Raw genomic sequence first — 57671 nt, 5'->3', positions numbered from 1 at the left:
TACCGACAGATCGGGCATTAAGGCCATCGGCACATTGAAGGACACCATAAAAGTAACATCGCTTACTGTAAATGAGACCCCAATTGATGCTCTGTTAATGCCACATGATGAGGTACTTATCAAAGTTAATTACGAGTGTACCAAGCTGTTAAAAGAATTCAGGATTTCAATTAACGTGTTTAAAGAGGGTACAACAGTGCTCACCACACACGATCTGGAAATTGGCCGGGCAATTGAACCGGGCACGTACCAGTCGACCATCAGGATACCGGCTTTCTTCCTGCGCCCGGGTGGGTACACCCTCGCGGTTGGGGGACACAACTCTAATTTTAAAAACCTCACCATCGAAAACCTGGAGTGGTTTTACATTCCGGATATCAGTGCTTTTGAAATCCTGGAAGCCTGGAGCGAAAACTTTGATTTTAACAACAAGGGCCTTATAAATCTGCCGAATACAGGTGGGAAACGCACTTTTCTGGGTTGAAAGCCATACCAAAACCTTCAGAAACCACACTTTTTTGAAAGTCTATATTCTTGATGCGCCTGCGTTTTTACAGCCCGATCATCAACGGTTAAAATACCCGTCGCACAACCGTGATTACGGCATAGAACAGGACTTTGAAATTTGGCTGAGCAAACAAAAACACCTGCTCACCCCCGACCCTGCTGAGGCTACATGGCACTACCTGCCGGTGTATTGGACGCGCTGGCACATCAACCACAATTTCGCGGCGCATGGCGAAGGCTTGGCAGAATTACAGTCGGCAGTGAACAATGTCATTATAGATGACAAGCGCACCTTCACTATAACCCAGTTCGATGGCGGCACATTGGTTAACCTTTGCAAAGCAACGGAATTTACCGCCGCACGGACCATAAACGCAGGTATAGATGTACCGATACTTTGCAGTCCGCATCGTAAGCCGTTCATCATGCCGTCAAAAACTTACTTAGCAAGTTTTAACGGGTCGTTTGACACGCACCCTATCAGGGTACAAATGAAAGAAAGATACACGGGCAGCAGCGATGTTATTGTTGGCGGAAGCCTGCCTACCAGGTTTTACAAACGCTGGTTTTGGGCCATGAATTATAACCTGAACACCATGGCGTCGTACATAGCGTTGTGCCCAAGAGGAACCAGCTGTAATTCGTACCGGTTTTTTGAGGCGATGCAGTTAGGCACAGCGCCCTGCCTTGTTGGCGATGCAGATGTACGTCCCTTTAAAAATTTTATTCCCTGGGACGAGATAAGCTACTACGCAGCCAACGTTGATGAACTGGATAATATCCTCACGTCCATTAACAAAACAGAAGCTTTGGAAAAAGGGCGCAAGGCTTACCAGCACTGGAAGAATGAACTCTACTACCAGCAATGGTGCAAATACGTGATAAAAGAACTTGAGCGCCTCGCTTAAAAAGTCAGATTACTTGCCAGGACTGGATGGCATACGCGCTGTAGCTGCCATACTGGTGATCATGACCCATTGGCCAAACAATTCCCTTTCATTAAAATTTGGTTGGATTGGTGTCAATATTTTCTTTGTGCTGTCAGGCTTTCTAATAACGCGCATATTAGTGAACGAAAAGCCGAGGCCTTTTAAACAGTACATCGGTAATTTCTTTTATAAACGCATGCTGCGCATATTCCCGGTATATTATCTTTTTATTGCCGTTACCGCTGCCGTTCTTTTTATTGTCCGCTATACCATACCACAGTTAGCAGGTAACGAAATTATTGGCTCAGGTATTAACGCACTTAAAAATGCCTGGCCCAGCTACCTTACTTACACCTATAATATACGCCTTAACCTGCGGTATTTTTTCCACTGGGATGATACATCTAACCAGTTCTTTGGTCATCTATGGTCGCTATCGCTGGAAGAGCAGTTCTACCTTGTCTTCCCTTTTGTTGTTTACTTTACCAGCATCGCCACGCTGAAGAAAATAATTTTAGGCTTAATTGTTTTATGCCCGCTTATACGGCTGTGGACTGCTATCTATGGAGTAGGCATGGTAACTGACAAATACTGGCTTGGTGAATTGCTGTACACCAACACCCTATGCCAGGCCGATGCACTGGCTATGGGCGCAGCGCTTGCTATATTTCCTTTTGCGTTACAACACCCTCATCGCAACTTCCTTATAGCAGCGTTTGTTTGGTTAGGTGTTGGGCTAACGTGTTTGTATTTTCTAAGGAAAGCCGGGTATTTTCTTGTAGAGGGAAAAAGCTTTGGGTATGACTTCCCGGGCTTTTGGTTTGACGAAAAGACGCCACATTTCCTAATCAACATCCGTGCCGCCTACCAGTATACCCTTGTCAATATTTTGGCGGTTTGCCTGGTTGCACCAGCGGTTATTAAAAAACCATTATTTCCGGCTATCCTGCAGTCAAAACCAATAGCCTACCTGGGCAAAATATCCTATGGCATATACCTGTTCCATAATCCGCTTATTGCCATTTTTATGACTGGTGGTGTATTCTTTGGCGGATGGTTCAAGCTAACAGAAAACCCATTGGTGCACATATTTCTTTTTATCTTGTACATGATCATATTGGTGGGACTTGCGCACCTCAGCTATAAATACTTTGAACAAAAGATCATCAGCAGGTACAAAACAAGAACAGTTGGTGTCTAACATTTCATTTTTCATCCCCGCTTATAACTGTGCTGCTACAATAGCGGAATCGGTCAGTTCAATAATGGAGACCAACTTTGCTGAGGGCGATGAACTGATTATTGTAAACGACTCTGCTACGGATAACACTGCCGAAGTACTGCTTACATTAAAATCAAAATACCCCGCCATACAGGTTTACGAACATAAAAGGAACAAAGGCGGTGCCGCTGCACGCAATACTGCTGTAGAGAACTCGGCCAACGATCTCCTGTTTTGTCTTGATGCCGATAATGTACTTGCGCCGGATTCCATTGCGGCATTAAAGCAGTACCTGGCAGAGACCGGTGCCGATGTAGCTTCGTTTCAGTACCAGCACTTTTTCCTTACTGATATTAATAAACCGGAATACGTATGGTCGCTGCCCGAAGGGGTGTTCGACATCAACGGTTACCTTGGTGGCGAAAACACACCCGGACAGCATGGCAACTACCTGTTCACTAAAGAAAGCTGGATAAAAGCCGGCGGGTATGCAGAAGGTACCGGCGCGCTGGATACCTGGACCTTTGGTGCGCGGCAAGCCATAGCCGGTGCCAAAGCCGTGGTGCTTAAAAATTCGTTCTACTACCACAGGCTGGATTATGAGAACTCTTACTGGATGCGCGATGCCGAGGCGAACCTCTGGTCGGTATCTGTAAAAGCTACGTATGGGCTCACCCCTTTCTTCGACAGGATTGATGAAGATTTTTTGAAATATATGCTGGGTAAAGGCAGGTACACCTGGTTTCACACCCGCAGTAAAAAACCGCTGAAGCTGGTAGATAAAGACGAAAAAGCCGCCTTCTACAAAAAGCTGCATAAGAAAATAGTAAAGCGTATTTACCCCAAACCAACATTGTTGCACCGCGGCATAAATAAAATTAAAAGGACCTTAACAAAATGATTGCTGTGGAACTGGAAGGACGACTTGGCAATCAGTTATTTCAATACGCATTTATTTATGCAACAGCCCGCAGACTTAACGTTAGGTTCTACCTGGATAAAAGTGTGGCAGAGTTTATCCCGGCTCAGTATTTCAACCTTAAGCATGATGCCTTACGGCCGCTTGACGAAGGCCTGTTTGCCATCACAGGATTTAAGAACATCTTCCTGTTTCATCTTAAAAGGCGTTTTTATCGTTTGTTAAATTCCGTCTTCCTCAACAGCCAGCAAATGGTAATTGGCAACAACGAGGAACCCGCAGTTGCTATAGAAAAACTGCAAGATAAAAGAATGTATAAGGGTTACTTTCAATCGGAACAATACTTTGAGGAAGTGAAGGCGGACGTGAAACAATTGCTAACAATTAAACCCTCATACCGGCAGGAGTTTGAACGGATATTATCAGGACTTAAAGCCGGGCCAAAAGCTGTTATACATATCAGGCGGGGCGACTACACCGAATTGAATATGGCGCTTCCAATCAGCTACTATAAAAAAGCTTTAAGCCATATAGCCGATAATAACATGCAGCACGTCTTTATTAGCGATGATCCCGGCTTTGTAGAAAAGGAATTTGCATTTGTGAAGAACAAATACATCTCCACTCATAACGAAATTACGGACCTGCAATTTCTGATGAATGCGGATGTTTGTGTACTATCCGGAAGTTCATTCAGTTGGTGGGGGGCCTGGCTCAACAACAAACCGGGCAAAGTGGTATACGCCCCTAAAAACTGGCTCGGATATAACACTGATCAAGAGTATCCTACAGGAATCTCCTATAATCAACCTATAAACTGGATAACCGCATGAAGCAGTTCTTGAGAAAATTGCTTGCCAGCATACTTACAGCTACTTTCGGGCGCCAGAAACTTCTATTCCTGCTTGGTGAACCGGAGGACCATGCGCTACTCGGCTTTAAACGGGACGGCTACCTGCATGATATTGGTTGGGTAAACTCTATAGCGAACAACGCCATTATAGATGTTACCGGCCAGCCACTCCCCTGGGTTACTTACCCATTCATTCACTTTATAACGCCAAGGCTGCAGGAAACCTTTGCGCTTTTTGAATTTGGAAGCGGCAACTCTACCCTCTACTACAGCAAGAGAGTTGCACAGGTAGACAGCGTAGAGAACGACCGGCATTGGTACGAAAAGATCAGGAACACCATGCCTGTAAATGTTAATATTTTTTATTGCGAGATGGAAGCAGGCGGCAGGTATAGCCGTTACGCACTGGAAACTGAAAAGAAATATGATGTTGTTATAGTAGACGGACGCGACCGTGTAAATTGCTGCAAGAACAGCATCCCTGCCTTAACAGAGAACGGAATTATTGTGTTGGACGATTCAGAAAGAGCAGAGTATATCGAGGGTACAGATCACCTAAAAGCTGTCGGATTTAAGCAGCTGGATTTTTGGGGATTGGCCCCTGGTGTGACCTATCTAAAGTGCACCAGCATATTTTACAGGGACAATAATTGCCTTAAAATTTGATATCGTTAGCCCCGATTGTTCTTTTTGTTTATGGCCGCCCTGAACACACCCGCAAGGTGCTGACTGCATTGGCAGCTAACGAGCTTGCAAATGATTCGACCCTGTACATTTTTGCTGATGGGCCGAAGCATGACGCGGATGCGGAAGCACTAAAGAATATTGAAGAAACACGCAAAGTTATAAGGGAGAAGCAATGGTGCGGGGAAGTTTTCATCACCGAGTCTGTCGCCAACAAGGGATTGGCGGGTTCTGTTATTTCCGGTGTTACCCAGGTGGTAAATAAACATGGCGCTGTAATCGTCTTGGAAGATGATCTGATCACTTCCAGGTACTTCCTGCGCTTTATGAATGATGCACTTACAACTTACCGTGAAGAGCAAAATGTGTTGAGCATTGGGGCGCTCAACTTTTTCGCTACTGACGATGCCGTAAGTGACACGTTTTTTGTACCTATACCCGATTGCTGGGGCTGGGCGAGCTGGGCCGACAGGTGGCAGCTATTTGAGCCTAACCCTCAAAAACTCTTAAATCAGCTTAGGGAGCAAGGGCTTATAAGTAAATTCAACCTCTACGGTGCTTACCGCTTTGAAGACATGCTGATTGACCAGATACAAGGCAATATCAACTCATGGGCTATACGCTGGCAGGCAGTGGCCTACCTGGAAAATAAACTAAGCTTGTATCCAAAATATTCGGTTACTAAAAACATTGGCTTCGGCAAGGGTGCTACCCACGGCGGGAACGACCGGTATACTGGTAAGATAAAGTTTGCCGAAGCGCCTGTAAAGGTGAATAAACTCCTTGTTGCAGAAAATGAATCTATCACGCAAAAAATGATAGAGGGATATCGTGAGATTACCTTACCGTCCCAAAAAGCAAAGGCAAAACAAGCCATTCGCGAACAGGTAAAACAACTCATCCCACCGGGACTTAGCAGTTTGTACAGGAAAGCAGGCCCACGCAAGGGAAGTTCAGTAACATGGGCCGGTAATTACAAAAACTGGGAAGAAGCGCAAAAAGAAACATCCGGATATGACGATGCTTCCATCCTACAAAAAACAAAAGCGGCCATACTAAAGGTGAAGAACGGCGAGGCGGCCGGTGAGCGCGATTCGGTATTGTTTGATAAAGTCCCTTATAGCTGGCCGGTAATCGCCGGTCTGCTAAAAGCAACCGCAGAGAACGGCAACAAGCTAAACGTGATAGACTTCGGAGGTGCCTTAGGTTCCAGCTATTTTCAGTTTAAAGCCATAGCGCCAATGGGTGCTAAGCTGCAATGGACGGTAGTAGAGCAATCTGCTTACGTGGACCTCGGCAGTGCGGATGTAGCAGATGGAGTATTAAATTTCGCATACTCCATTGACGAGGCACTGCAAAACAACAAGGCAAACGTATTGCTGCTGTCCAGCGTGCTGCAATATCTGTCGGATCCATTCAGCTTTATAGCTACGCTCCTGTCTTATAACATCAAGTATGTTTTGGTAGACCGCACATCATTTATAGCTGGTAACGAACAGCGCCTGACCATACAAAACGTACCATCGAGCATTTACCAGGCATCATATCCCTGCTGGTTCTTTAATGAGGAGGAATTCACATCTACTTTTAAAAAACAGTATCAACTTATTGCTGACTTTGACAGCCATATAGATTATGCTACGAAAGCTGATGACGGTACACAGCTCTATTGGAGGGGCTTTTTATTTCAACTGAATGAAGCTTAATTTTTGCACATTGTTCAATACCGCGTACCTAGCTAAAGGTATTGCGCTGTATGAATCGCTACAGCAGCAATGCGCTTCCTTTCACTTATATATTGTTGCTTTTGATGCTAAAACGTATCGAATATTAACAGAGCTGGCGTACCCCGATGCAACTGTAATCAGCCTGGATCAACTGGAGAGCAATGAACTGCTGGCTGTAAAGCAGGGTCGCTCCATTGCCGAATACTGCTGGACATGCACCCCGGCAACCGTGAGATATTGCTTAGATAACTACAACCTTGATCATTGCACTTACCTGGACGCAGACCTTTACTTCTACTCGGACCCAACGACGCTGATCAAGGATATGGGCGAAAATTCAGTATTGATTACACCCCATAACTACCATCCTATATATGACCAAAGTGCCGCAGCGGGCATATACTGTGTTCAATTTGTCAGTTTCAAAAATACAGTTGACGGTAATATCGTATTAAACTGGTGGCTGCAAGCATGCCTAAACTGGTGTTATGCCCGGTACGAAGACGGCAAGATGGGCGATCAAAAATACCTGGATAGCTGGCCTTATATGTTTAATGGCGTATATATCTGCCGCAATGCCGAAGCCGGCCTTGCCCCTTGGAACGCACTTAATTATACCTATACGGAAAACAACGGCAACCTACAGGTAAATGGTCACAAGTTGGTGTTCTACCACTTTCACGACCTTAAATACCTTTCCAACGGCAGGTGGTTTTTAGGCGGATATAATTTACCAGCCGACGTAATAGAAAAGGTTTATAAACCATACCTCGCAAGGCTAGAAAGTATAAATAAAACTATAAACGAACAATACCCGGGAACAGACAGCCTTAACGCCCTTGATGTGCAAAAAGTGAATGCATTAAGCAGCAAGTACAAACTAGGCATTTATATAATGGACCTGAAAAAATCCGCACGGCAGTTCTTTTCAGATGTATTCTTTGCTTCAAAAAGAAAGTATTACCAAAAGAACTACATTAAAATAGATTGATCGCGCTGTCTTACATTATTGCAACCCGTAACCGCCTGCCGTTCCTCCGTATTACCCTGGAACGGTTGATGAGTAATCTGAAACCCGGGGAAGAGATTGTGGTAGTAGATGGCAACAGTATCGATGGCAGCAAAGAATACCTGCAAGGATTGTATGCTGACGGCCGTATACAGCAGTTTATATCCGAGTCGGACAAAAATCAGGCACACGGGTGGAACAAAGCAATGTTGATGGCTCGTGGCGAGATCATCAAGAAAATAATAGACGACGATGTATTCTGTTACGCCGCCATTCGCCAATGCAAAGCTTATATGCTGCAACATTCGGAAGTGGATGTCGTGATCTCTAATGACCTTGGCTCATCACTTACCGATCCGGTGCGAATAGATAAGTACAGCCGCCTGCCGCAATTCAGCAAATGGCAGCAAGGCGACGTACCATCCTTTACCTTTGGCGACGTGCACATGCTGATCCGGCGAAGCGCTTTGGCCTATGTAGGATTATATAACACCGCCTTTGTTATGATGGACTGGGAGTATTCGTTGCGCATTAGTTATCTTAAAGCCAGAATCATCTATTATACAGGCTGCAACGCGTTAAGCGTAGCGCATGAACAATCGGTAACTTTTCAAAAGAACCAACAATTAATTCAAGATCAGGGGAAATTAGGCATGCTGATGTATAACTACGCCGGTGACGGTGCGGAGATAAGCAACTGGTCTAAACTCAAGATTTTCGCGGGCAAGAAGCTTTATGGTAAAACACAAAGCGCTTCGCAACAAGCCGCACTAAACGCTGATACTCTTAAAGAAATCTACAATAGCTATTACCTGTACATAGATGATTGCAACATGCAGGATAGCTTTGAATTTATCTCCGGAACATGAATCGTTTGATAAAGCTACGATTTCAAAACGGCCTTAACTTCAGCGATTTTAAACGTGATGTATTTGACGTTAATGGAGTTACCAAACTCTTTGATTTTGAAGAAGCAGTACATCCGGACTTTGTTATATTCGGCCCTTATGGTAATGACCTGCCTCCAAAGGGCAATTATAAACGCATAGGGTATTATTGTGAAAACATAAAGCCTGATCTTTCTATCTGCGAGTATGCGTTTGGTGTTCCAAGGGAAGAGGAGGTGAAGAACAGCAAATATACACGTATTCAATGGCATGGTACCCGGCCAGAAGACCTGCTTAAACCGGCTAATTACAACGCAGAAAAGATATTATCACAAAAAACCGGCTTCTGTAATTTTCTGTATTCACATCGGGTACCCTACCGCGAGGAATTCTTTAAGCAACTGTCTAAATACAAAAAAGTTGATGCCCCGGGGAAATCCATGAACAATATGGGCAGCATTGATGAAAAGTACACCGGGAGCATGTGGGAACGTAAGCGCCGATTTTTAGGTGAATACAAGTTTACCATTGCCTTTGAAAATGACGTTTACCCAGGTTATCAAACAGAAAAACTTTACGACGCGATGCGCTCCGACAGTATGGCTGTTTACTGTGGAGACCCTTACGTTGGTGAGATATTTAACACAGCAAGCTTCCTTAACATTACCGAGTACATGCGGAAGGACTGGATCAACTCCAAGCTTTCAAGCTGGGGCCAAATGGATTTTGAAGATATTCGCCCGCAGTTTTTAAGTGGCCCTGTCCACCGCATTAAAAGAAAATTGAAGTCGTACGCCCGTGAAAAGAAATACCGTAAACCGGACTTCTCTGCAGTGATCGATAGCATAATAGAACTGGATAACAACCCTGAACTTTATTTAAAATATCTGAGTGCACCGTGGTTAAAGCAAAATACCGTGCATACATCGCAGGAAAAATGGGCTGAGATCTTTAATGATGTTGAGGCCTAAAGTATCGATAATTATTCCGGCTTATAACGCTGCTGAATACTTGCGCGAAACCATTGAAAGTGCACTTGCTCAAACTTGGCTGAATAAAGAGGTGATCGTAGTCGATAATAATTCTGTTGACAATACCTATAACATAGCTGCGAATTTTGGCAGCGCTATACAACTGTTAAAAGAAGCTAACACCGGTGCGAGCTTTTCACGAAATACAGGGCTGTCAGTTGCCACTGGTGATTACATTCAGTTTTTGGACGCGGATGATCTGCTGGCAGTCGATAAAATAGAGCTCCAAATTAACCGTATAAAGCACATGATGGGAACAATAGCATATGGGCAACACATCAATTTTATCAGCAATGACGATAAGCTAACCAATCAACCTGAAAGCTATCTGTCTGCCGACTATCAAAGAGGTGCGGACCTGCTTTTCGACTTATACGGTGGCAACGACAAAACTTTTGCAGGCGGGATGATCCCGCAGCATAGCTGGCTAGTGCCCCGTTCCGTAGTTGACGATGCTGGGTTATGGAATACAATGCTGACAGTCGATGACGATGGCGAGTTCTTTTGCAGGGTTGTTTTGAGGTCGTCTGGTATCAAATACGTGCAGGATTCAGTATGTTACTACCGCAGGCACAAGCACCAAAACAACCTGAGTGCCCAAAAAAAAGGCTCCACAATGCAGAGCGCGTTCAGATCGATAAGATTAAAACGACAGCATATTAGCGATTCTAAAATAGATAAGTTGCTAGCCAATCAGGCTATGCATTTGCTGAGTAATGCTTATCCCTCCCACCCCGAGCTATGTGGTGAAATTGAGCATTTCATAAAAGAGATGGGGGGCGCTACCTGGTTACCGTATCAGGAAGGCTTGCACAAACAATTGAGAAAATTATTAGGCTGGAAAGCTGTAAGACTGCTTAGCTATTACAAAAACGGCGGGCACAAGAATGAACTTTAGCTCGCTTAAAAATATTGCTAAGCAATTCCCTTTTGTTTACCCTGCCCGGCTTGTTAGTTCAATTAAGGAATGGATAGATCGGGAAAATGCAAAAAGCGGAGTTTACAAAAGTGTACGCAACCATTCTTATTTACAGCTTGAAGAAAGTGAGCACCACACGCACGCTCTACCGGACGGTAAAGATAGCGATAAACAAAAATTTAGCTCAAATTCGTTCTATCAAACTGCCCCAGGCTATTTACATAATATTAAAGACTGTTACTTGTACAAAAAGAATGGTCTAGTGCTCAGCCGCCGGAACGAATTATTTACTGAGTTCACGCATAACTTTAATATAAGTTCTCTTCGAAAATTTATCATCAGGCACCCATTTTTCACGTTTTCTACAAACGTGAAAAAAATATCGGGCACAGGTGCAGTATTAGTATCGCCACAAAGCCATAACTATTATCACTGGTTGTTTGATGTACTGCCAAGAATCAAACTCTATGAGTCGGTCCATGAGCAAATTGATTGCTACTGCATTTCATCAGCGGTTCCTGAAAAATTCCTGGAGATTTTAACATTGTTCGGAATATCCAAAGAAAGAATACTACTTGTAAATAACCATGTTAAGCTGCATTTTGATAACTTATTTCTGGCATCGTTGCCGGGGAGTGAAGGCCGAACACCTGGCTGGGCAGTTAAATATTTGCGCGGAGTACTACTAAATACTAACATAACAACTACAACCAGTAGGAAAATATATTTAAAAAGGGGTTACAATGCCGAACGCAAAGTGCTTAACGAAGCAGAAGTCATTGTTCTACTGCAAAAGGAAGGCTTCGAGATAGTAGACCCTGATATATTAAGCATTGCAGAACAAGTCGCGCTAATGCAAGCTGCTTCTGTTGTGGTAGGTGTACATTCCGCCGCTCTGGCAAATACCTTATTCGCCAAAGAGGGTACTACCGTGATCGAAATATTTTCTCCGGATTATTTTCGCACCGATTGCTATTTCACCCTCGCACGCATGTTAAAGCTTAACTATCATTACATGAAAGGCGCAAAGCCGCAAAACGCTGAATGGGGCAACATCATCGTTGATTTAAACGAGTTGAAAGCTGTTTTACACAATGATTAAAAAGGGGGCTTTGATATCCATTGATCTTTTAAGAGCTGTAGCCGCTTTAGGAGTGTTCTATTATCATCAGCATATAGGATTGTTGCTTGCCAAGTACACGAGGTGGCAGGCAGTAGCGCTTACAGACAATTTCGGTGCAACTTACGCGGTTCCGCTTTTCTTTTTGCTTAGTGGATACTGCATTCATCTTTCAAATCTGAAATATCTGCAAGCCAACAAACCGCTGGCCTTAAAAGAGTATTACATAGCTCGTTTTCTACGGATTTATCCTCCGTATCTCTTTGCATTACTGTTTGCCATAGCTGTCCAATATTTCACTTATGGTAAGTCGCCCAGTACCGGTGATTTTTTATGGCACCTGTTAGCCCTTCAAGGATTTAGCAGCGCATACTTTAACACCATTAATGCGGTGTTATGGACTATTACTGTAGAAATCGCTTTCTACTTAATTTATCCATTGTTTTATGCGGTCAGGCAAAAGGGTTCGCTTACCACGGCATTAATATTTACCTTTATAGTAAGCGTAACAAGCATAATCATCTGTTCATACCACGATAGTCTAACTTTCCCAAAACGCTTTTTGATAACCAACCTTTGGTTTGCCTGGTGCTGGGGTGCGTACCTTGCAGATAATGATCAACCCTTACGTTTGCACCTGCAAAAACCTTGGTTTTTAGCCTTTAATCTACTGGTGATAGTGGCTTTTGCAGCAATACGGATTATTCCAAATAACTTGCCCATCGTGTTTGATCAATTGAACATTCTTATATGGACATTGCCGTTCTTATGGGTTGTATCCAACGAGCAGTGGATTCGTTCGCATTCCAGTTTGCCGGTGCGGATTTTAAGTGCTATTGGCTTGTCAAGCTATTCACTTTACCTACTTCATCAACCATTAATTATATTAAAAAATTATTTAACGCATCGCTTTGTACCAGAGCCGCTGCAATTACTGGTACTATCAGCCGGGATAATAGCCATACCTGCCATTTGCTGGTTAAGTTTCAAATACATAGAAAAGCCTTTTACCAAAAGAAAAAAAGTTCTTGCCACAGCAGCCGCTTAATGTACTTACCCTAGCTACCGGGAAACAGCTATATATAAATATGGCTGTAAACCTTGCACGGTCGTTCCGTTGGTGGAATAAGGATAATGGTATAGCGTTTTACCTGGTTACCGACATGGCAGATTATTTGCCGCCGGACGTAAAAAGCTTTGTAAATGTTATAAAGATTGCTTCATATGAGCTTGGTAAAGGATTTTCCCCTAAGCTGCATCTGGATAAAATAGCACCAATTGGAAGCACCTTGTTTATAGATAGCGATTGCCTGGTGTATGGCAATTTGCTGCCTTTATTTGCTCGCTTTAAAGATCGGAACGTTTCTGTCGTTGGGACGCCTATACAAGGAGGCGAATGGTTTGGTGACATTGCTTCAGTTTGCAAAAGATTTAACATCCGGCATTTGCCGAAATTTAACGGGGGCGTCTACTATCTGGAGCAGGGCGTAACGGCAGGTAAAGTTTATCAAACTGCACGCGAGCTGGAGCCGCAGTATGATGCTATAGGTTTTAAACGACTCCGCAACCGCCCTAATGACGAGGTGCTGATGGCGCTTGCTATGGAGCTGCATCAGCAACGGCCTGTTGTTGAAGATGGAACTATATTAGCAGAATTTGTAAATTATCAATCGGGTATACAGTCAGATGTTTTAACAGGCACAGCTGCCTTGTTCAATACGCCCGGCCACATAAACTATCAACCTAACTGGCCGTTAACCATTGCCCGCCCACTTATCGTTCACTTTCTTGGCCATCATAATCAAACGTTGCCCTACCTTAAAGAAGCTAAGCAATTGGAGTATGTTTTTAGCAACAATTATAGTGTAGTCAAAGCCAGATCATTTACCTTACTGAAGTTTACCGCACCGGCTGTACTAAAGAATACCTTAAAAAATATCCTGCGGCCGCTTTATCGTGCTATAGCGGGTACACGTAAAGTCCTCCCGTCTGAAAGGATAATTGAATAATGGTTAACGTAAGCATTATAATACCTACCTATAACCGCCTTTGGAGTCTGCCAAAAGCAATAAGTAGTTGTCGCGAGCAAGGCCCAACAACAGAGGTGATCGTAATAGACGATGGTAGTACCGATGGTACTTGGGAGTGGTTACAGCAGCAACAGGACCTTACACTGCTTCGCCAGGATAACCAGGGTAAGGACTGGGCTGTTAACAAAGCTTTCGCTCTCGCCAAAGGGAAATACGTTCGCTTTTTGGACTCAGACGACTGGCTGCTGCCTAGCTCTACAAAGGCGCTATTTGAAGCTGCAGAGCGGGGCGAACTTGATGTAACCTGTGCGGGTTATCAGGTATTTACAGAAGACGAACAGTTAATAAAAGAAATACAATGGACTGTTTGCGACGACTTTTTGGCGCAACAACTTGGCGAGTGCGACTCCTCGCACTATAGTGCTTATCTTTTCAGGAAGAGCTTTATAGAAGACATACCCCACCGGCAGGAATTTGCAGCGCTTGACGACCGGCAATTCATCATAGAAGTTGCACTAAAGCTGCCAAAAACCGGTTACGTACAGCAAAGTACGTTTGCTCACCGGGCTCATGGGCGGCAAAGGCTTCAAAATGCTTCGGGGTTGACAGAAGCTGCAAACCATTTGGCGCAACTGAATATCTATAAAAAATGCTTTGAAAAACTAGAGCAGGAAGGCAGGCTCACGCAGCGCTACAAAAGTGCAGCCAGCAACAAACTTTGGCACCTGGCGCATTGGATTGCTAAAACAGATATTAACACAGGCCGCGAAGTTTATAATTGGCTATACCAATTAAGTCCGGCTTTTGTTCCTGAAGAGAACAGAGGTATAGCGCGCATGTACAAGTTAATGGGCTTTGCAGCAACAGAACGGTTACTTACCATACGGCGCTTATTAACAAATGCCAGATAAGCCCTTAAATATTTTTTATGCAGAACCTGACCCAGACAGGTGGATCAGGTTTGACCGGTATCCAAGGCGATTTATTCGCAGGGTAGTCAGAGGAAAACAACGACCTGGCGGGGTGATGACCGTAGCGCTCAACCTCATGCAGGGATTGGACAAGATGAACGTACCCTATCGGTTTAATGATTACGGGTATATAAAAAAACATCCGGAGGAGATTGCCTGCATTATAGGCAAGCCGCACTTGTTATTTGAACGACAATGGAATAACCCGGTAATTTTAGGAGCAGGCATCTACTCCCATCCTATTGACAGGGCAAACCTTTTTTCTGAGTTTCCGAACGTTAAACGGTTCCTAGTACCAGGGGAGTGGATGCGGGAAATGTGCAAGGCATACTATGGTGATAAAGTCCTTGCCTGGCCAACAGGAATAGATACAGAAATATGGACCACAATACCAGGCGAAAAAACTATTGACTTCCTGATATATGATAAGGTAAGATGGGAACGAGAAAGGCTTGAACAGGAACTTATTAAACCGTTGGAACAAACGCTTACTAACAGAGGCCTCAAAACCGAGTACATTAGATATGGGAACTACACACACCATCAATTACAGGACAAACTCTCACGCGCGAAAGCAGTATTGTTTTTATGCGAGCACGAAACGCAAGGATTGGCTTACCAGCAAATAATAGCAACAAATACACCTATCCTTGCCTGGGACAGGGGTGGCTACTGGCAAGACCCGGAATACTACCCGGAAAGGGTGAAGTATCAGCCGGTAAGTTCCGTCCCTTATTGGGATGAACGGTGCGGTGAGAAATTTGCGGATATAAGTAAGTTCGAAGCTTCGCTGAATACTTTCTTACAAAACATTGATAGGTTTTCGCCAAGAAATTACGTGCTGGAGAATTTAACTTTAGAGATATGCGCGAAAAAGTATTTGCAGATAGTTGAGGACGTTTACAAAGAGTTGAACGCCGGATGAGAATTCTGTTAATAATGGACCCGGGCATACCCGTACCGCCAACGCTATATGGCGGGCACGAACGACTGGTATACCTTTTTGCCGAAGAGTACAACCGCTTAGGGCATGAAGTGACCTTATTAGCTGGGCTAGACTCTTACTGCAGCGGAACAACAGTGACATTTGGCACCAATGACCTGGAACGGTCTAACACTACAAAGAACAAGGAAATCGTATCTGTTTGGAAGTACCTGCATCACAACAAAAAAAACTTTGATTTGGTACATAATTTTGGCAGGCTGATCTATCTGTTGCCAATCCTCAACAGCAACTTAAAAAAGCTAATGACCTACGGGCGGCCCGTATCTCAAAAAGGCATTAAGCTGTTTACAACTCTGCCGAACCGTAATCTGTTATTTACCGCCTGCAGTAACTATTGTGTATCTACCGGTAACGTAGCAGGCAGCTGGAACACCGTTTACAATGCGATAGACTTTAGTCGCTACGAGGTAAATGATGTGCTTAATTTTAATAAGCCTTTAATGTTCCTGGGCAGGCTGGACAAGATTAAGGGAGTACACACAGCTATTGAGGTAGCAAAGGCAACAGGCAACAACCTCATCATTGCAGGTAACGTTTCGCACACGCCTGATAACCTCGCGTACTTTAAAACCCAGATAGAACCGCAGATCGACGGTGAACAAATACGGTATGTTGGCCCACTAAATGATAATCAGAAGAACGATTACCTGCGACAATCTAAAGCCCTTTTGTTTCCTATAGAATGGGACGAACCATTTGGCTTGGTAATGATAGAAGCGATGGCATGCGGCACGCCTGTGATTGCTTTTATGCGCGGCTCTGTACCCGAGGTAGTTCAGGATGGTGTTAACGGCTTTGTTGTACAGGATAAAGCGGAAATGGTAAAGAAGATATCAGAACTGGGGAAAATAGATCGGTTAAGGTGCCGCCAAAATGCAGAGAGCAGATTTGATGTTAAAGTGATAGCATCCGAATATCTTTCACTTGTTAATGGCTAAGAAAGTATTGTTGATCACATCGGGTCAACCTTCTCTAAATCCAAGGTTGGTTAAAGAGGCTGATGCCCTTACCGATGCAGGATACGATGTTACCGTGCTTTATGCGTATTGGAATAACTGGGGTACAGAACTCGACACCAAACTGCTGCCGCAAAAAAAATGGAACGCTATAGGGGTTGGAGGTGATCCTGTCGACAAACCATTAGCTTTTCTAAAAAGCCGTATGTTGTTCAAAGCGTCGAGGCTTATTGCTGAGAAAAGCGGTTATCAAATTATCTCCAGAAATGTTATCGCCCGCAGCTCTAAAGCGCTTGTTGATGAGGCTAAAAAACACCATGCAGATCTTTATATAGCGCACAATTTAGGTGCATTACCGGCAGCTGTTGAAGCTGCAAAGCGTTGTACCAAACCCTGCGGCTTCGACGCCGAAGACTTTCATAGGCATGAAACAAGCAATAATGTTGCTGATGCAGATGTAATCTTAAAAAGCTCGATTGAGGACAGGTATTTACCACAAGTGAATTATATCACGACCAGCAGCCCGCAAATAACAGAAGCTTACCGGAAAATATACCCGAACCTGGATCCGGTAACTATATTGAATGTCTTTCCAAAAACGGGCAATTCAATTAGGAAGCCTAAACAATCCAATGTTATAAAGCTATTCTGGTTCTCACAGACGATTGGCGATAACCGCGGAATAACTGATATTTTAGACGCACTAAAAACATTGCCCAACGAGCACTTCGAATTACATCTACTAGGAGATGTACCGGTCAACAGCGAACGATTTATAAGCTTAATTAAAGATAGCGGCATCAACGTTCAATTCCATTCAACGATGGACGCTGATAAACTTGCTGAATTTGCACAGCAATTTGATGTAGGACTGGCGTTAGAGCCCGCATTTTGCATTAATAACGATATTGCGTTAAGCAACAAGTTTTTCACTTATATGCAGGCAGGCCTCGCTGTAATTGCGAGTGACACAAAAGCGCAGCGTGCCTTCATGCAAGCTAATCCTGATCTGGGCGAGGTTTACCCCAAGGGAGATTATAAATCTCTTGCGGATATACTAAGCCGCTATTATCAAGATAGCGGCCGTCTTCACCTTCATAAAGTTACCTCTGCCAACCTTGCTGCCAACCGCTACAACTGGGAAATAGAAAGTAAAAAGTTTTTAAAGGCAGTTTCGACAACTATAAGCAACTTTAATGACGCTAGCAGATAAACGCTCCACTAAATGGTTTTACGGAGTAGACAGCATCCGCTTTGTGCTGGCCTTTATTGTAATGTTATCGCACTTTGATAATGTGTGGGCTGACAGTCTTAAGACCTCAGCCACACTTCCTGTTAAACTTGCAGGCGCCTTTCTCGCGAACGCTTTTGATGGCACATCTGCTGTAATAGCTTTCTTTATTATTTCAGGCTTTGTGATACATTATCCTTGCAAAAACGGGATAGCTCATGTAGGCCGCTTTTGGATTCGGCGTTTTATTAGAATAATTATTCCCTTAGCATTGATTTGTATAGCAGGATCAGCCTTCAATCGTCCGGAGAAGACAGTAACGTGGAGTTTGTATTGTGAGTTAATTTACTATTCAATCTACCCTGCCCTTCTGAGCATTAACTTAAGTTGGAAAAACAAATTCATGCTTTCGTGGCTGATTGCAGCAGTGTTCATCCTGGTAGCTGCTAGGCATGACGTCTTTGCATTGGTTAGGCAAACAGATACAGGTTATCATGGCTACTACTGGCAATTTGGAAACTATTTCACCTGGATAGTGGGCTTACCTTGCTGGCTGCTGGGGGCGTTGATAGCCGAGAATATAGATCAGGCAAAAGAAATTAAATTCTCGCGACTGCAAGCTTATCGTGCCTTTATTTTTCTCCTTAGTTGCTTTTGCAGCGTAGCTAAGTTCCATGCGCATTTAAGTTATATCATCTCCATGAATCTGTTTGCACTATTACTGTACAAGTGGATAAAAGCAGAGATATCTTACTACAAAAATCACTCACCTTATTCTTCTCTTGAGCGGATGGGGAAATTCTCATACTCATTATACTTGTGTCACCCGCTGGTTTTCTTGTTACTAAAACAATGGTTGATTTTAAATAACGCTACTTATATCCTCTTTGTGGTGCTAACAATAGCTGCCGCATACCTTTTTTATCTGGTGATAGAAAAACCATCTCATAAACTGGCCCGGCACATCAACCGGCTGCTATTCTCAACTGATTGAAACGCGTTCTTATTATCTCTCCTTACTTTCCCCCTTCCAACATGCCGGATATGCAGCGTGTAAGAATGAGCCTACTCTTTTTTAAAGAAAATGGCTGGGAGGCCGAGGTACTAACAACGGACCAGCAGCTGAGTGACGCCCCGAAAGACCCATTACTAGTAGAAAGTATACCCAAAGACATACTCGTACATACGGTTAAGGCATTAAACAAGAAGTGGACATCGAGAATAGGCTTTGGTAATATAGCTTATCGTTCCTGGTGGTTTTACAAACAAAAAGGGAATGATCTGCTAAAAGAGAAACAATTTGACCTGATATACTTTTCAACCACTCAGTTCTCGGTGTGTACCCTTGGTGCTTATTGGCGGCGGCGATTTGGTATACCGTACGTTATTGACATGCAAGATCCCTGGCATTCGGATTATTACCTTGATAAACCGAAACATAAACGCCCTCCCAAATACTGGCTATCCTATCGGATTAACAAGTGGCTGGAGTCCAAAGCTATGAAGCATGTTGGAGGATTGATAAGCGTCTCTCCGCAATATATCGCAGATCTAAAGGCAAGGTACCCAGAAATAAAAGATATTCCTTCTGCCGTTATTACGTTTGGTAGTTCCGACCAGGACATGGAGGTTGCAGAAAAACACGAAGATCACTTCCCCAAGCTACTTAATCCTGCTTATAAAAACGTTGTTTACATTGGCCGTGGTGGCAACGATATGCATAAAGCTATTAAGCCCTTTTTTGAATCAATTAAGAAAGGGCTTTCTCAGCTGCCAGAGGCATATAACAGACTGAGGTTGCACTTTATAGGTACCAGCTACGCCCCACAGGATACTGGTACCCCTACAATACTTCCGCTTGCGAAAGAGTACGGGTTAGAAGGGATAATTACTGAAGTAACAAACAGGATAAGCTATTATCACGCGTTAAGCACAATTAAGCAGGCCGATGCGCTCTTTGTTCCAGGTTCAGACGATGCTAAGTACACAGCATCTAAAATTTACCCATACTTACTTAGCAAAAAACCACTGCTTGCTATTTTCCACAGGCAGAGCCCGGCTATAAACACCTTAAAAGAGTTTGGCGCAGCAGATGTGCATAACTTTGACAATGAAGCACACTTACAGGAACATATAAGAAGATTTTTGATGTCTGTGTTAGAAGGCAAAGCTATCTTCCCGGTTTATAATGCTGCCGCTTTAGTGAGATACTCCGCGAAGGAACTTACACGGAAGCAGTGCGAACTTTTTGATAGCGTAATAGGATTTCAATGAGTATAAATCATCCGAAGAAGCTCGCTATAATAACAACGCACCCCATACAGTATTATGCGCCTGTATTCCGGTTATTGGCGCAGCAACTGGACCTGAAAGTATTTTATACCTGGGGAGAAGCTTCGGTAAGTAAACATGATCCTGGGTTTGGTAAAACCATCAAATGGGACATTGACCTTTTAGACGGATACAAATACGAATGGGTTCACAACTCAGCTGGTGACAAAGGTTCACACCACTATAAAGGCATAAAGAATCCCTCTCTTATAACAGAACTGGAACAATGGCAGCCTGATGCAATTTTGGTTTACGGTTGGGCATACCACAGCCACTTACGTGTTATCCGGTATTTTGCAAAAAAAATCAAACTCCTGTTCCGTGGGGACTCTACCTTACTTGATGATAGTAACGGTGTAAAAAGCCATCTTAAAGCTGTCTTTCTAAGATGGGTTTACAACCATATTGATATTGCTGTGTATCCCGGCCAAAATACAAAGCATTACTTTAAGAAGTATGGTATTAAAGATCATCGCCTTGTTTTTGCTCCACATGCTGTAGAAAACAGCAGGTTTGCAGAAGACAGGTCCACTGACGCCGCGGCTATTAGGGCCGGAATACAGATCGACAATGAAAATCTCTTAATGTTATTCGCCGGAAAGTTTGAGAAGAAAAAAGACCCTTTGCTGCTGTTGAAAGCTTTTCAACAGCTTAGCCAACCCAATATAAACCTGTTATTTGTTGGGAACGGTCCATTAGAACAGCAATTAAAACAACACGCTGATGGGTCGGCTAATATCCACTTTCTTAACTTTCAAAATCAATCGGTAATGCCGGCAGTGTACCAGGCTTGTGATCTATTCTGCCTGCCATCGCTAGGGCCGGCGGAGACTTGGGGATTAGCCGTTAATGAAGCCATGGCTTGTTCTAAAGCCATTATTGCTTCGGATAAAACCGGGTGCGCGCCCGACCTGGTTGTAAATGGTCGCAATGGCTTTATATTTAAAGCCGGCGATGTTACTTCATTACTCGAAAAGTTAAATTTGGCGGTTGAACAAGGCAAAAAGGGATTAACAAGTATGGGAAAGGTGTCGAATGAAATGATAATACCCTGGAATTTTGAGGTACAGGCTGAAGTGATTGTAAAACAGGTAAATGGTTAATCGTACCGCAAATCCTATCGAGCGGTATATTGTATTATATATACCATGGCTGTTATCGTTGCTTTTTGCTAATGATGCCATAGTATCGTACTTTATTGCCTGGTTGGGTTCGTTCTTTATATTTTTTATATGCTACTCCGGATATATTAAGCCAATACCAACCGACAGGAGCATTGGCGAGCAACTAATGCGACCGATTTTCCTCGTTCAAATTGTATTTGTGGGCTATATGGCGTGCAGTTCCATCTTTTACTTTCTGAACTTGCTTGGGGTTAACGATCTCTCTGGCCAGGGCATATACTTTACTGTCGATAAGGAAAAGCTTGCGCTCACGGCTAAATGCCAGCAGTACTATGCACTGGGTCATGCGGCTTTGGCTTCGGGTATGATACTGTTCATGAACTACGACTTTAAACCCCAATACAGGACTGATAGAAACAAACTTGCCAACGTTATCTTTCAGATAGCAGTAATCTCGCTTCCCATTTCTATATTGTCTATCCGCATCCCAGGGCTGAGCCAATTCTATTTTCAGTTTAGTTCGCTGAGCTTTATAGCGGGTACATTAGCCCTTGCTTTTGCTATTCCATTAAAAAAAGCAGCAACTATATTTTTTAGTCTGCTGCTATACATTTCTAACTTTTACCAGGCGCTAACCTCCGGTTTCAAAGAACCGATCATTATAAGTGTTTTAGTATTAGGCATATTTCTCTATCCCAATTACAAGAAAATTGTAACAGTTGTGTTCGGGCCGGCACTATTGTTACTCTTTATCTTTTTACCCACTTATAACCACGTTTTCCGTGAGAATGCCTGGGGAGATAACGTCGACTCTGACGAAGCTTACAAACTAGCATTGGACGCAACAATAAACGGTGATGAGGAAGAAGATAACTCGACCTGGGGTTTCCTGGTATTCAGGTTAAGCGAAGTAGATATGTTTACAACGTACCTGCAATCCACACCGGCAAATGTAGGATACTATGGCTTTACGCTTGTAAAGCAATCGGCAGTGGCAATAGTGCCCCGTATAATTTGGCCCGGCAAACCTATTACAGAAGATTGGGTAATGGAGCGCGTTTACAATGCTGGTGTTGTAAAACGAGGTTCTACCGTATCTGCCAAGCCCGCCTATATTGTTGATGGTTACCTATCATGGGGTATCCCGGGGGTTTTTGTTTCGCTATTTATTTTTGGTGCGCTGGCACAGTTAATCTCTGTTAAAGCTGAACAGCTTTTTGGTGGATATATATTGGGGACGGCACTTATATACAGCGGCTTATTCCAAATATTCTGGCGCGGACTAAGCTTTGAATTTTTAGTAAATTCTGTTTTTTGGAGCTATGTTACCATGCTGATGGTGCATAAAATACTGCTGAAGAAACGCATCCTGGAGAAGATTTGAAGATACTGCACATAACACCTGCCTATAAGCCTGCCTACGTGTATGGTGGCCCAACAATGTCAGTAGCAATGTTGTGCGAAGAGCTTACAAAAACAGGTGTTTTTGTAGACGTTTTTACTACTACCGCCAACGGCAACACCGAACTTCATGTTACTCCAAACGTACGGCAAAACGTAGACGGAGTTAACGTGACCTACTTTAAACGTATTACTAAAGACCACACCCATTTTTCGCCTGCTTTATTAAAGCACTTGAATGAACGAGTCGGGAACTATGACGTGGTTCATATTCATGCCTGGTGGAACCTTGTTTCCGTTCTTTCCTGTTTTGTTGCTATAAAGAACGGCGTTCCAGTTGTAATCTCGCCAAGAGGTATGTTGAGCTCGTACTCATTTAGTAACGGTATTAAAGGTATTAAGTCAATTTTACATAATAGCATAGGTAAAAGGCTGCTCAGTAAAAGCCACATTCATGCAACATCTGATTATGAAGCGGCGGGCATTAGAAAGTTAATCAATACAGATCGCATACATACATTACCAAACTTTGTAAAGCTATCTCAATCTGAAAACAAAACCAGTGAAACGCGAACTAACGAGTTAAAGATTCTCTTCTTTTCACGCATTGATGAAAAGAAAGGGTTGAACATTTTATTGGAATCGTTAAAAAACCTTACGCTACCTTTTCAATTAATCATTGCCGGTGATGGCAATCCGGTTTACATTGAAAAACTTAAACAGCTAAGTACAGCCATTCAAGACAAAATCAGTTGGGTTGGGTTTATAAAGGAAGATAAGTTTAATTTGATTGCAAAGCACGATCTCCTGGTATTGCCTTCACACGACGAGAACTTTGCCAATGTTGTAGTAGAGAGTTTGAGTGTAGGGACCGCTGTTTTGTTGAGCGAAAATGTAGGGCTTGCCAATTACGTCCTCGACAACAACTTTGGATGGGTATGCAAAACTACCCCATCATCAATTAAAGAAAGCATATTAAATGTAGCGGCTAATAAAGCGTTATTAGAAGACATCAGGACAACAGCACCAACCAGGATAAAACAAGACTTTACCGGGGAACCATTAACAAAACAATATATCGATCTTTACCAGCACGTTATTAACAGATGAGCGACTACAAAGATTACGGCTTTCAGGCAAATACCATTACGCATAACCTCAGGTATATGCTTAAACCACTGCTCGGTATGCTTGACAAAGGTAAGAACCAGTGCATTTTAGATCTGGGCTGCGGCAACGGCTACCTTGTAAATCATCTGGTATCATTAGGGTACAACGCATACGGAATAGATGCCTCACAAGAAGGCATCGCTATTGCCAAACAGTCAAACCCGGACCGCTTTTTTGTGCAAGACCTATCCAGCAATGAGTTGCCTAAAGAATTACAGGGTATTCACTTTGACACAGTGATATCTACAGAAGTAATAGAGCACTTGTATGACCCGGATGCATTTGTAGACTTTTGCAGGCAACAACTTAGCCCGGGAGGTGAGCTCATCATTTCAACGCCGTACCACGGCTATTTAAAAAATCTTCTTCTTAGCGTCACTAACAGTTGGGACAAACATCAAAACCCACGCTGGCTGGGCGGGCACATAAAGATGTGGTCGGTAAAAACGTTAACCGGTTTGCTTGTTGATCAGGGTTTCATTGTGACCAACTTTGCTGGCTGTGGCCGAATACCTTATGTTTGGAAAAGCATGATCATTAAAGCGCGGTTAAATTGAATACGGAGTTTTCCTTTATCATTCTTACCTACAACGAGCAAGTCCATCTCCCGAGATTGCTGGCTTCAATGCAAGAGCTAAATGCAGAAATTTTCGTACTAGACTCCTTTAGCGCTGATAATACGGTAGAAATAGCCAAAGCTGCCGGAGCTACTGTATTGCAGCACCACTTCGAAAATCACCCTAAGCAATGGCATCACGCGTTAACCAACTTTAAAGTAGTTACGCCATGGGTAATCTGCCTCGACGCAGATCAGGTAATTACAGCCGAGCTAAAGCAGCTACTGCTCAGCTTCAGAGATTCAGATCATGCCCATGTTAATGGCATTTACTTCAACCGAAAAAACTTCTTTAAGGGGAGGTGGATAAAACATGGCGGCTACTATCCTTTTTACCTGCTTAAAATGTTTCGCTTCGGTTTTGGTTATTCAGACCTGAATGAGAATATGGATCACCGGTTTATTGTACCTGGAAACACCATAATCTGGAAGAAAGGTCACATTCTGGAAGAAAACTTAAAAGAGAACAACATCCGCTTTTGGATAGAAAAGCACAACCGATACAGCGACCTGCTTGCCTTGGAGGAAACAGAGAGAAGACAGGGACTGCGGATGCAAACCGTACGACCAAAATTTTGGGGCATACCAGACGAACGCACAGCCTGGCTTAAATTACGCTGGTGGCACATGCCGTTGTACCTTAGGCCGGCAGTCTACCTTTTCTTCCGCTTGATCTTGAAATTGGGGATATTAGATGGTCGCACAGGTATCATTTTCCATTTTATGCAGGCGTTCTGGTTTCGCCTGGTAGTAGATATCAAGATAGATGAACTAACAAAGCGAGTAGATAATGCAAATAGGAATAAAAAATAATGTAGCTGTTAAGTTTGGCATTACTTTCCTTGTATTATTTGTGCTGTTCTATTATGCCAATATTTTCTTCTTTGGCCTTACTACCCGTCACAACAACTACAGCGTTATCTTAACCGAGCATTTAAATTATATAGCCTGGTTAAGGCATGCTTTGCTAACCAGTTCTGCTACAGTACTAAACTGGCTTGGCTATTCATCGGTTGCAAGCGATACCCAATTATTGGTAGCCGGACATGGACGTATAGAAATGGTATATACCTGCCTTGGGCTAGGCGTAATGAGCTTTTTCGCAGCTTTTGTAATTGCTTACCCAAAAAAAATTAAAGCTAAATTAATCTTCCTATTTACAGGACTACTATCCATACAAATCTTAAATGTTTTCAGATTAATGCTGCTGGCTTTATTCTGGACAAAATCTAAGAACCGCATTATAGATCACCACGTTATCTTCGATGTAGTGATTTATATACTGATCTCTGTGGCCTTATACCATTGGATAAATAACAAAGCAACAAACACCAATGGGCACCACCAAACTGTCTGAATATAATAACGCTCCGTACCATCCGGGTGGTAGCGCAATTAAACGTTTGCTCTGGTTTTACGTCAATGCTATTGTGTTTAAAACAAGTTTACTCCCCATTAACGCAATTAAGGTGGCTTTATTGAAGTTGTTTGGAGCAAAATTAGGCAGCAGGGTTGTTATTAAGCCTTGCGTAAATATTAAATACCCATGGCACCTTATTGTAGGTAACGATACCTGGATAGGGGAAGGGGTTTGGATAGATAACCTGGTGCCTGTAACTATGTGCAGCAATGTTTGCATTTCGCAGGGAGCCATTTTGCAAACAGGTAGTCACAATTACAAACAGCGCACATTTGCCCTGATTACAGGCAATATCGTGTTGGCTGATGGTGTTTGGATAGGTTGCTGTGCCATAATTAACCAGGGAATAACTGTAGGATCGCACGCGGTGTTAACCGCAGGGTCTGTAGCAACAAAAAATTTAGATGCTTATGGTATTTACCAGGGCAACCCGGCAGTAAAAGTGCGGGAGAGAACTATTGAATAACTATGGTAACATTAAGCAAATCTTCTAGCAAACTCATCTACCTGGCTATTACCTTCGGGATGATAATGTTGTCAGGAATATTTATTATAACTAAGAACCGACCTAAGCACCTGGAAGACCCTCGTGAAAAAGGCAGAACGGCAGATGCAACGAGCATCCGTGAAATTGCTTTACTTGATAATGCAAATACAAACGCGGTGTTTGTTTTTACTAAAGATTACCCGCAGTTTAACGATTTGAAGAATAAGGTAATATATATGAAGCCGCTAAACCTCGATCTGAGTCTAGATTTTGACAAGGCTGTTCATAAAGGCTTTATGGGGCCTATATACATACTGCTCCCGTCCTACTATGTAGGTGTTCGCGCATCTGTAATTATGAAATGCTTCCCTGGCTATAAAGGTTTTAAACTAAAGGAGCTCAGCAACAACTACGTGCTTTATTATTCCAATCAGCCGCGGTAATTACTGATTTATGGCCCGCCAAAGCATATCTTTTAATTCGTTGATGTTCTTTTGCGCTACAGAAGAGATAAACACGTAAGGCATTCCTTCAGGCACGTCCCTCTTCATCTCTGTTTGCAACTCCTCATCCAGCATGTCCGATTTGGTTATGGCAAGCACGCGTGGCTTATGCATCAGTTCCGGGTTATACTCGTTTAATTCGTGCAACAGTATTTCGTACTCTTCCTTTATGGTCCTACCTGTGTCAGCCGGCACCATAAACAGTAAAACGGAATTTCGCTCTATATGACGAAGGAAACGTATACCCAGCCCTTTCCCTTGTGAGGCACCTTCTATAATGCCTGGAATATCCGCCATCACAAATGACTTATTACCACGGTAAGAAACAATACCAAGATTTGGCACCAGTGTAGTAAAGGCATAATCTGCTATCTCCGGCTTAGCAGCAGAGACTACCGAAAGCAATGTTGATTTACCTGCATTAGGAAAGCCAACTAAACCCACATCAGCTAATATTTTCAGCTCAAGTACGTTCCATTTCTCACGGCCGCTCTCGCCTGGTTGCGCAAATCTAGGAGTTTGCCTCGTAGCTGTTTTAAAGTGCCAGTTGCCTAAACCTCCCCGGCCACCTTCGGTAAGTATTTTAGTCTCGCCGTCCTTTGTTATTTCAAACAGTACCTCGCCGGTTTCTGCATCGCGGGCTATGGTTCCTAAGGGCACTTCCAGTATCTCGTCGCGACCAGTTTTACCTGTACTTAACGAACTACCTCCCGGATCGCCATCCCCCGCTATAACGTGCTTACGATATTTTAGGTGCAGCATGGTCCACAATTGAGCATTCCCTTTTACAATTACGTGCCCGCCGCGGCCACCATCGCCACCATCGGGGCCACCTGTAGACGTAAACTTATCGCGGTGCAGGTGCGATGAGCCAGCGCCTCCGTGTCCGGAGCGGCAGCATATCTTCACATAATCAACAAAATTCGATCCTTGGGACATATTATTTAATTCAGTAAGCCCGAAAGTCAGTAAAGTCCGGAAGCAAGGAATGATGCTCCTTACTTTCGGACTTTACAAATTCTACTTACGTATGTTTTACTGTTCTGACCACGATGATATAATGAATACGATCTGGTCGAATATCTCGTCAATCGTACCTATACCATTAATGCTTTCGAACTTGCTTTGGTTTTTGTAAAAACCTGCCACCGGGGCAGTTTTATCATTGTATTCTTTAATGCGCTTGCGGATAACTTCCGGGTTAGCATCATCGGGCCGGCCTGAACTCTCACCTCGTAGCAATAAGCGGTGCTCTAATTCATCATCAGTTACTTCCAGCGCTATCATACCGGATATTGATGAATTCTTGGACTCCAATAAACTGTCAAGCGCCTCTGCCTGTGCTACCGTGCGGGGAAAACCGTCAAAAATAAACCCGTTGGCATTTTTATTTGCTTCAAGTTTATTGCTTATCATACCAATAACCACAGCATCCGGTACTAACTTACCGTCATCCATCAGTTTCTTGGCTTCTAAACCCAATTCTGTTCCCTGGCTGATCTCGTTACGCAACAAGTCGCCGGTTGAGAGGTGAATTAGCCCGAATTTTTCGATAAGCTTTTGTGATTGTGTACCCTTCCCTGCTCCGGGGGGACCAAACAGTACTAAGTTGAGCATCCAGTAATGTGATTAAAAATTAAAAAAGCCTTTGGGAACAATACTCAGAGGCTTAATTTTTTTGGTCACTTAGCAGTATGTAAGACCTCTGCTGCGTGGGTTGAAAAAGTGCACTTGTAGGGATTCGAACCCCAAACCTTCTCATCCGTAGTGAGATGCTCTATCCAATTGAGCTACAAGTGCGATTTACATTAAAGCTTAATTTGCCACTTACCGGCAAATGCACCGTTTTTTAACGGACTGCAAAAATAGAATTCTTTTGCAAAGCCTCCAAACTTTTTTAAAATTACTTTACTTTTTCTGCTATCGCAGCAAAATCGGGTAAATCTCCGGCGTTTTCCAGCACTTCTGCATACACAACATTTTGTTCCTCATCTATAACGAAGGCAGCACGTTTAGATACACCTTTCATTCCGAAAGCGAAAGCCTCGTATAATGCTCCGTAAGCAGCAGACGCCTCTTTGTTAAAATCTGACAACAGCGGGAACTGATAACCGTTCTCTTCTTTAAACTTAGCCAGGGTAAACGGTGAATCTACAGAGATACCTAATATCTGCGCATTCAATCCGTCATAATAGCCAAAGCTATCACGCATAGTACAAAGCTGTGTGGTACAAACGCCAGTAAACGCGAGAGGAAAGAAATGAACAACAACTTTCTTGCCTTTAAAATCATTAAGAGAAACTTCTTTCAAATCTGATGATGTAAGCGTAAACTGAGGTGCAGAATGGCCGGCTTGTAATGACATATGTGGTTTGTTTGAATTTGTAGGCGCAAACTTATATAATTAAAATGGGTTATCTTAAGCGTTATGAAAGCCATTGTTATTACCCAGCCCGGCGGACCTAAAGTTTTACAATCTGCTGAAAGACCACTACCTGTTTTCGGCGAAAATGAAGTGCTGGTGCGGGTTATGGCAGCAGGCATTAACCGGCCTGATGTGTTTCAACGCAAAGGGAATTATCCACCACCGCAAGGTGTCCCGGCAGATATCCCGGGACTTGAGTTAGCTGGAGTTATTGAAGAAGTTGGAGCCGCAGTTACCCAATGGAAAATAGGTGATAAGATTTGTGCATTGGTAAACGGTGGAGCTTACGCCGAATACTGCAGTGTACCTGCTGGTCAATGCCTGCCTGTCCCAGATGGATTATCTTACGAAGAAGCTGCATCTCTTCCCGAAACATTTTTCACGGTTTGGAGCAACGTCTTTGAAAGGGCAAAACTGCTCCCGGGTGAAAGCATTCTTGTACACGGTGGCAGCAGTGGCATAGGTGTAACCGCAATCCAGATGGCCAAAGCCCTTGGCAGTGATGTTTACATTACTGCAGGAAGTGACGAAAAGTGCAGGTTTTGCGAGCAGCTTGGCGCTATTAAAGCCATCAACTACAAAAAGGAGAGCTTTGCGGAGGTTATAGCCACCCTTACACATAATAAAGGTGTCAACGTAATATTAGACATGATTGGTGGTGACTACACGCCGCTAAACATTCAGTTGCTTGCAACGGACGGTAGGTTGGTAATGATTAACGCAATGAAGGGGAAAGATGTAAATATTGACCTATCAGTTGTAATGCGTAAGAGATTGTACATAACAGGATCAACACTACGATCGCGGGAGGTGACGTTTAAAGCAGCAATAGCAAGAAAGCTGGGGGAAAAGATCTGGCCCTTAATTGCTAGTGGGCAAATAAAGCCGGTGATCTACAAAACTTTTTCGTTTGACGAAGCCGCTAAAGCTCACGAGTTAATGGAAAGTGGCGACCACATGGGAAAAATTGTTTTAACACTCGGCAGTTGACAGCCCGCAGTGCTGGACTAAGTCAATCACCTGAAAAGAACCAATGTTTGTTATAAAGATGTTTGCAGCAGGTAATTCTAACTACCCACTGCAAACTGTACGCTGCAAGCTAATTACGGGAACTTTACACCGTTGTAAGCAGAAACACTCGCAAGGGGTATAGTAGAGCCATATTGCTTGTTTATTGCCTTTATAAACTCGTTTGCCACAATTGCATAACCTCTTGGAGTAAGGTGCACCCCATCAAGCGAAAATATTCCGCCACTGATGTAGTTAGAGTTTACATTCACCCCATCCACAATCATTCCGTTTGCTTTAAGATTATTCAGGAAGGTGTATGCGTCGAATACCGCTAACCCTTTTGCAGCAGCTGCTACTTTTATAGTGGTGTTATATGATGTAACGTAATCTCTCACAAGGGTAGCTTCGTTAGCATCTAATACATACTGGTTCTCTATAGGAGTGAACTGGGTTAAACCGTACGGCAGATTACCAAATGGGGTACTTACCGGCTGACCTATCTTTTTTGTATCAAAGGTAAGTACAACCAAATCCGCAGCTGTTGCAGGGCGCGCCTGATACGAGGCGGCGGGCGGTGTAGCCGTTTGACGGGCATTTACGTACAAAGTGGTTACGCTGGGATTAGCCGACTTCACAGCAGCTAAAATTGCATCAATAGTAACTGTGTTAAAATATGGAATAGAAGTAACATCAGGTATGGTAGCAACTGCGCCCTTTGCTCCCGATGCAGTTAGTTTAGCTATAGCTAAATTATACAAACCGCTGAACTGGTCCTTGTCTGTTAGCGCGTCGCTTGCTCCGCCGGCTGTCGCGTAACCTAAGGCATCGTTATTACCCAACCAGTTTGTAAAAAAAGTAAATGGCTTGGCTGTTACAAAATCCAGGTATGTGGTAGTGTTAGTGCCTGCGTTACCCGGAAGCAGCCTTTCAAAATAACCGTTCAGGTTGCCGTAAGATGCATAGGTAATCTGCTGCAGCTTAATGCCCGGTACACCATAGTTGTTAATTTCACCTGCATATTTTGTGTAAAGTATAACGTTACCAAAGCCCGGGATAGTTGCCTGGCCTCTTACTGCCAAATTAGTGGTAACCTGTGTGGTTATTGGCGTACCGGTTGCAGTAAAGCCGGAGAGCTTAAGATATCCCGATCCATTAGACTGATCAGCGTTGAACAGCGGCTGTGTAAATTCTCCGCCACCAGCCTCCTGCATTTGCTTGGCAATAATGCTCGGGTATGAATTCATTTGCCCATCCAGGTAAAGCCCGCCATCAGCAAAGCCTGCGGTTAACGAGTTACCAACGGCAATGTACCTTGTAAAATCAGCACTGCCTTTTGTTACCGGAGCAGTTTGTATCTCGGGCTTGCACGATGCTAACGCAAGCAAGCCCGCGGTTATATATAAGTATTGTTTTAACGATCTCATGTGATTAAATGATATTTACCAGTGGTAAGTAAGTGATATACCAGGGATGTAAACATTGCTTTGGAACGCGCCCGAAAGCTGTGTCTCGATGTTGGTTTGCGTGCGCTTGTACAAATGCTCATACTCGAACGAGAAGTCCAGATCAAGCTGTTTAGTTAACTTTGCGCCGACGCCGGCAGTAGCATACCATCTGTTTGCATCAGGTACTTCTGGAGTTACATAACCATCCCTTACTGCTGTTGATGCATAGCCACCACCAAAGCGTAGGGCCACCTTTTCTATACCCTTGTATTCGGCACCGGCCCTTAATGCGTAAGCATTTTTGTAGTTGCGTGGCGAGTAGGTATCCTGCAAGTTGGTTGTATTATTGGCATAATCAAAAGCCAGGGCTTTGTACGAACTCCAGCCTACAAGGTTGGCATCAAATGCTACCAGCCATTTTTTGCCAACCGGATAGCCCAATCCCAAAGAAAGTGTCGCGGGCAGCGGAATACCCGAAGAGAATGTATTTGGCTGCGGGAAACTAGCCTGTAAAGAGGATGGTACGATGAATATTGCATCACCCTTATCAATGTTGGTTTTCACTTTAGAACGGTAGCTCACGCCAACGTTAACACCCGATTCTGTTTTGAAGAACACACCTGCATTCCACCCGTAACCTTTACCGGTTCCGTTTAGTCGTGCCTGGCCCGGGTTGCCGTTCGCGTCGGCAAGAGGTATAGCGCGTTGCAGATCAACAGAAGCGTGGTTGTAAACAAAACCAGCACCAATGCTCAGGAAATCTGCAAGCTTTACGCTTATGGTGGGCTGTATAAATATCGCTTTCAGGTCAAGGCTTTCCAGCGCGTACCTGCCTGTCCACTCGTGTCCCCAGTCGGTCAATCCGCCAAAAGGTGTATATACACCTAGTCCAAGTTTCCATGCTGCAGATTTTGGTCCCCAAACGGCATAAGCATTAAATGGCGTCGCTACCCTGTTTTTAACAGAGTATTGGGCGTTTGAACCTGCTGGATTAAAAGTTGATTTAAACCACAGCGGGCTAATGCCGGCCTGTACGGAGTTTGATGGAAGCATAGCCACCGCACCCGGGTTAAAAAATACCGAGGCTCCATCCTGCAACAAGCCGGTACCGGTGTGGCCCATGGCAATCTGTTTTTGGCCACCAAGGTTCACCTGGAAACCTTGCGCAAAAGCAAATACAGGGCTACACCACATTAACAGTAGTAATAGTTTTTTCATTAACTGTAAGTTTAAGTATCTAATTTCAAATTTATAATTGGGCATCAAACTTACTAAAAATGTTTTATAATATTCGTTGTGAAAAATCTTACCTGAAGTATGTAAATATTTGGTTATAAAACCTAACTTTGCGCCTCTGAAATAGTACCGTTTTGTCAGGATGGTATCTGTTTCATTTAAAATTCTTTAAATACCAGGTAATATATGCCAAACATTGGAAAAATATCAAGGATCATTGGTCCGGTAGTTGACGTAAGTTTTGCTGATGACGCACATCTTCCTAAGATTTATGATGCGTTAGAGATCACTAAGGACAACGGACAAAAAATTGTTTTAGAAGTACAGCAACACTTAGGTGAAGACCGTGTGCGTGCTATAGCAATGGACTCTACCGACGGCTTATTGCGCGGTATGCCAGTTTTAGATACCGAAGCAGCTATCAAAATGCCAATCGGTGATAACATCAAAGGCCGCGTGTTTAACGTAGTTGGTGATGCTATTGACGGCATCCCTAACCTTGATAAGACCAATGGTCGCCCTATCCACGCAAATCCACCACGTTTCGAAGACCTTTCTACCGAGACTGAGGTATTGTTTACAGGTATTAAAGTTATTGACCTTTTAGAGCCTTACGCTAAAGGTGGTAAGATTGGGTTGTTTGGTGGTGCCGGTGTAGGTAAAACCGTATTGATCCAGGAGCTTATCAACAACATCGCGAAAGCTTATGCAGGTTTATCAGTATTCGCCGGTGTAGGTGAGCGTACCCGTGAAGGTAACGACTTACTTCGTGAGATGCTTGAATCAGGCATTATCAAGTACGGCGACGCTTTCATGCACTCAATGGAAGAAGGCGGCTGGGATCTTTCTAAGATCGACCAGGAACAATTAAAAGAATCTAAAGCAACCTTCGTTTTCGGCCAGATGAACGAGCCGCCGGGTGCACGTGCACGTGTGGCGTTATCAGGCTTAACTATTGCTGAGTACTTCCGCGATGGTGATGAAGAAGGCAAAGGCCGCGATATATTATTCTTTATCGACAACATTTTCCGCTTTACCCAGGCAGGTTCAGAAGTATCAGCACTTCTTGGCCGTATGCCATCAGCGGTAGGTTACCAGCCAACACTGGCAACTGAAATGGGTACCATGCAGGAGCGTATCACGTCAACCAAACGTGGTTCAATTACATCTGTACAGGCCGTTTACGTACCTGCGGATGACTTGACCGACCCTGCACCGGCAACAACTTTTGCCCACTTAGATGCTACAACCGTACTATCACGTAAAATTGCCGAACTTGGTATATACCCTGCGGTTGACCCTCTGGATTCAACCTCACGTATCCTGAGTGCACAGGTACTTGGCGATGAGCACTACAACACTGCTCAACGTGTGAAAGAAACCCTGCAGCGTTACAAAGAACTTCAGGACATCATCGCCATCTTAGGTATGGACGAGCTTTCTGAAGAAGATAAGTTGGTTGTATCCCGCGCCCGTCGTGTACAGCGTTTCCTTTCACAACCGTTCCACGTTGCCGAGCAGTTCACCGGTTTAAAAGGTGTATTGGTTGACATTAAAGAAACCATCAAAGGTTTCAACATGATCATGGATGGTGAAGTTGACGAGTACCCTGAAGCAGCCTTCAACCTTGTAGGCAGCATTGAGGACGCGATTGAAAAAGGCAAGAAACTGTTAGCTGAAGCTAATAACTAGTAGAATCAAGAAATAAGAATCAAGAATTAAGATAGCGGCGTTTGTCCCAACTCTTAGATCTTGATTCTTGAATCTGACCAGATATGACATTAGAAATTCTTACTCCTGATAAAAAAGTATTCGAAGGCGAGGCAGCTTCCGTTGTGTTGCCGGGTGCTTTAGGTTCATTCGAAATATTAGATAACCACGCTCCTATCATTTCAACTTTAAATGATGGTAAGCTAACTATCAGAACCAAGGCAAAGCAAGAGGATATCTTTTTTATAAAAGGTGGTGTAGTAGAAGCTGTGAACAACAAAGTAACTGTGCTTGCTGAGGGTATTATCCACAAATAAGAGACAGACGCTTAGATATTGAAACGCCTGGGCATTTGCCCGGGCGTTTTTTGTTTGTAAACTATTTAGTACTACTTGATATATTAAACAACATTTCAATAGGGAACTTAAGCCCGCCTGGAAATTGTGGACAGTCTTTTATATCTCCTGTTGCTTTAAGGTTTCTTACTACGCTTATATTTACAGGCCATCCTGTGGTTGAATTTATTACGATTTTCTTTTTAATGGTTCCACCTACATCAATCATTCGCATCATCAAGCCGTTTGAACTCCGGTAATCCGGTGAAGGTCCCGCTCTTAAAGTACCCTCACCAGTAATTACACTTACATTATTATTGACTGCTGATAAAAGGTATTTCGTATCCATTGCCGCCCGGACGCTCGATTCTAAATTCTGGTTAACTGTCCAGGAGTAATTTAAATCTACAGCATCCTTAGGTACTAATGTAAAAGCGTCAAAATACGTGTTCCTTATAACACGTTTATCAAACAAGCTACGTACAGCTGTTAGTAGTCGCAGTTTTTTCTGATCACTCAAATTAGAAAAACTATCAAAGGATGAATTAAATAGTTTATCAGCATCTTCCACTGCCATCAAACTACCATATCGACTAACTACAATGTGAAAAACCTTGTGCTTCATTAATGACGCTAGTTCTGTAAGTGTTCCGCTCATGTCTGGCATTTCGTTTAAGATCAAACCGTCGATGTTTATTTTAACGGAAAGTCGTTCGAACTGAACCTCCAATCGGTAGGCTGTATCTAGTACATCAACTACTTTGTGAGATGAAAGCGAAGATATTTCCACCCCTGCCATTGTTTTTTTACCCGGAAAATACTGGTTTGTTGTCATTGCAACATTTGTGTTAAGATAATAAACACTGTCTTTTTTAAGTCGCAGAGTAAGCTGAGCTTGCTGTCCGTTTACACAAACGGCAGTAAATAGTAATACCAGGGTTAGATATATCTTCATATGTATATTGAGCTTGTCTAATGTCCGATTTTTTTTTAACCTCCAGAATTAGTTGACACCTAACAACATTTTCGAAAACGCAATTTTTTTTTCAAACCTCATCATTTTACGCAGAATTTCGGCTTGTTACTATGCATGCATAAAAATTGTACCGAATACCGTTTTAAACTTTGGTATAAGATGAAAAATATTTAATTTTGTAAAAAAATATAAATACAAAATTATAATTTATAATAACTGGTTTTGAAAACTTTAATTCTTATTTCACTTTTTTGTTTTAGCGTATTGCTATTCGAAATGGCTATACCTACCTTACAAATACACAATTGAACCTTAATATCTAACAAGTTTATCAGTTTACGCAGATCGTAACTATATAAAAAATGAGTTCATCATCAGATACCTCGTCGGCTGTAGAATTAAATAAGTACAGCAAAACTTTTACACAAGACCCTACCCAACCGGCCGCTCAGGCCATGCTTTACGGCATCGGCTTAACGGACGATGATATGAAGAAAGCACAGGTAGGTGTAGTGAGCATGGGATACGATGGTAACACCTGCAACATGCACCTTAATGATCTTGCCCAGTTAGTAAAGCAAGGCGTATGGGATGAAGATCTTGTGGGGCTAATTTTCCATACCATTGGCGTAAGCGATGGCATGAGCAATGGCACGGAAGGTATGCGTTACTCGCTGGTGAGCCGCGACATTATTGCAGATTCGATAGAAGCGGTTGTTGGTGCACAATATTATGACGGGCTGATAGCCCTGCCCGGCTGCGATAAGAACATGCCTGGGTCGGTAATGGCAATGGGCCGATTAAACCGCCCATCTATAATGGTGTATGGCGGTACTATAAAGCCGGGCCATTGGAAAGGTGAAGACCTTAATATCGTATCTGCCTTTGAAGCACTTGGTAAAAAAATAGCCGGGCAGATAGACGATATCGATTTTATGGGTGTAATCAAAAACGCCTGTCCGAGTGCCGGCGCTTGCGGTGGTGTTTACACGGCCAATACTATGGCGGCAGCTATTGAGGCATTGGGCATGAGCTTGCCCTACTCCTCTTCAAACCCTGCATTAAGTGAAGATAAAAAAGCCGAATGCCTGGCCGCAGGTAAGGCTATAAAAATATTACTGGAGCGCGACATCAAGCCGTCAGACATCATGACGCGCGAAGCGTTTGAAAACGCTATGGTAATAATAATGGTGCTGGGCGGATCTACTAACGCTGTGCTGCACCTTATTGCTATGGCTAAAAGCATAGGCGTAAAACTTACTCAGGATGATTTCCAGGAAGTAAGCAACCGCATACCGCTGTTAGCTGATATGAAGCCCAGCGGCAAATACATGATGGAAGACCTGCACAATGTAGGTGGTGTTCCGGCGGTAATGAAGTATTGCCTGCAACAGGGTTGGCTGCACGGAGATTGCCTTACCGTAACCGGTAAAACTATTGCAGAGAACCTTGCAGACGTACCCGAACTGGACTTTGAAACACAAAAAATCATACTGCCTGCAGAGAAGCCGATTAAGGCTACAGGCCACTTACAAATATTATATGGCAACATTGCCGAAGGTGGTAGCGTAGCCAAGATCACCGGTAAAGAAGGTGAGCGCTTTGAAGGCCCTGCCCGCGTGTTTGACGGCGAGTTTGAACTGATTGCCGGGATACAAAGCGGCCGTGTTAAACAAGGCGACGTTGTGGTGATCCGCAATGCTGGGCCTAAAGGTGCCCCTGGTATGCCCGAAATGCTAAAGCCGACCTCTGCCATATTCGGTGCAGGCCTGGGCAGTTCGGTAGCATTGATCACTGATGGTCGCTTCAGCGGTGGTACACATGGCTTTGTGGTTGGGCACATTACTCCGGAAGCTTACGACGGCGGTGCTATAGCACTGGTAAAAGACGAGGACCGCATCCTGATAGATGCTGTTAACCGCACCATCAATTTGATGATAAGCGACGAAGAAATGGCGGCCCGTAAGGCAGCATGGCAGCAGCCACCGCTTAAGGTAAGCAAAGGTTTGCTTTACCGCTATGCTAAAACCGTTACTAACGCAGCAGAAGGTTGTGTAACCGACGAATAAGCAATGCCTTACTAAACACAATAATAAACACCCAAATACAATTATACCGGTGAAAATACAGTAGCCATAATTATTAATCCAATGGAAGTAGCACAGCGAGAGATAGGTGCAGTTGCAGTTCAGCCAGCAACGGCACCGGTAACACAAGTATCAGGTTCGGTAGCTTTACTGGAAGCACTGATTGTGGAAGGCGTGGATACTATTTTTGGCTATCCCGGTGGCGCTATTATGCCTATTTACGACGCATTGTACGACTATAAGGAAAAACTTAACCACATACTGGTACGCCATGAACAGGGCGGCATACATGCAGGCCAGGGTTATGCGCGCACTTCCGGCAAAGTGGGTGTGGTATTTGCAACCAGCGGCCCGGGTGCAACCAACCTGGTTACCGGCCTTGCAGATGCGCAGATAGATAGCACACCCCTGGTATGTATTACCGGGCAGGTATTTGCACACTTGTTGGGTACCGATGCTTTCCAGGAAACAGACGTAATTAATATAACTACACCCGTAACTAAATGGAACTACCAGGTTACAGATGCTAACGAGATTCCTGAAGTTATTGCTAAAGCCTTCTACATCGCTAAAAGCGGACGGCCGGGTCCAGTGCTTATCGATATAACCAAAAATGCGCAGATCCAAAAATTTGACTACCATGGTTACACGCCCTGCAAGCACATCCGCAGCTACAGGCCGAAACCTATAGTAAGGCCCCAATATATTCAGCAAGCAGCAGAGCTGATCAACCAGGCCAAAAAGCCATTTGTGTTGTGGGGCCAGGGCGTGATATTGGGCAGTGCGGAACAAGAGTTTAAAACATTTATAGAAAAGAGCGGCATCCCTGCTGCATGGACGATACTAGGCGCGGGTGCTATCCCTACAGATCATGAACTTAATGTAGGCATGCTGGGCATGCACGGCAATTACGGTCCTAACGTGCTTACTAACGAGTGCGATGTACTTATTGCGATAGGTATGCGCTTTGACGACCGCGTAACCGGCCGGCTGGACAAGTATGCTAAGCAGGCCAAGGTGATCCATCTAGATATAGATCCGGCAGAGATCGACAAAAATGTGGTGAGCACCGTACCTGTATGGGGCGACTGCAAAGAAACCTTACCGTTGTTAACCAAACTTGTAGAAGCTAAACAGCATACCGAATGGGTAAATAAATTCAAAGAGTTTGCTGATAAAGAAATTGAAGCCGTAATATTTGACGAGTTAAACCCCGGCGACGGTGAAATGACTATGGGCGAGGTAATTAAGCATCTTAATGACCTAACCGGCGGTGAGGCCATTATCGTAAGCGACGTTGGCCAGCACCAGATGGTGGCCTGCCGATATGCAAGGCTAAACAAAACCCGCAGTAATGTAACCAGTGGTGGCTTAGGCACTATGGGCTTTGCCCTTCCTGCTGCCATTGGTGCCAAGTTTGGCGCACAGGAGCGTGACGTAGTAGCCATTATAGGCGATGGTGGTTTCCAGATGACCTTACAGGAACTGGGCACCATAATGCAAAGCGGCATCAACGTAAAAATTATCATTCTTAACAACCGTTTCCTGGGCATGGTGCGCCAGTGGCAAGAATTGTTTAACGAGCGTCGCTATTCGTTCGTGGATATCCAAAGCCCTGACTTTGTTACCGTTGCTAAGGGGTATGGCATCGCAGGTAAATCAATAGATGACCGTGCCGACCTTTCTTTATCCCTGAAAGAAATGCTGGAGCATAACGGCTCGTACCTGCTGGAAGTTATGGTACGCAAAGAAAACAACGTGTTCCCGATGGTACCACAGGGATGCAGTGTAGCAGAAATAAGGTTAAAGTAATACCCTGACGGGAATAAAACTTAAAAATGGAAACATTAGAGAACCAAAAGCAGGAGTTTAATATCACGGTTTATACCGAGAACCAAATAGGTTTGCTTAGCCGCATTGCAATTATATTTACGCGCCGCAAGATCAATATTGATAGCCTTAATACTTCACCATCAGAAATAGAAAGTATCCACCGCTTTAACATCGTAATAAACGAAAGCGAAGAGGTAGTACGTAAGCTTACCCGCCAGATAGAAAAACAGGTAGAGGTACTTAAAGTGTATTACCACACCAATGACGATGTGGTTTGGCAGGAGCTGGCGCTCTACAAAATGTCTACAGATGTTATTGCTGAAAAAATTAGCGTAGAGCGCTTATTACGTGAGAACGGTGCTCGCGCAGTGGTTATCCGTAAAGATTATACAGTTTTCGAGGCGACGGGTCACCGGGAGGAAACAGATAACCTGATCAAGATTCTGCAGCCTTATGGCCTTATAGAATTTGTACGCAGCGCACGTGTAGCTATCATTAAACAAAGTGACGGTTTTAACCGCAAACTGCGCGAATTTGAAAGGCTTGAACCAGGTGAGGACGTAGTAGAGAACGAATACCTAAACCAGGGGCAGAAGGTCTTTACCATGTAATCGGAGTAAATAAATAAACGTTATAAATCACAATAAATTAGTGAAATCACCTTAACGGGTGTAATCAAAAACAAAAACAATGGCAAAATTAAATTTCGGCGGTACCGAAGAAAATGTAGTTACCCGCGACGAGTTCCCTTTATCAAAAGCTCAGGACGTATTGAAGGACGAAGTAGTAGCTGTTATTGGCTATGGCGTTCAGGGTCCGGGGCAGGCGCTTAATCAAAAAGACAACGGCATTAACGTAATTGTTGGCCAGCGTAAAAATTCAAAAACCTGGGATAAGGCTGTAAGTGACGGCTTTGTACCCGGCGAAACACTTTTTGAAATTGAAGAAGCTCTGGAAAAAGGCACCATCATCTGTTACCTGCTTAGCGATGCCGCTCAAATTGAACTTTGGCCAACAGTTAAAAAACACCTTACCCCGGGTAAAGCGCTGTATTTCTCACATGGTTTTGGTATCACTTTTAACGAGCAGACCGGCATCGTCCCTCCTGCTGATGTAGATGTGTTCCTTGTAGCACCTAAAGGTTCTGGCACTTCATTGCGCCGTATGTTCCTACAGGGCCGTGGCTTAAATTCAAGTTATGCTATCTTCCAGGATGCTACAGGCAAAGCACAGGAGCGTGTTATTGCTTTAGGTATAGCTGTAGGCAGCGGTTACCTGTTCGAAACCGACTTCAAGAAAGAAGTATTCAGCGATCTTACCGGCGAGCGCGGCACACTAATGGGTTGCATCCAGGGTATCTTTGCAGCACAGTACGAAGTATTGCGCACTAACGGGCACTCTCCTTCAGAAGCATTTAACGAGACCGTTGAAGAACTTACCCAATCGCTGATGCCGCTGGTGGCTGAAAACGGTATGGATTGGATGTACGCCAACTGCTCTACCACTGCACAGCGTGGTGCGCTGGACTGGTGGAAGAAGTTCCGTGATGCTACCAAACCAGTGTTTGAAGACCTTTACAATAGCGTAGCTACAGGTGTGGAGTCACAAAAATCTATCGACTCTAACAGCAAGTCTGACTACCGCGAAAAACTGAACGAAGAATTACGCGAATTACGCGAAAGCGAAATGTGGCAGGCAGGCAAAACTGTACGCAGTTTACGCCCTGAGAACCAGGCTGTAGAAGCGTAATAAATAGTAGCAGTGGTAGTTTCAGACAGCAGTTATTAAGTGCTGCTGCAACTGCCGCTGCTACTTTCAAAATTTGTAAGAACATGGCAAAAACATTATTCGATAAAATTTGGGATGCACACGTCGTCAGCAGCGCTGAGGGCTTTCCCGACGTTTTATACATCGACACTCATTTTATTCATGAGGTAACCAGCCCGCAGGCATTTGATGGCTTGCGCCAGCGTGGCTTACCGGTTTTCAGGCCGAAACAAACCGTTGCCACGGCCGATCACAACGTCCCTACCTGGGACCAACACCTCCCCATAAAAGAAGAACTTTCGCGCTACCAGGTTGATATGCTCACCAAAAACTGTAAAGAGTTTGGCATCGAGCTATATGGCCTTGGGCACCCTTACCAGGGTATAGTGCACGTTATTGGCCCCGAGCTGGGCATTACCCGCCCGGGCGGCACCTATGTTTGCGGCGACAGCCATACCTCAACACATGGCGCTTTTGGCGCTATTGCTTTCGGTATTGGCACATCGCAGGTAGAACAGGTGCTGGCTACGCAGTGCTTACTGCAGTCGCGCCCTAAGCGCATGAAAATAGAAGTTAACGGCCAGCTGCAAAAAGGAGTCGGCGCCAAAGATATCATCCTGTACATCATCGCGCAGATATCTGCAGCAGGTGGTACAGGTTACGCGGTTGAATATGCCGGCGATACCATTCGCTCCCTGAGCATGGAAGGCCGCATGACCATCTGCAACATGAGCATTGAAATGGGTGCTCGCTGCGGATTGATCGCTCCGGATGAAACCACCATCAACTATGTTAAAGGCCGCGAATTTGCGCCTAAAGGTGAAGATTGGGACAAAGCCGTTGCTTACTGGCAAACACTTTACTCTGATGAAGATGCCGAGTTTGACAGTGTGCTAAACTTCAGGGCAGAAGATATTGAGCCCATGATCACCTATGGCACCAATCCGGGTATGGGCATCGGCGTAACACAGCATGTGCCCGAAACAACATCATTCGAAGCTAAAGAACAGGGCTCTTACAAAAAGGCGCTGGACTACATGGGCTTGCATGATGATGAGCAACTGCTTGGACACCCGATTGATTATGTATTTATCGGCAGCTGTACCAACTCCCGTATTGAAGATTTACGCGAAGTAGCCAGGTTTGTTAAAGGCAAACAAAAGGCCGACAATGTTACGGTTTGGGTAGTACCCGGCTCTAAACAAGTTCAGCAGCAGGCTATAGCCGAAGGCCTGGATAAAGTTTTCGAGTCCGCAGGATTCCCGTTGCGCGAACCGGGCTGCAGCGCCTGCCTGGGCATGAACGAGGATAAGATACCCGCAGGCAAATACTGCATCTCAACATCAAACAGAAACTTTGAAGGCCGTCAGGGCCCTAATAGCCGCACCTTCCTGGCAAGTCCGCTTACCGCGGCTGCAAGCGCCATTACGGGCGTGGTTACGGATATCAGGGAGATGTTGTCTGAATCAGAATTTGCAGAATTAGAGAATTAGCAGAATTTGATGTGCTTAGATGGAAAAAGACGAGCTTACATACAAAGTGATTGGCTGTGCAATGAAAGTGCATAACACACTTGGTAACGGTTTTCAGGAGGTGATTTATCAAAGATGCCTTGCACTCGAATTAGCTAAGGCTAACGTGAAGTTCGTTAGAGAAGAAGAACAACCTATTTTTTATGAAGGCACGCATGTAGGCACAAGAAGGGCAGACTTTATAATTGAAGGAAGATTGACAGTGGAGCTTAAAGCGATTATCAACCTAGAGGATGTGCACTTGGCACAAGCAAAAAACTATACTGTCGCTTATAACTACCCCACAGGTTTGTTAATAAACTTCGGTAGTCAAAGCCTTCAATATAAATTGATTTTTAACCAACGATATAATGTAACGAATAATGGATTACAGCAGGACAAGCATTCTGTAACTTCTAAAATTCTGTAAATTCTGATTCAGATGGCAACCAAAATATTTAAACATATACAAACCGGCGCGGTACCGCTGCCTATCGAGAACATCGATACCGACCAGATTATTCCTGCACGGTTTCTAAAGGCCACTACCCGCGAAGGTTTTGGCAATAACCTGTTTCGCGACTGGCGTTTTGATAACGACGGCAACCCTAAACAGGACTTTGTTCTTAACGATCCTACTTATAGTGGAAAAGTACTTGTTGCAGGAAAAAACTTTGGCTGCGGCAGCAGCCGCGAGCACGCTGCATGGGCATTGGCCGACTATGGCTTTGATGCCGTAGTGAGCAGCTTTTTTGCCGATATATTTAAAGGCAATGCCCTTAACAATGGCCTGCTTCCTGTGCAGGTAAGCGATGAGTTCCTGAAAAAGCTTTTCGATGCCATCTATCTTGATCCGCATGCAGAGATTGAGGTGAACCTGGTAGATCAGTTTATTAAAATAGTAGCCACCGGCGATCAGGAAAGCTTTGAGGTAAACCCTTACAAAAAAGCCTGCATGACCAACGGCTACGATGATATAGATTATATTCTGAGCAAGAAAGAGAAAATAGAGGAATTTGAAACCCTCTAGCCCCCTAAAGGGGGAACAGAAGGGTTTTGACACTAAAAAGTACACAATCAAAAGCTCCCCCTTTAGGGGGCTGGGGGGTTAAATGAACTTTCAAAAACACATACAACGCGAAGGCAAGGGAACCGCTAAGTTATTTGACGAGCGGAGCCTTACAGCCGATTATGCTACCCTGCCGCCACTATTGCAGCAGGATTGGCGCGTGCTGGATGTGGGTTGTGGTACCGGTGCTATATCTAAAGACATCGCCGCTAAAGTGGCGCATGTTACGGGGATAGACAATACGGAGTACTTTATACAAAGCGGAAAGGAAACTTACGCGGATGTAGAGAACCTTGAGCTGATACACGCCGACCTGTTCAGCTACGAGCCGGAAGAAAAGTTTGACCTGATTGTAGCTGCCAGGGTACTGCAATGGTTAAGCGATCCGCAAGCAGCCGTGGTAAAGTTGAAGAGTATGTTGAAGCCCGGAGGCATCCTGTCGGTTCTGGATTATAATCATGAGTCGCTGGAGTGGCAACCGCTGCCGCCGCCAAGTATGCTCAAGTTTTACGCTACTTTTTTAAGGTGGCGCGGAGATGCCGGCATGAACAACCATATCGCTATGGATCTGCCCTGGTACTTTGAGGAAGCCGGGCTATCATCCATAGAGCTTTTAGATGCGCCAGAGTTTTACCGAAGGGGCAATGCAAACTTCGAGAAGAAAATAGGTATATGGTCGTCTGTAGCGCAGATGACGCAAATGGTAGACGAAGGTTATATCAGCAATGAGGACCGGCTGCAGGCAATAGAAGAATACAACAACTGGATACAAACGGACGCGCAATTGATGATAATGAAATTGTCTGAAGTGCGCGGAGTTAACAAATAAAAATTTCCCCTTTAGGGGATTAAGGGGTTTATGACAAAACACATTTTAGTAATACCGGGCGACGGCATTGGGCCGGAAGTAACCACCTGGGGAAAAGCCGTACTGGAGAAAATAGGCCAAAGCTACGGCCATGAATTTACGTTTGATGAGGCGTTGATGGGTCATGCTGGTATAGAAGCGACCGGTAGTCCGCTGCCAGACGAAACCCTGGAAAAAGCGAAAGCCAGCGACGCTATACTATTTGGCGCAATAGGGCACATAAAATATGATAACGATCCATCTGCAAAGGTTCGCCCGGAGCAGGGATTATTAAAAATACGTAAAGAGCTTGGGCTGTATGCCAACCTGCGTCCTATCATGCTTTTTGATGAACTGCTGGATGCATCCAGCTTAAAGCCGGAAATACTAAAGGGAACGGATATCCTTTTCTTTAGGGAACTTACCGGCGACGTTTACTTTGGTGAAAAAAAACGCAGCGAAGACCGTAACACGGCTTCGGACCTGATGATCTATCATCGTTACGAGGTGGAGCGCATTGCCACCAAAGCTTTTGAGGCAGCAAGGGTTCGTGGCAAAAGGTTATGCTCGGTAGATAAAGCTAACGTGCTGGAAGCTTCCCGCCTCTGGCGCGAGGTAGTGCAGGAACTAGCGAAACAATACCCTGACGTAGAGACCGAGCACATGTTTATTGATAACGCAGCCATGCAATTGGTTAAGAACCCTAAAAAGTTTGACGTGGTGCTTACCGCTAACCTTTTTGGCGATATTCTTACTGATGAAGCATCGCAAATTGCAGGTTCAATGGGTATGCTGGCGTCGGCATCTATAGGTGATGGAACAGGGTTTTTCGAACCTATTCACGGTTCGGCGCATGATATTGCCGGGCAGGACAAAGCAAATCCGCTAGCCTCCATCCTATCTGTAGCATTAATGCTCGAGATAAGTTTTGGGCTAAAGGACGAAGCTAAAGCTATCACCACTGCAATTGACAAAGTACTTAAAGAAGGTTTCCGCACCGGCGACATTGCTGATGCAAATACTGATAAAGCTAAAATACTGGGTACAACGGCCATGGGCCAAAAAGTTTTGGAATACCTATAGCCCCCCGACCCCCTGAAGGGGGAGTTGGAGTGTGGTAATTTAATATAAAAAACAAATTCCCCCTTCAGGGGGCAGGGGGTTGGAGCTATTATGAAATGGAACGCCGAATTATATGATCAGAAGCACGCGTTTGTTTACCAGTTTGGTGAGAACGTGCTGGAACTGCTGGATGCACAACCGGGCGAACGTGTACTGGACCTTGGTTGCGGTACCGGTTATCTTACCGACCAAATACGTATACAAGGTGCGAACGTGATTGGTGCAGACGCTTCGCCTGAGATGATAAAAAAAGCTAAGGAAACTTATCCTGAAGTTGATTTTGTAGTTGCGGACGGCACCAATTTTCATTTTGATGAAAAGTTTGACGCAGTATTTTCCAATGCTACGCTGCACTGGATAAAAAAGGCCGATGCTGCAATCAAATGCGTTTACGATTCGCTTAAACCAGGTGGCCGCTTTGTGGCAGAAATGGGCGGCAAAGGCAACGTACAGCACCTGATAGCAGCAACCCGCCAGGTACTGCGTAAGCATGGTTATCATAAACAAGCCGAAACTGAAATTTGGTATTTCCCATCTCTTGCTGATTATACATCGAGGCTGGAAGCACAAGGTTTCAGGGTAACTTATGCTTCTCACTTTGATCGTAAAACACCTCTGCAGGATGGCGACCAGGGTGTAGCTAAATGGATAAGCATGTTTGCGCCATTATACCTTGTTGGCGTTCCAAAAGAAGAAAAGCAACAGCTACTGGAAGAGGTTACCGCATTGCTGGAGCCTGTTTACAATGAGAACGGGCAATGGTATGCCGATTATGTGAGATTAAGGTTTATTGCTGTTAAACAATAAGATTAAAGATTACGGGTGACAAGATCATCCTCAAAAATATTAAATGAATTTGCGGGCGGTGTTAATCCATCGCTCAAGCCCCACAACTAAAAAAGAGAGTTATGTTACACGATCCCAACCGCGTTTACGTTTTTGACACCACCCTTCGTGATGGCGAGCAGGTACCGGGTTGCCAGCTGACAACCCCAGAGAAGATAGAGATAGCCCGCGAACTGGAAAGGCTGGGCGTGGATATAATTGAAGCCGGTTTCCCGGTATCGAGCCCCGGGGATTTCCAAAGTGTTGTGGAAATATCCAAAGCGGTATCTGAGCCGACGGTTTGCGCGCTTACCCGTGCCAACAAAGGTGATATAGATGCGGCGATTGAAGCACTTAAGTATGCTAAGCGCCCGCGTATACACACCGGCATAGGCTCGTCTGATCAGCACATTAAACACAAATTTAACAGCACACGCGAAGAGATACTGGAGCGCGCCGTAGAAGCAGTAAAGTACGCAAAGAAATCGGTAGAGGACATTGAGTTCTATGCTGAGGATGCCGGCCGTGCTGATATAGTTTTCCTGGCGCAGATGGTAGAAGCTGTAATTGGCGCAGGTGCTACCGTAGTAAACATCCCCGATACAAACGGCTACTGCCTGCCCGATCAATACGGCAGCAAAATAAAGTTCCTTAAAGAGAACGTAAGCAATATTGATAAAGCCATCATCTCGGTGCATTGCCATAACGATCTTGGCCTCGCTACCGCAAACTCTGTTGCAGGGCTGCAAAATGGCGCCCGCCAGATAGAGGGCACTATAAATGGTATTGGCGAGCGTGCCGGCAACACTTCCATTGAAGAGGTGGTAATGATCCTGAAAACGCACCAGGCGCTTGATTTATATACCAACATCAACAGCAAAAACTTTTACGAGATGAGCCGCATGATCAGCACACAGATGCGCATGCCGGTACAGCCTAACAAAGCAATAGTAGGCAGCAATGCCTTTGCACACAGCTCGGGCATTCACCAGGATGGCTTTTTGAAGAACAGGGAAAATTACGAGATCATCCGCCCGGAAGATGTTGGTTTCCCAAGCGCCAGCATCGTGTTAACCGCGCGCAGCGGCCGCCATGCGTTAAAGTTCCATTTAGAACGCCTTGGGCATACCCTGGATAAAGATGAACTGTATGAAGTTTACCAGCGCTTTTTAACACTTGCAGACAACAAGCTGGACATAAACGATAACGACTTGCAGGAACTGGTAGCCTACAAGCTGGTAAAGAACTGATATGGATACTGTAACGCAAAGCCAGCTGGATTTTGATGCCGCCTACGAGAGGTTAAAAGGGGTTGTAAAACATACCCCGCTTGAATACAACGAACGCCTTTCGGAGAAGTACGAGTGCGAGATTTACCTGAAACGTGAGGACCTGCAGATAGTGCGGTCGTACAAGCTGCGGGGTGCTTATAACATGATAAGCAGGCTTAACACCGAGCAGCTGAGGCGCGGCGTGGTTTGCGCCAGCGCCGGCAACCATGCCCAGGGTGTTGCTTATTCATGCAAAAAGCTGGGGACAAAAGGCGTAATATTCATGCCCGAGATCACCCCCAAGCAAAAAGTGAAACAAACAGAAATGTTTGGCAACGGCAACGTAGAACTGGTGCTTGTTGGCGATACTTTTGACGATTGCCTGCGCGAAGCGCTTGCTTATACTGAGGCACATAACATGACCTTTATACCGCCATTTGATAACGAACAGGTGATAGAAGGACAAGGCACGGTAGGTGTAGAGATATTGGAAGACCTGCCCGAAGTAGAGGCGGTGATAGTACCGGTCGGCGGCGGTGGTTTAGCAGCGGGCCTGGGTACCTACCTTAAACAACAGAAAGAAAATATTTTGCTGATAGGTGTTGAGCCGGATGGCGCACCATCTATGTGGACCGCTATTGAAAAAGGCGAGCCGGTAACACTTGGCCAGATAGACCGTTTTGTGGACGGCGCGGCGGTGAAGCGTGTGGGCGAGAAAACCTTCCGTATCTGCCGCGAGGTGTTAGATGACATGCTGACCGTACCCGAAGGTAAGGTTTGCACCACCATATTAAAGCTGTATAACGAAGACGCCATTGTAGTTGAACCGGCAGGCGCCTTATCTGTAACGGCGCTGGATAGCGTACGCGAACAGATAAAAGGCAAAACGGTGGTGTGCGTAGTAAGCGGCGGAAATAATGATATAGAGCGTATGGCCGAGATAAAAGAAAAATCGCTGCTATATGAAGGCCTGAAGCATTACTTTATTGTTCGGTTCCCGCAAAGGCCCGGTGCTTTAAAACTATTTGTAACCAACGTGCTGGGTCCGGGGGATGATATCACCCGTTTCGAGTTCATCAAGAAAACAGCAAAAGAGAACGGCCCCGCACTGGTTGGCATAGAGCTGAAGAACGCGGAAGATTATCCTTCCCTACTCCAGCGTATGGAAGAGCACCGGTTTGAGGTGATAGAAATCAACCGCGACCAAACGTTGTTTGAGTATTTGGTATAAAGCAGCTTAACGGCTGTATAAGATTTAAGGCTGCCTATGGTGGCCTTTTTGCTTTTAGTTTTGCCGGGGCTTTTCACCTGTAATTTAGACCCTACTTGCAAATTTAATTTAAAATAGCCTGCAATTTAAGTGTGGTTTTTGCAGGTCGTTGTATAGAAATTCAGTAAAAAACAGCTTAATCGGTGTTATTAAAGCAGTTTTTTATGAGATTTATATAGGCCGTTCAAAAGTGTTCAATTGGCACCGGCACAAAAAAAGCTGAACACTTTTGAACACTTCAGGACTTTTCGATCATCATCTTCATGGCCTCTTTAGCGGCTATCTGTCCGGATATTAAAGCCGGCGGCACGCCTGGTCCAGGCACTGTAAGCTGACCGGTGTACAGCATATTTTTCACGTGTTTTGCCCGCATAGATGGTTTAAAGAAAGCTGTCTGGGCCAGCGTATTTGCCAGGCCGTAAGCATTGCCTTTGTAGGAGTGGTAGTCTGCTTTAAAGTCATCCAGTGCATAGCTGCGTTTAAGTATAATACTCTCACGAATGCTCTCCCCTGTCACCAGCTCAAACCTGTCAATCATCAGGTTAAAGTACTTCTCGCGGGTAGTTTCGTTATCTTCTAACCCCGGTGCCATCGGCATTAGGAAGAAGATATTTTCGCATCCCTCAGGCGCGGCCGCAGGGTCGGTCTTAGAAGTACAGCATACATAAAACAGTGGCTTTGTAGGCCATTGAGGGTCTTTGTATATCTCGCGGGCATGCTGCTCAAAATCCTCGTCAAAAAAGAGGTTGTGGTGCTCTATGCTCTTCAGTTTCTTGTTGGTGCCAATGTAAAACAACAGACTGGATGGCGACATGGTGCGCTTGTCCCAATACTTTTCGGTGTAGTTGCGGTGCGGCTTGTCCAGCAGGTGCTGGTCGGCATGCTCGTAATCCGCACCGGTTATTACAAAGTCCGCAGTAAAGCTGCCGTTATTGGTTTGTATGCTGCTTACCTGCTTATCTTTTATTTCTATTTTAGTAACCTCAGTATTCAGGCGGATATCTACACCATAACTTTCAGCAACGCTCACCATTGCCCTTACAATTTCATTCATCCCGCCCATTGGGTACCATGTCCCGAGTGCCAGGTCGGCATAGTTCATCATGCTGTACATGGCGGGTGTGTCTTTGGGCGTAGCACCCAAAAACAGCACCGGAAACTCCAGCAACTTGACCAGCTTCGGGTCTTTAAAAAATTGCCTTACATGGCTGCTCATGCTGGTAAGCAGTTGCATGCTCATGCTTTTACGAATAAGGTTAAAATCAATAAACTCAGTTATGGAATGCGACGGACGGAACACATATTCGCCCATACCAACTTTATACTTGTAGGCAGCTTGATCCATAAAAGTCTGCAGCCCCTTGCTGCTGCCGGGCTCTATAGAGTCAAATAGTTGCTCCAGTTGCTGCATATCGGCAGGAATATCCAGTACTTCGTCTTTACTGTAGTAAATGCGATAACCGGGATCCAGGCGTTTCAGGTCGTAAAAATCAGCTGGCTTTTTACCAAATAGCGCGAAAAAGTTCTCAAATACATCTGGCATCCAATACCAGCTCGGGCCCATGTCAAACTTAAAGCCATCTTTTTCCCAAACCCGGGCGCGGCCGCCGGGCTGGTCGTTCTTTTCCAGCACTGTTACTTTATAACCTTCTTTCGCTAGTATGCATGCCGATGCCAATCCGGCAAATCCGGCACCAATAACTACTACATGTTTAGTGTCCATCCGCGGCAAATTACTTAAATAGTTGTAAGGAGATAAAAAACATTCACAATATCATTTTGTACTTTTGGGAACATAGCTTATGAATTTATTCGACGAAACGTGTTTTGAATGCAGCAAACTTATCACCGAAAAGTACAGCACTTCCTTTAGTTTAGGTATAAGAGCATTCGAAAAGCGCTTTCAGTACCCTGTTTACGCCATATACGGCTTTGTTCGTTACGCGGATGAAATTGTAGATACCTTTTTTGACCACGACCAGCGGCAGTTAATAGACGACTTTACAGAAGAAACTTTTAAAGCTATCAGGGCTGGCATTAGCACCAACCCGGTTTTGCAGGCCTTTCAGCAGGTGGTTAATCAATACGGGATTGACCATGAGTTAATTGAGGCTTTTCTCAACTCCATGAAAATGGATCTTGATAAAACCACATACGATAATGGTGGTTACCAGATTTATATATACGGGTCAGCAGAAGTAGTTGGCTTAATGTGTTTGAGGGTATTCAGTGAAAATAATACGGAGCTTTATAGTCAGCTGGTGCCTAAAGCAAGAAGCCTGGGCGCAGCATTCCAGAAAATAAACTTTTTAAGAGATATCAAGTCTGACTATGAAGAACGGGGTCGAACTTACTTCCCGGGGGTAGATTTTACTAACTTTACCTCTGCCGAAAAAAGCCTGATAGAAGCGGACATCAAAAAGGACTTTGATGACGCGTTAGAAGGAATAAAGCTGCTGCCACAAGGCAGCCGTTTAGGGGTGTACGTAGCTTATGTATATTACTTGCAGCTATTTAAAAAGATTCGCCGTATACCCGCTCATGTAATACAGCAGAAACGGGTCCGCGTGTCTGACAGCGTTAAGATGGGGCTTTATTTTAAAGCTTTGCTGCACCGTAAAATGAACATGATTTAAATGGATGCTTTGTTGCAGATATCGAGATACAAAGGATGGCTATTTGGCATTGTGATGCTAATAGCTGTATCTGCGTTTAGTAAGCCATCAGCAAAATTGGATGATACGCCCGACTATAACCTGCATACCATACGTAAGTTACTTGTAAGCGCGCTGGAAAGTAAAAAGACTACAGATTCTCTTTATAAAAGCCTTGTTGCTATCAAGGGACCCTCATCGCTTGTTACGGGGTATATAGGCACACTTGAAGCAATAAAAGCTAAACACGCCTGGAACCCATATCTTAAAATTAAATACCTCAATAACTCGGAACGTACATTTAAAACCGCTATCGGTAACGATCCACATAACATCGAGATCAGGTTTATGCGTTTTTCAATAGAACACAACGTACCCGGCTTTTTAGGGTACAACAAAAACCTTACTGCCGACCGCCAGGAGATCATTCATCAGCTTAATAAAAGTAACTACGCTGCGGCTGATAAGCCCCTGGTGAAAACAATTATCCGGTTCTTGCTGGACTCCAAACGCTGCACTACGGCAGAACAACACCAGCTCACACAGCATTTGGCTGCCCTATAAGCATGAAATATACTTATCTACTTATCAACTTTCTTACCATTGTATTCCCTATAGCATTGTCTTTTGACAAGCGTGTCGCGTTTTATAAAAGCTGGAAGTACCTGTGGCAAGGCTTGTTAATAACTGGCTTGGTGTTCCTGTTCTGGGATGTACTTTTTACCATTTACGGTGTATGGAGCTTTAATCCAAATTATATAGTTGGTATAAAATTCTTTGGACTGCCTTTGGAGGAAATACTGTTTTTCCTTACGGTCCCCTTCTCTTGTATTTTCATTTACGCGTGCCTCAACTACTACGTAAAATGGCAGATCAGCAACGCTTTCGCACGGCAACTTTCAAATGTAATGATTGGTCTTTCCGTTGCATTGCTTGCCGTTAATTACACACGCTTGTATACCGTTGTTACATTTGGCTTGCTGGCTATATTGCTGCTAAAACTGGTTTATGTAGTTAAAGCCGAATGGCTGGGCAGGTTTTATCTAGCCTTTCTGGTGTCGTTATTACCCTTTTATATCGTAAACGGAATCCTCACCTCCTTACCGGTTGTACTCTACAATAATGCGCAGAACATGGGGGTTCGCGTTTACACCATACCTTTCGAAGATCACTTTTATAGCATGGCACTGCTAATGATGAACGTAGCTTTTCTGGAGTATTTTAGAAAGCGTAAAACCGCATGACAGAACTCCCCACCTATACCAGGTCTCAACTAGCGCTGCGAAACGGGCAGGACAAGCCACAAATATGGGTAGCCTTCAAAGGCACTATATACGACGTTACCGAAAGCCGGCTTTGGCGCAACGGGAAACATTATGAGCATTGGGCCGGGCAGGACCTTACCGAAGAACTTGCCGATGCACCACACACTGCAGCTGTCTTCGAAAAATTTCCAGCTGTAGGCGTGTTGATGTGATCTGTAGTAATTGCAGCAATGACTAGCTAAATTTTTTACATCTCTTATAAATAGCTGCTGCTATCGCCAGCTAAAACTATCCTTTTAGCTTTAATCTACTTGACTAAGTGAAAAATGTGCAAATAAATTTGCGCAACTAAAAAGTTGCATATATATTTGCAACTCACAAGTTGCACATTAAACTGCGAAATGAAACAAGACATCTTTCAGGCCATAGCCGATCCTACACGCAGAGCTATTTTAACGTTGATTGCTATACAAGCACTCACTCCAAATGCAATGGCAGAAAAGTTTGACATGACCCGTCAGGCAGTATCCAAACACATCAAAGTACTGCACGAATGCGAACTAATTAAACCGCAACAGCGCGGCCGGGAAATTTACTACCACTTTAATGCTAAGAAAATGCAGGAATTTGACCACTGGTTAGCTCAATTCAGACAGAACTGGGAAACTCAATTCAATCAACTCGATAACCTATTACAAACAATTAAAGAACAGAATAATGAATAACGATTTGCTATTTGATTTCAACGTTGACAAAGCGGCTAAAACTGTTTACATAACCCGCGAATTTAATGCCGGATTATCCCTGGTGTGGGATGCCTTCACAAAAGCCGAGTTGCTGGACCAATGGGGCGCGCCTGCACCTATGCGTGCTAAAACCAAGTATATGGATTTCAAAGAAGGAGGCCGGAGGTTTTACGCTATGATTAGTCCCGATAGTGTGGAGCGTTGGGCGGTTCAGGAGTTTACATCTATCACGCCCAAAACCAATTTCAAGATGTACAATGCATTTTCAGATAAAGACGAAAATCGCGAGCTGCCGGGTTCTGACTGGGACTACAACTTTAGCGAACAAGACAGCATAACTAAAGTAAATATTACCATTTACAACGAATCGTTTGAGCGACTGGAAAAACTACTGGAAGGCTTCAAGATAGGTTTCACTATGACGCTTAAAAACCTGGAAGAATTGCTGACAAGCTTATCGCAAGAATCTTAAATACTATCAATCACTAACGGGAATGCTGAAAACCGATAAAGAGTAAGCGAAACATTAACCATTTAAATCAAAATTATGAGGACAATCAATCCATGGATCAACTTTAACGGCAATGCCGAAGAAGCATTTACTTTTTACAAATCTGTTTTTGGCGGAGAGTTTACAAAGATCGTCCGCTTTAAAGAACTATCCAGTCCGGAGTTTCAAATACCCGAAAGCGAAGCAAATAAGATAATGCACATTGCCCTGCCCATTGGTAACCACAACGTGTTATTAGCCAATGATGTTCCGGAGTTTATGGGGCGGGTTAATGAAAATGAAAACCGTTCTAAAATAGCCTTGAGTACAGAAAGCCGTGAAGAGGCTGACAGGATATTTAACGGGTTATCAGCAGGTGGAGAAGTTGAAGGGCCAATTGGCGATAGTCCATGGGGTACATACGCCGGAATGTTCAGAGACAAATATGGCATTGAATGGATAGTAGAATTTGACGCCAAATAGAAAAAGTGTGTGCTATAACTGTGAATTACTGTAAAGTATAATACTTAACTTTGGCGCTCAATTAAGTATACTACTATGCAATATGATGTTATCGTTATAGGTTCGGGCCCGGGCGGGTACGTTGCGGCTATTCGCTGCGCGCAATTAGGTATGAAAACTGCCATTATTGAGAAATACAGCACACTTGGCGGCACTTGCCTTAATGTGGGCTGTATTCCTTCAAAGGCCCTGCTCGATTCATCTGAGCACTACCATAACGCGGCACACGCTTTTAGCGATCATGGCATTAAGCTGGATAACCTTGCTTTTGATTTCGGACGCATGGTTGCCCGCAAGCAGGAAGTTGTAAATGCCAACACAAGCGGCATCAGCTTTTTAATGAAGAAGAACAAGATAGACGTACACACAGGCGTCGGTTCTTTTAAAGATAAAAACACCATTGTTGTTACAAAAACCGACGGCACCAAAGCAGAACTTACAACCGAAAAGGTAATTATAGCTACCGGCTCAAAACCCAGCAGCCTGCCTTTTCTTAAGATTGATAAACAAAGGATTATAACCTCTACAGAAGCCTTGAGCTTACCAGAGGTACCTAAACACCTTATACTTATCGGTGGTGGTGTTATAGGCCTGGAACTTGGCTCTGTTTACGCACGTTTAGGTGCTAAGGTATCTGTTATAGAGTTTATGGATGGTATTATCCCAACCATGGATAAAGCACTTGGCCGCGAATTGCTAAAGGTGCTTAAAAAACAAGGGATGGAGTTTTACCTTAACCACAAGGTAACTGGAGCTACTGTTGAAGGTGATGAAGTAACCGTTACTTTTGACAACGCCAAAGGTGAAAAACAAGAGCTTAAAGGCGATTATTGCATGGTAGCCGTAGGCCGTGTTGCTTATACCGACGGCTTAGGTCTTGAAAACATCGGCCTTGCCGTTGAAGAGCGTGGACGTAAAATAACTGTCGACGAGCACCTGGAAACCAGCGTTAAAGGTGTATATGCCATAGGCGATGTTATAAAAGGCGCTATGCTTGCCCACAAAGCTGAAGATGAAGGAACTTTTGTAGCAGAGATTATCGCCGGGCAAAAGCCTCACATTAACTATAACCTTATACCTGGTGTAGTGTACACCTGGCCGGAAGTTGCTGCCGTAGGCTTTACCGAAGAACAGTTGAAAGAACAAGGTGCCAAGTACAAAGTAGGTTCATTTCCATTTAAAGCTAGCGGGCGTGCACGCGCCAGCGGCGACCTTGACGGCTTTGTAAAGGTACTTGCAGACGCTACTACTGATGAAATATTAGGTGTACACATGATTGGCCCGCGTGCGGCTGATATGATAGCTGAAGCCGTTGTTGCCATGGAGTTCCGCGCATCGGCAGAAGATGTTACCCGCGCAAGCCACGCCCATCCTACCTATACAGAAGCTATGAGGGAAGCTTGTTTGGCAGCAACTGAAAACAGGGCGATACATATTTAAGGAACTGCGGTTTACAGTGGGTAGTTAGCTACGCTCTTGCTGCCTACTGTAAACCAATCACTGCCAACATAAATGCAGATACTTATTAATATAGCCATTGTCCTGCTTACCATTTCAACAATGGAACTTGCCTCTTGGGCTATGCATAAGTACCTTTTTCATGGGCCGCTCTGGTTCATACACAAAACACACCATCAGCAGCGCCACGGCTGGTTTGAGCTTAATGATCTTTTTAGCATCGGCTTTGCCGTCCTTGCTTTGTGGCTGATGTGGGTTGGCCATGTAAGCCTCGATTACCGTTTTTGGATCGGTGCCGGCATTAGCACCTATGGCACTATCTACTTCATCTTTCACGACTGGTTCATTCACAACCGTTTTAAGGCCTTCAAAAGTCAGAACCGTTACCTATCTGCCATTCGTCGTGCGCATAAGATCCATCATAAATCAACAGAGAAGAATCCGTCCGAAGAGTTCGGGCTATTGGTGGTGAGTAAAAAGTGGTTTAAGCGCGCATGAAAATCCTGCTCGTCAACAACACCCGTATCCCTGCTACAAAGTATGGCGGCACCGAACGGATGGTATGGTGGCTGGGCCGCGAACTGGTGAGATTGGGGCATAAAGTTACTTACCTGGTGGGAGCCGGCTCGCAATGTTCTTTTGCCAAAGTCCTTACCTACAACCCGGCAGCAGACATAAACAGCCAGATACCAGATGATGTAGATGTTGTGCACTTTCAATTCCAGGTGCAGGGATTCACCAAA

At 44.3% G+C, this 57671-nt stretch carries 58 protein-coding genes, 1 tRNA gene and 1 pseudogene (2 of these 60 running past the window's edge); 52 read left to right on the top strand and 8 right to left on the bottom strand.

The genetic code is table 11. The annotated features are described in order from the left end of the window. The 27 genes and pseudogenes from AC59GT_RS03635 to AC59GT_RS03505 all read left to right on the top strand — a co-directional run. Positions 1–484: the 3' end of an ABC transporter ATP-binding protein gene (locus AC59GT_RS03635; RefSeq protein WP_497236365.1), read on the top strand. The gene continues 791 nt to the left of window position 1, outside the view; only the last 484 of its 1275 coding nucleotides appear in the window; the start codon falls outside the window, past its left edge; its stop codon occupies positions 482–484. Positions 485–518: 34 nt separating this feature from the next. Continuing rightward, on the top strand, positions 519–1415 hold the full coding sequence (locus tag AC59GT_RS03630) for an exostosin domain-containing protein (protein WP_497236364.1): 897 nt from the start codon (positions 519–521) through the stop codon (positions 1413–1415). Then, positions 1399–2637 carry an acyltransferase family protein gene (locus AC59GT_RS03625; RefSeq protein ID WP_497236363.1) on the top strand — a complete coding sequence of 413 codons (1239 nt, stop codon included), beginning with the start codon at positions 1399–1401 and terminating at the stop codon, positions 2635–2637. The genes AC59GT_RS03630 and AC59GT_RS03625 overlap by 17 nt, the downstream gene beginning before the upstream one ends. Beyond that, entirely contained in the window at positions 2588–3559 is a 972-nt protein-coding gene (locus tag AC59GT_RS03620; protein ID WP_497236362.1) for a glycosyltransferase family 2 protein, read from the top strand. The genes AC59GT_RS03625 and AC59GT_RS03620 overlap by 50 nt, the downstream gene beginning before the upstream one ends. After that, entirely contained in the window at positions 3556–4410 is an 855-nt protein-coding gene (locus AC59GT_RS03615) for an alpha-1,2-fucosyltransferase (protein WP_497236361.1), read from the top strand. The genes AC59GT_RS03620 and AC59GT_RS03615 overlap by 4 nt, the downstream gene beginning before the upstream one ends. Next, positions 4407–5096, top strand: coding sequence for an FkbM family methyltransferase (locus AC59GT_RS03610; RefSeq protein WP_497236360.1), 690 nt, complete (start codon positions 4407–4409; stop codon positions 5094–5096). The genes AC59GT_RS03615 and AC59GT_RS03610 overlap by 4 nt, the downstream gene beginning before the upstream one ends. Continuing rightward, positions 5093–6820 carry a methyltransferase, TIGR04325 family gene (locus AC59GT_RS03605; RefSeq protein WP_497236359.1) on the top strand — a complete coding sequence of 576 codons (1728 nt, stop codon included), beginning with the start codon at positions 5093–5095 and terminating at the stop codon, positions 6818–6820. Before AC59GT_RS03610 ends, AC59GT_RS03605 begins: the two co-directional genes overlap by 4 nt. Next, positions 6810–7832 (top strand): glycosyl transferase, encoded by a 1023-nt coding sequence (locus tag AC59GT_RS03600; RefSeq protein WP_497236358.1) that lies wholly within the window; start codon positions 6810–6812, stop codon positions 7830–7832. Before AC59GT_RS03605 ends, AC59GT_RS03600 begins: the two co-directional genes overlap by 11 nt. Continuing rightward, entirely contained in the window at positions 7829–8719 is an 891-nt protein-coding gene (locus tag AC59GT_RS03595; protein WP_497236357.1) for a glycosyltransferase, read from the top strand. The genes AC59GT_RS03600 and AC59GT_RS03595 overlap by 4 nt, the downstream gene beginning before the upstream one ends. Further along, positions 8716–9708, top strand: a complete 993-nt coding sequence (locus AC59GT_RS03590; RefSeq protein WP_497236356.1) for a glycosyltransferase family 10 domain-containing protein — start codon at positions 8716–8718, stop codon at positions 9706–9708. Before AC59GT_RS03595 ends, AC59GT_RS03590 begins: the two co-directional genes overlap by 4 nt. Next, positions 9692–10666, top strand: coding sequence for a glycosyltransferase family 2 protein (locus AC59GT_RS03585; RefSeq protein ID WP_497236355.1), 975 nt, complete (start codon positions 9692–9694; stop codon positions 10664–10666). Before AC59GT_RS03590 ends, AC59GT_RS03585 begins: the two co-directional genes overlap by 17 nt. Beyond that, complete coding sequence (locus AC59GT_RS03580) at positions 10656–11789, top strand: glycosyltransferase family 61 protein (protein WP_497236354.1); 1134 nt, start codon at positions 10656–10658, stop codon at positions 11787–11789. The genes AC59GT_RS03585 and AC59GT_RS03580 overlap by 11 nt, the downstream gene beginning before the upstream one ends. Continuing rightward, complete coding sequence (locus tag AC59GT_RS03575; RefSeq protein WP_497236353.1) at positions 11782–12855, top strand: acyltransferase family protein; 1074 nt, start codon at positions 11782–11784, stop codon at positions 12853–12855. Before AC59GT_RS03580 ends, AC59GT_RS03575 begins: the two co-directional genes overlap by 8 nt. A gap of 40 nt (positions 12856–12895) precedes the next feature. After that, complete coding sequence (locus AC59GT_RS03570; RefSeq protein ID WP_497236352.1) at positions 12896–13816, top strand: hypothetical protein; 921 nt, start codon at positions 12896–12898, stop codon at positions 13814–13816. Continuing rightward, on the top strand, positions 13816–14748 hold the full coding sequence (locus AC59GT_RS03565) for a glycosyltransferase family 2 protein (protein ID WP_497236351.1): 933 nt from the start codon (positions 13816–13818) through the stop codon (positions 14746–14748). Before AC59GT_RS03570 ends, AC59GT_RS03565 begins: the two co-directional genes overlap by 1 nt. After that, complete coding sequence (locus AC59GT_RS03560) at positions 14738–15733, top strand: glycosyltransferase (RefSeq protein ID WP_497236350.1); 996 nt, start codon at positions 14738–14740, stop codon at positions 15731–15733. Before AC59GT_RS03565 ends, AC59GT_RS03560 begins: the two co-directional genes overlap by 11 nt. Beyond that, entirely contained in the window at positions 15730–16752 is a 1023-nt protein-coding gene (locus AC59GT_RS03555) for a glycosyltransferase family 4 protein (protein ID WP_497236349.1), read from the top strand. The genes AC59GT_RS03560 and AC59GT_RS03555 overlap by 4 nt, the downstream gene beginning before the upstream one ends. Continuing rightward, positions 16745–17983: a glycosyltransferase gene (locus AC59GT_RS03550; RefSeq protein WP_497236348.1), complete on the top strand. Its 1239-nt coding sequence runs from the start codon at positions 16745–16747 to the stop codon at positions 17981–17983. Before AC59GT_RS03555 ends, AC59GT_RS03550 begins: the two co-directional genes overlap by 8 nt. Further along, a complete protein-coding gene (locus AC59GT_RS03545; protein ID WP_497236347.1) occupies positions 17967–18995 on the top strand; it encodes an acyltransferase family protein in 1029 nt (342 codons plus the stop codon). Before AC59GT_RS03550 ends, AC59GT_RS03545 begins: the two co-directional genes overlap by 17 nt. Continuing rightward, on the top strand, positions 18992–20275 hold the full coding sequence (locus AC59GT_RS03540) for a glycosyltransferase (protein WP_497236346.1): 1284 nt from the start codon (positions 18992–18994) through the stop codon (positions 20273–20275). Before AC59GT_RS03545 ends, AC59GT_RS03540 begins: the two co-directional genes overlap by 4 nt. Beyond that, positions 20272–21435, top strand: coding sequence for a glycosyltransferase family 4 protein (locus AC59GT_RS03535; RefSeq protein ID WP_497236345.1), 1164 nt, complete (start codon positions 20272–20274; stop codon positions 21433–21435). The genes AC59GT_RS03540 and AC59GT_RS03535 overlap by 4 nt, the downstream gene beginning before the upstream one ends. Then, positions 21428–22840 carry an exosortase Y-associated Wzy-like protein gene (locus AC59GT_RS03530; RefSeq protein WP_497236344.1) on the top strand — a complete coding sequence of 471 codons (1413 nt, stop codon included), beginning with the start codon at positions 21428–21430 and terminating at the stop codon, positions 22838–22840. The genes AC59GT_RS03535 and AC59GT_RS03530 overlap by 8 nt, the downstream gene beginning before the upstream one ends. Continuing rightward, on the top strand, positions 22837–23967 hold the full coding sequence (locus AC59GT_RS03525; RefSeq protein WP_497236343.1) for an XrtY-associated glycosyltransferase XYAG1: 1131 nt from the start codon (positions 22837–22839) through the stop codon (positions 23965–23967). Before AC59GT_RS03530 ends, AC59GT_RS03525 begins: the two co-directional genes overlap by 4 nt. Further along, on the top strand, positions 23964–24584 hold the full coding sequence (locus AC59GT_RS03520) for a class I SAM-dependent methyltransferase (protein ID WP_497236342.1): 621 nt from the start codon (positions 23964–23966) through the stop codon (positions 24582–24584). Before AC59GT_RS03525 ends, AC59GT_RS03520 begins: the two co-directional genes overlap by 4 nt. Beyond that, positions 24581–26000 (top strand): annotated as a pseudogene (gene xrtY, locus AC59GT_RS03515) (exosortase Y). The gene AC59GT_RS03520 and the pseudogene xrtY overlap by 4 nt, the downstream one beginning before the upstream one ends. Further along, a complete protein-coding gene (locus AC59GT_RS03510) occupies positions 25978–26529 on the top strand; it encodes a WcaF family extracellular polysaccharide biosynthesis acetyltransferase (protein WP_497236341.1) in 552 nt (183 codons plus the stop codon). Before xrtY ends, AC59GT_RS03510 begins: the two are co-directional and overlap by 23 nt. Before the next feature lie 2 nt (positions 26530–26531). Further along, on the top strand, positions 26532–26993 hold the full coding sequence (locus AC59GT_RS03505) for a hypothetical protein (protein ID WP_497236340.1): 462 nt from the start codon (positions 26532–26534) through the stop codon (positions 26991–26993). On the opposite strand, the gene obgE is transcribed toward AC59GT_RS03505, so the two are convergent. The 4 genes from obgE to AC59GT_RS03485 all read right to left on the bottom strand — a co-directional run bounded on the left by obgE (position 26994) and on the right by AC59GT_RS03485 (position 29418). Next, positions 26994–27992 carry a GTPase ObgE gene (obgE, locus tag AC59GT_RS03500; protein ID WP_497236339.1) on the bottom strand — a complete coding sequence of 333 codons (999 nt, stop codon included), beginning with the start codon at positions 27990–27992 and terminating at the stop codon, positions 26994–26996. A 96-nt stretch (positions 27993–28088) separates the two neighbouring features. Then, entirely contained in the window at positions 28089–28670 is a 582-nt protein-coding gene (locus AC59GT_RS03495; RefSeq protein WP_497236338.1) for an adenylate kinase, read from the bottom strand. 109 nt (positions 28671–28779) lie between these two features. After that, positions 28780–28853: transfer RNA gene (locus AC59GT_RS03490), tRNA-Arg, on the bottom strand. A 103-nt stretch (positions 28854–28956) separates the two neighbouring features. Continuing rightward, complete coding sequence (locus AC59GT_RS03485) at positions 28957–29418, bottom strand: redoxin domain-containing protein (protein WP_497236337.1); 462 nt, start codon at positions 29416–29418, stop codon at positions 28957–28959. A gap of 63 nt (positions 29419–29481) precedes the next feature. On the opposite strand from AC59GT_RS03485, the gene AC59GT_RS03480 reads away from it, so the two are divergent. Then, the gene (locus tag AC59GT_RS03480; protein ID WP_497236336.1) at positions 29482–30468 is read left to right on the top strand and encodes an NAD(P)H-quinone oxidoreductase; all 987 of its coding nucleotides are present in this window, start codon (positions 29482–29484) and stop codon (positions 30466–30468) included. A gap of 113 nt (positions 30469–30581) precedes the next feature. On the opposite strand, the gene AC59GT_RS03475 is transcribed toward AC59GT_RS03480, so the two are convergent. Together AC59GT_RS03475 and AC59GT_RS03470 are read right to left on the bottom strand one after the other, a co-directional pair. Next, entirely contained in the window at positions 30582–31913 is a 1332-nt protein-coding gene (locus AC59GT_RS03475; RefSeq protein ID WP_497236335.1) for an SGNH/GDSL hydrolase family protein, read from the bottom strand. Between the two features lie 15 nt (positions 31914–31928). Next, a complete protein-coding gene (locus AC59GT_RS03470; protein WP_497236334.1) occupies positions 31929–33152 on the bottom strand; it encodes an OmpP1/FadL family transporter in 1224 nt (407 codons plus the stop codon). A 204-nt stretch (positions 33153–33356) separates the two neighbouring features. Here AC59GT_RS03470 and atpD point away from each other — a divergent pair, with 204 nt between their 5' ends. Both atpD and atpC read left to right on the top strand, forming a co-directional pair. Next, the gene (gene atpD / locus AC59GT_RS03465) at positions 33357–34862 is read left to right on the top strand and encodes a F0F1 ATP synthase subunit beta (RefSeq protein WP_497236333.1); all 1506 of its coding nucleotides are present in this window, start codon (positions 33357–33359) and stop codon (positions 34860–34862) included. Positions 34863–34945: 83 nt separating this feature from the next. After that, on the top strand, positions 34946–35197 hold the full coding sequence (atpC, locus tag AC59GT_RS03460; RefSeq protein ID WP_497236332.1) for an ATP synthase F1 subunit epsilon: 252 nt from the start codon (positions 34946–34948) through the stop codon (positions 35195–35197). Positions 35198–35258: 61 nt separating this feature from the next. Here the strand turns inward: atpC and AC59GT_RS03455 are convergent, their stop codons facing one another. Continuing rightward, positions 35259–36170 carry a DUF6263 family protein gene (locus AC59GT_RS03455; protein WP_497236331.1) on the bottom strand — a complete coding sequence of 304 codons (912 nt, stop codon included), beginning with the start codon at positions 36168–36170 and terminating at the stop codon, positions 35259–35261. Between the two features lie 383 nt (positions 36171–36553). Between AC59GT_RS03455 and ilvD the strand changes: the two genes are divergently transcribed. The 12 genes from ilvD to ilvA all read left to right on the top strand — a co-directional run bounded on the left by ilvD (position 36554) and on the right by ilvA (position 49754). Beyond that, positions 36554–38260, top strand: a complete 1707-nt coding sequence (gene ilvD, locus AC59GT_RS03450) for a dihydroxy-acid dehydratase (protein WP_497236330.1) — start codon at positions 36554–36556, stop codon at positions 38258–38260. A gap of 81 nt (positions 38261–38341) precedes the next feature. Then, complete coding sequence (gene ilvB, locus AC59GT_RS03445) at positions 38342–40090, top strand: biosynthetic-type acetolactate synthase large subunit (RefSeq protein WP_497236329.1); 1749 nt, start codon at positions 38342–38344, stop codon at positions 40088–40090. A gap of 26 nt (positions 40091–40116) precedes the next feature. Next, positions 40117–40722, top strand: a complete 606-nt coding sequence (gene ilvN, locus AC59GT_RS03440) for an acetolactate synthase small subunit (RefSeq protein ID WP_117384288.1) — start codon at positions 40117–40119, stop codon at positions 40720–40722. A 79-nt stretch (positions 40723–40801) separates the two neighbouring features. Further along, positions 40802–41860: a ketol-acid reductoisomerase gene (ilvC, locus tag AC59GT_RS03435; protein WP_497236328.1), complete on the top strand. Its 1059-nt coding sequence runs from the start codon at positions 40802–40804 to the stop codon at positions 41858–41860. Between the two features lie 83 nt (positions 41861–41943). Next, complete coding sequence (gene leuC / locus AC59GT_RS03430) at positions 41944–43371, top strand: 3-isopropylmalate dehydratase large subunit (protein WP_497236327.1); 1428 nt, start codon at positions 41944–41946, stop codon at positions 43369–43371. Positions 43372–43390: 19 nt separating this feature from the next. Further along, positions 43391–43819 carry a GxxExxY protein gene (locus AC59GT_RS03425; protein WP_497236326.1) on the top strand — a complete coding sequence of 143 codons (429 nt, stop codon included), beginning with the start codon at positions 43391–43393 and terminating at the stop codon, positions 43817–43819. Positions 43820–43831: 12 nt separating this feature from the next. Beyond that, positions 43832–44419, top strand: coding sequence for a 3-isopropylmalate dehydratase small subunit (gene leuD, locus AC59GT_RS03420; RefSeq protein WP_497236325.1), 588 nt, complete (start codon positions 43832–43834; stop codon positions 44417–44419). An 82-nt stretch (positions 44420–44501) separates the two neighbouring features. Beyond that, complete coding sequence (locus AC59GT_RS03415) at positions 44502–45287, top strand: class I SAM-dependent methyltransferase (protein WP_497236324.1); 786 nt, start codon at positions 44502–44504, stop codon at positions 45285–45287. Between the two features lie 30 nt (positions 45288–45317). After that, positions 45318–46388 (top strand): 3-isopropylmalate dehydrogenase, encoded by a 1071-nt coding sequence (gene leuB, locus AC59GT_RS03410; RefSeq protein ID WP_497236323.1) that lies wholly within the window; start codon positions 45318–45320, stop codon positions 46386–46388. 90 nt (positions 46389–46478) lie between these two features. Beyond that, positions 46479–47234, top strand: coding sequence for a class I SAM-dependent methyltransferase (locus AC59GT_RS03405; RefSeq protein WP_497236322.1), 756 nt, complete (start codon positions 46479–46481; stop codon positions 47232–47234). 101 nt (positions 47235–47335) lie between these two features. Continuing rightward, on the top strand, positions 47336–48502 hold the full coding sequence (locus AC59GT_RS03400; RefSeq protein ID WP_497236321.1) for a 2-isopropylmalate synthase: 1167 nt from the start codon (positions 47336–47338) through the stop codon (positions 48500–48502). A 1-nt stretch (position 48503) separates the two neighbouring features. After that, positions 48504–49754 (top strand): threonine ammonia-lyase IlvA, encoded by a 1251-nt coding sequence (gene ilvA / locus AC59GT_RS03395; protein ID WP_497236320.1) that lies wholly within the window; start codon positions 48504–48506, stop codon positions 49752–49754. A 277-nt stretch (positions 49755–50031) separates the two neighbouring features. On the opposite strand, the gene crtID is transcribed toward ilvA, so the two are convergent. Beyond that, positions 50032–51516: a bifunctional phytoene desaturase/3,4-desaturase gene (gene crtID, locus AC59GT_RS03390; RefSeq protein WP_497236319.1), complete on the bottom strand. Its 1485-nt coding sequence runs from the start codon at positions 51514–51516 to the stop codon at positions 50032–50034. A 79-nt stretch (positions 51517–51595) separates the two neighbouring features. On the opposite strand from crtID, the gene AC59GT_RS03385 reads away from it, so the two are divergent. The 10 genes from AC59GT_RS03385 to AC59GT_RS03340 form a co-directional block, all read left to right on the top strand. Further along, a complete protein-coding gene (locus tag AC59GT_RS03385) occupies positions 51596–52429 on the top strand; it encodes a phytoene/squalene synthase family protein (RefSeq protein WP_497236318.1) in 834 nt (277 codons plus the stop codon). Continuing rightward, positions 52430–53011, top strand: a complete 582-nt coding sequence (locus tag AC59GT_RS03380) for a hypothetical protein (RefSeq protein WP_117384300.1) — start codon at positions 52430–52432, stop codon at positions 53009–53011. Positions 53012–53013: 2 nt separating this feature from the next. Then, the gene (locus tag AC59GT_RS03375) at positions 53014–53691 is read left to right on the top strand and encodes a lycopene cyclase domain-containing protein (RefSeq protein ID WP_497236317.1); all 678 of its coding nucleotides are present in this window, start codon (positions 53014–53016) and stop codon (positions 53689–53691) included. Next, entirely contained in the window at positions 53688–53924 is a 237-nt protein-coding gene (locus AC59GT_RS03370) for a cytochrome b5 domain-containing protein (RefSeq protein WP_117384302.1), read from the top strand. The genes AC59GT_RS03375 and AC59GT_RS03370 overlap by 4 nt, the downstream gene beginning before the upstream one ends. Before the next feature lie 189 nt (positions 53925–54113). Then, entirely contained in the window at positions 54114–54437 is a 324-nt protein-coding gene (locus tag AC59GT_RS03365; protein ID WP_117384303.1) for an ArsR/SmtB family transcription factor, read from the top strand. Next, positions 54430–54930: an SRPBCC family protein gene (locus tag AC59GT_RS03360; RefSeq protein WP_497236316.1), complete on the top strand. Its 501-nt coding sequence runs from the start codon at positions 54430–54432 to the stop codon at positions 54928–54930. The genes AC59GT_RS03365 and AC59GT_RS03360 overlap by 8 nt, the downstream gene beginning before the upstream one ends. Before the next feature lie 75 nt (positions 54931–55005). Then, positions 55006–55431, top strand: coding sequence for a VOC family protein (locus AC59GT_RS03355; protein WP_117384305.1), 426 nt, complete (start codon positions 55006–55008; stop codon positions 55429–55431). Positions 55432–55506: 75 nt separating this feature from the next. Further along, positions 55507–56910: a dihydrolipoyl dehydrogenase gene (lpdA, locus tag AC59GT_RS03350; RefSeq protein WP_497236315.1), complete on the top strand. Its 1404-nt coding sequence runs from the start codon at positions 55507–55509 to the stop codon at positions 56908–56910. Positions 56911–56982: 72 nt separating this feature from the next. Continuing rightward, the gene (locus AC59GT_RS03345; RefSeq protein WP_497236314.1) at positions 56983–57426 is read left to right on the top strand and encodes a sterol desaturase family protein; all 444 of its coding nucleotides are present in this window, start codon (positions 56983–56985) and stop codon (positions 57424–57426) included. After that, positions 57423–57671, top strand: partial view of a glycosyltransferase gene (locus AC59GT_RS03340; RefSeq protein WP_497236313.1) — the beginning only. 732 nt of this gene lie beyond the right edge of the window; only the first 249 of its 981 coding nucleotides appear in the window; it begins with the start codon at positions 57423–57425; its stop codon lies beyond the right edge, outside the window. The genes AC59GT_RS03345 and AC59GT_RS03340 overlap by 4 nt, the downstream gene beginning before the upstream one ends.

Source organism: Mucilaginibacter sp. 320_HR, from assembly GCF_059691875.1.
Note: the sequence above shows the minus strand (reverse complement) of the source record. Positions and strands in the feature narration are given on the sequence as shown.

What these genes read in the sequence shown, in the direction of transcription:
- AC59GT_RS03615 (WP_497236361.1), top strand. Translation starts at nt 3,556, where the DNA reads ATGATTGCTGTGGAACTGGAAGGACGACTTGGCAATCAGTTATTTCAA.
- AC59GT_RS03610 (WP_497236360.1), top strand. Translation starts at nt 4,407, where the DNA reads ATGAAGCAGTTCTTGAGAAAATTGCTTGCCAGCATACTTACAGCTACT.
- AC59GT_RS03600 (WP_497236358.1), top strand. Translation starts at nt 6,810, where the DNA reads ATGAAGCTTAATTTTTGCACATTGTTCAATACCGCGTACCTAGCTAAA.
- AC59GT_RS03590 (WP_497236356.1), top strand. Translation starts at nt 8,716, where the DNA reads ATGAATCGTTTGATAAAGCTACGATTTCAAAACGGCCTTAACTTCAGC.
- AC59GT_RS03585 (WP_497236355.1), top strand. Translation starts at nt 9,692, where the DNA reads ATGATGTTGAGGCCTAAAGTATCGATAATTATTCCGGCTTATAACGCT.
- AC59GT_RS03580 (WP_497236354.1), top strand. Translation starts at nt 10,656, where the DNA reads ATGAACTTTAGCTCGCTTAAAAATATTGCTAAGCAATTCCCTTTTGTT.
- AC59GT_RS03575 (WP_497236353.1), top strand. Translation starts at nt 11,782, where the DNA reads ATGATTAAAAAGGGGGCTTTGATATCCATTGATCTTTTAAGAGCTGTA.
- AC59GT_RS03570 (WP_497236352.1), top strand. Translation starts at nt 12,896, where the DNA reads ATGGCTGTAAACCTTGCACGGTCGTTCCGTTGGTGGAATAAGGATAAT.
- AC59GT_RS03565 (WP_497236351.1), top strand. Translation starts at nt 13,816, where the DNA reads ATGGTTAACGTAAGCATTATAATACCTACCTATAACCGCCTTTGGAGT.
- AC59GT_RS03560 (WP_497236350.1), top strand. Translation starts at nt 14,738, where the DNA reads ATGCCAGATAAGCCCTTAAATATTTTTTATGCAGAACCTGACCCAGAC.
- AC59GT_RS03555 (WP_497236349.1), top strand. Translation starts at nt 15,730, where the DNA reads ATGAGAATTCTGTTAATAATGGACCCGGGCATACCCGTACCGCCAACG.
- AC59GT_RS03550 (WP_497236348.1), top strand. Translation starts at nt 16,745, where the DNA reads ATGGCTAAGAAAGTATTGTTGATCACATCGGGTCAACCTTCTCTAAAT.
- AC59GT_RS03545 (WP_497236347.1), top strand. Translation starts at nt 17,967, where the DNA reads ATGACGCTAGCAGATAAACGCTCCACTAAATGGTTTTACGGAGTAGAC.
- AC59GT_RS03535 (WP_497236345.1), top strand. Translation starts at nt 20,272, where the DNA reads ATGAGTATAAATCATCCGAAGAAGCTCGCTATAATAACAACGCACCCC.
- AC59GT_RS03530 (WP_497236344.1), top strand. Translation starts at nt 21,428, where the DNA reads ATGGTTAATCGTACCGCAAATCCTATCGAGCGGTATATTGTATTATAT.
- AC59GT_RS03520 (WP_497236342.1), top strand. Translation starts at nt 23,964, where the DNA reads ATGAGCGACTACAAAGATTACGGCTTTCAGGCAAATACCATTACGCAT.
- AC59GT_RS03510 (WP_497236341.1), top strand. Translation starts at nt 25,978, where the DNA reads ATGGGCACCACCAAACTGTCTGAATATAATAACGCTCCGTACCATCCG.
- AC59GT_RS03505 (WP_497236340.1), top strand. Translation starts at nt 26,532, where the DNA reads ATGGTAACATTAAGCAAATCTTCTAGCAAACTCATCTACCTGGCTATT.
- obgE (WP_497236339.1), bottom strand. Translation starts at nt 27,992, where the DNA reads ATGTCCCAAGGATCGAATTTTGTTGATTATGTGAAGATATGCTGCCGC.
- AC59GT_RS03495 (WP_497236338.1), bottom strand. Translation starts at nt 28,670, where the DNA reads ATGCTCAACTTAGTACTGTTTGGTCCCCCCGGAGCAGGGAAGGGTACA.
- AC59GT_RS03485 (WP_497236337.1), bottom strand. Translation starts at nt 29,418, where the DNA reads ATGTCATTACAAGCCGGCCATTCTGCACCTCAGTTTACGCTTACATCA.
- AC59GT_RS03480 (WP_497236336.1), top strand. Translation starts at nt 29,482, where the DNA reads ATGAAAGCCATTGTTATTACCCAGCCCGGCGGACCTAAAGTTTTACAA.
- AC59GT_RS03475 (WP_497236335.1), bottom strand. Translation starts at nt 31,913, where the DNA reads ATGAGATCGTTAAAACAATACTTATATATAACCGCGGGCTTGCTTGCG.
- AC59GT_RS03470 (WP_497236334.1), bottom strand. Translation starts at nt 33,152, where the DNA reads ATGAAAAAACTATTACTACTGTTAATGTGGTGTAGCCCTGTATTTGCT.
- atpD (WP_497236333.1), top strand. Translation starts at nt 33,357, where the DNA reads ATGCCAAACATTGGAAAAATATCAAGGATCATTGGTCCGGTAGTTGAC.
- atpC (WP_497236332.1), top strand. Translation starts at nt 34,946, where the DNA reads ATGACATTAGAAATTCTTACTCCTGATAAAAAAGTATTCGAAGGCGAG.
- AC59GT_RS03455 (WP_497236331.1), bottom strand. Translation starts at nt 36,170, where the DNA reads ATGAAGATATATCTAACCCTGGTATTACTATTTACTGCCGTTTGTGTA.
- ilvD (WP_497236330.1), top strand. Translation starts at nt 36,554, where the DNA reads ATGAGTTCATCATCAGATACCTCGTCGGCTGTAGAATTAAATAAGTAC.
- ilvB (WP_497236329.1), top strand. Translation starts at nt 38,342, where the DNA reads ATGGAAGTAGCACAGCGAGAGATAGGTGCAGTTGCAGTTCAGCCAGCA.
- ilvN (WP_117384288.1), top strand. Translation starts at nt 40,117, where the DNA reads ATGGAAACATTAGAGAACCAAAAGCAGGAGTTTAATATCACGGTTTAT.
- ilvC (WP_497236328.1), top strand. Translation starts at nt 40,802, where the DNA reads ATGGCAAAATTAAATTTCGGCGGTACCGAAGAAAATGTAGTTACCCGC.
- leuC (WP_497236327.1), top strand. Translation starts at nt 41,944, where the DNA reads ATGGCAAAAACATTATTCGATAAAATTTGGGATGCACACGTCGTCAGC.
- AC59GT_RS03425 (WP_497236326.1), top strand. Translation starts at nt 43,391, where the DNA reads ATGGAAAAAGACGAGCTTACATACAAAGTGATTGGCTGTGCAATGAAA.
- leuD (WP_497236325.1), top strand. Translation starts at nt 43,832, where the DNA reads ATGGCAACCAAAATATTTAAACATATACAAACCGGCGCGGTACCGCTG.
- AC59GT_RS03415 (WP_497236324.1), top strand. Translation starts at nt 44,502, where the DNA reads ATGAACTTTCAAAAACACATACAACGCGAAGGCAAGGGAACCGCTAAG.
- leuB (WP_497236323.1), top strand. Translation starts at nt 45,318, where the DNA reads ATGACAAAACACATTTTAGTAATACCGGGCGACGGCATTGGGCCGGAA.
- AC59GT_RS03405 (WP_497236322.1), top strand. Translation starts at nt 46,479, where the DNA reads ATGAAATGGAACGCCGAATTATATGATCAGAAGCACGCGTTTGTTTAC.
- AC59GT_RS03400 (WP_497236321.1), top strand. Translation starts at nt 47,336, where the DNA reads ATGTTACACGATCCCAACCGCGTTTACGTTTTTGACACCACCCTTCGT.
- ilvA (WP_497236320.1), top strand. Translation starts at nt 48,504, where the DNA reads ATGGATACTGTAACGCAAAGCCAGCTGGATTTTGATGCCGCCTACGAG.
- crtID (WP_497236319.1), bottom strand. Translation starts at nt 51,516, where the DNA reads ATGGACACTAAACATGTAGTAGTTATTGGTGCCGGATTTGCCGGATTG.
- AC59GT_RS03385 (WP_497236318.1), top strand. Translation starts at nt 51,596, where the DNA reads ATGAATTTATTCGACGAAACGTGTTTTGAATGCAGCAAACTTATCACC.
- AC59GT_RS03380 (WP_117384300.1), top strand. Translation starts at nt 52,430, where the DNA reads ATGGATGCTTTGTTGCAGATATCGAGATACAAAGGATGGCTATTTGGC.
- AC59GT_RS03375 (WP_497236317.1), top strand. Translation starts at nt 53,014, where the DNA reads ATGAAATATACTTATCTACTTATCAACTTTCTTACCATTGTATTCCCT.
- AC59GT_RS03370 (WP_117384302.1), top strand. Translation starts at nt 53,688, where the DNA reads ATGACAGAACTCCCCACCTATACCAGGTCTCAACTAGCGCTGCGAAAC.
- AC59GT_RS03365 (WP_117384303.1), top strand. Translation starts at nt 54,114, where the DNA reads ATGAAACAAGACATCTTTCAGGCCATAGCCGATCCTACACGCAGAGCT.
- AC59GT_RS03360 (WP_497236316.1), top strand. Translation starts at nt 54,430, where the DNA reads ATGAATAACGATTTGCTATTTGATTTCAACGTTGACAAAGCGGCTAAA.
- AC59GT_RS03355 (WP_117384305.1), top strand. Translation starts at nt 55,006, where the DNA reads ATGAGGACAATCAATCCATGGATCAACTTTAACGGCAATGCCGAAGAA.
- lpdA (WP_497236315.1), top strand. Translation starts at nt 55,507, where the DNA reads ATGCAATATGATGTTATCGTTATAGGTTCGGGCCCGGGCGGGTACGTT.
- AC59GT_RS03345 (WP_497236314.1), top strand. Translation starts at nt 56,983, where the DNA reads ATGCAGATACTTATTAATATAGCCATTGTCCTGCTTACCATTTCAACA.